Raw genomic sequence first — 57,671 nt, forward strand, 5'->3', positions numbered from 1 at the left:
TGTCCGGCTGAGTCAAAGACAGCAGGTCATTGTTACCTTTTAGATCGACAGCCCAGTCCGAAAAACGCTTGCCCCGATAATCTTTTTCTTCCAATTTGTAGCTTTGAATCATCGTGCCCATCGCGCCATCTAAAAATAGGATACTTTGGGACAGTCTTTTTTTAAAATTTTCTAATTTACTCATGTACTTACATGCTAGAAGTTAAATAAGGGCGTAGCACCCGGATAAAGCTTGGCTTGACAAGCTGTCGCGCCGCATTATGCTTAACGGATTTTTAGGGAGATGATTATGTCGAAACCGACGATACTCAATGTAATAAAAAGCGTTTTCGCCGCCGCAGTCGGCATACAAAGCGACAAAAATAGACAACGGGATTTCGAACACGGCAACTTATCCACTTACATCATTGTCGGCATTATTTTTACTGTTCTTTTTGTCGCTCTTTTGGTATTGCTTGTTGCAAAAATTACCGGCTGATTAACAAAAAAGCCCAAGCAGGACTTGGGCTTTTTGCCTGGTAAAACGAGATACTATTCCGGTTTAAAGCTATTTTTGATCGAGACGAATAACTCTTTCATTCCGCTGAATAAATTAGAAGCTGTCAATGCTTCTTTGAGCATAAACTTAGTTCTAATAAAGGCAACGGCTAAGACGCCTAGAAGTGGAGGCATCAATTCAAACACAATGGACAATAGCGTTCCGGTAAACCCTTGAAATATCCCGTCCTTGGTTTTTCGGTCGCCGATGGAAGCCAAATCCCGCTCATATCCGCCTTCGAAGCCGCCGCCTTTAAAAGTCTCGAGTAAAAACACATTGAAATAAACCGCCGTGAATTGAACCGCTAAAAAAACGACAGAGCACAAAACTACCCAAAAAAGGGTTTTTTCCACTTTAGCTCGCGAAGCTGACTGGTAGACCCAAACGGCCACCAGAATCATAACAATACCACCAATCATTGCACACCCTCCTGTTTTAGTTATTATTTTTTAGTTAAAAAGAAAAAGAGATAGGTACACTTCAAAATCATATCCGAATTCGATTTTTCGATAACTTTGCAGGATTCGTATTTTTCACGCCCGGGAGTCGATTGCTTTCTAATCATGCCATCTTCGACAGAATATTTTAATGCTACTTCAAACGTCTTGGTTCGCCCATAGTTATCAATCGACTTGGTATTCAATACCCCGTCACTTTTAAAATCCCACTCGATACTCAAGTCTTTTTTCTCTCCCTCTAATTTGGCGGCTTCCGCATAGAGATTCCATTTCCCCAGAATTTCAGACTGATCTTTTAATAAGACTTCCGCATTCGCTGCAAAAGCCAACAAAACAGCGGGCCATATTGCATGTATTCTCTTTGTTATATTCATTTTCCCACCTTTTTACTTTGATTTTATAAGTCTTTTAGATTATAACACACACCCAGTGCTACTCTAGTTTTTACATTCTCCTAACGTATTGTGCATCGCTTTAAAATATCAACATTAAACTTGACATTAGCTGTGTCTAAAGTATCATTGATGGCTCATTTGCTATGTCTATAGCATTTTCTAAAATATAAAAACACAGGTAGGACACTCATGGGTGCGATCTTAGATTTGACTGAAATGTTAAAAGAACCAGCTGGCATGGTCGGCGCGATTGTCGTTATCGCAGCCGGTTACTTCTTAGTAAAATGGGTTTTTGCTGAGCCTAACGACGAAGACAAATAAACTAACAGCCCCGTTAGTTTAAAAAAGATCACAAGGCCGCCCCTGCTAATTCTGACAAGCATTAGAGGCGGCCTTTGTTTTTTCTACCCATCCCCAAGCTAAATACCTTATAATTTATACATTTATTCAGCATAATGCTTTAGTAAATGTATCATTTTATTTTCACCAAGCTTTACCAACTGCACAATAAACCTGCGCCAGCTACTGGCATCGGCTTATTCCGACTGCTCTACGGCATCGTATTATTTCAAGAAATCTGCTTCTTATTATATTTCCATCATCTAATATTCGACCCGATTCCTTACATTGACGTTGAATTCCCGCTCATTCCTTTTTTTCTTTGTCTCTGGGCGGCGGCGGCTTTATTCATAATCGTTGGCTACCAATGCCAAAACGCATTAATTGCAAGCTACCTTTTTTGGATCGTCTTTGTACAATTCACCCCCATGCAACGCGACTTTGACGGCGGATTTGATGCATTCATGACCGGATCAGGATTTTTTTTACTCTTCATGCCGACCGACAAAGCCTTTGCGCTCGATCAATTAAGGTTAAAACTCAGCACACCCTTTCGCCATTACTCTCAACACCCGAAACCTACTGTTTCAAGCCTGAGCTACCACCTTCCCGTTTTTATCTGCCTAGGCTTTCTTTATTTCGACTCGGCAATTCATAAATTATTTGCCGAACACTGGCGAAACGGCCTAGGGGCCTGGCTTCCCTCCACACAACCATATTATGTATCCGCGATCAATATGTCCTGGCTTCTAAACCAGGAAATCTTACAAAAGACGATTGGCTATATCATTATTGTGTTCCAATTTAGCTTTATATTCTTTTTTTCAAACCGCTACTTACGTCCCATCTACTTATTCATTGGCATTGGCTTACACCTTGGTATAACGATTTCTTTAAATATTTATCCGTTTGGCCTTGGCATGCTCATTTTTTACAGTTTACTGATCCCTTTTTCATGGTGGCGTTGCTTAGCCAAAGCCCTTCGACCCACTCAGCCTTTATTACTGATCTACTACGACAAAGACTGCCCTTTATGCAATCGCACTGCATTAACGGTCAATCATTTCGATATTTTTAAATGCATTGAATTTAAAGACGCTCAAACTTTTTCAAATAAACAACCCGCACTATCTGCCCTACCATTGGATACCTTGCTGACCGATCTTTATTCAGTCGATGAAAACGGCAAAGTTTATAACGGCATCAACACCTACATCCAGATTCTAATGAAAATGCGCTATCCATTTTTAATTGGCTGGCTACTACGAACCCCTGGCATTCATCATCTAGCCAGAGCTATTTATCGCAACATAGCCGACAACAGACAGCGCATACCATGCAATCAAGACTGCACGATTCCAAACACAACCCAATTCAAATTACACAGCTTTTATGGCCGTTTTTTTGAGACCGACAACCTTCAATCACGAAGAAATTTAAAAACACTAACCAAAGCCGTTTTTATCATTTGTCTACTACAAATTAATAGCTCCATTCACTACGGACTACTATACCGGCTTAATGTCGACACACGCAGCAACCCTTTAATGATTGCACTGACTCAAGCCAGCAATTCCATTTTATTACTATCCCACTCATTCATCGGCATAACACCCCACGCCCTTTATTTACACGACCATTTTGAAGGGTATGACTCGTTACTCGCAATCACCTACACCAACGATAACGGTGATGAAGCCTGGTTACCGTTCATCAACCAAGAAGGACGGATATTAGCCCCTCACTGGGGACGCGTTCACTCAATGTGGGCCAATATCGCCGTCACACCGAATATTGACGCCACCAGACTTAACAAGCTGATCATGAAAATTACTGCATACTGGGCACATAGACTCCATCTAGACCTTGATAACGCGCTGTTCACGATCAAGATTAAGAAAAATTCAGCGCCGTCCTATTGGGTTTATGACTTGCTCAATAAAAACCTCAGCGGAGAATGGTCAAGCCTTGGCACAGTCCAGTGGAAACAGCAGCAATTTCATAGCAATTTAAACCAAATGTTGCTGGATAATCTCTCTACTCAATCAAGTTACTGGCCCACCTTAACACCCGAATAACGACAAGCCTTTGCCATTGCGATTGAACCATACCTTTCGCACTTCAGATTTCGGCAGCGCTCAAGGAGGAGACGGGCTGCTCGATCCCTCACCTAACGCTAGGTGAGGGACTGGCATAGACCCTACATGGGACGGTTTCACGGCGTCCTTTGTCGCCCCCCCTCCGGCGCCTAATTTTGATCTACGATAGGTATAAATACCGACACTACCGTTCATTAATTTTCAACTAATGCGACAACTACGTTGACATTTACCGCAAGAGTTTTCACCAAACTGTTGCGTGATTTATAAACTGGACATACCCATTGCTTAATCAAGAACCGACACAATTAGCAATAATTTTTATTTTTTTATAACAACAACTTATTTACATACTTATCTATTTTTTTATCAATTTACCGCTCCATTTCATTTATAACTTCTCCACTCATTTTAATTTAAATGTTGCATAGAATTTTTTGCCATGATATAAAAATACCGTGCTAAACATTTAGTACTGTAATTTTATTAATATAAAAATAAATTCTTTTGGAGGATAGTATGAAAAAAGTTTTATCACTTTTAGCTATGGCATTAATGATTGTTGGCTTAACAGGCTGCCTGGACGATCCCGATAGCTCCAAACAAAAAGTTGAAAATACAACTATTAGATTGTAAGATCTGAATTTATGAACCCGGCTTATTTTCTAATAAGCTGGGTTCATACTAGCAACTCAATCTACTTTTCATACCCGCGCTTTACCCCCCGTCATTTCCCCTCCTTTTTTACAGAAACTTTCTGTCTTTTTTCCAGTCTCCTTTATTACTCATACAACTCTTTTTTCTAATTTATATTTGCAGCACTTGCTTAGCTTTTAGCACTCACCACAAACAAACTGCTATTTCTTAACCTCAGTTAGGGATAATAGATCCTATAGCCCTACATAAGACAGACAACTATACCTTTCGCACTTCAAATTTCGGCAGTGCCGGAGGAGGCCTCGGGGTGCCCGTCAAAGGACGCCGTGAATACGTCCATGTAGGCCCTATGCCAGCTCCATGCTGGCAAAGCCTTTACCGAGCACCCCGAGGCCGAATTTTCATCTACGATGAGTATAACGCTACGGCTTTTATTCGAATTCAAGCCGCATAACCGTTTCATGCACACTCCCAGGTTAACCCTAAAAAGAGCCGCCGGCATGCGTTGTAGACCGTTCGTGCCGGGCTAAGAAATCGAAGCATGAAGGAATTAAAACACTTTCATAAGCTTGGTTAAATTTCAAACTACCCCTTGCTCTTTCGTTGATCCCAGGGCGAACGACAGCTTGAGACACTTAAATTCTCTTTTTAGGTTTATGCTCGAAAATGTTAACTTTATAAAGACATGGGCCGTGGCTAGCGAAGATCTAGGCAACAGGACATATTTTTGCCCCCATCCAAAATCAGCATTCATCCAGCAACTAAACTCCATCGGTCATTAATTTAAGCCGGGTTATTTAGGCTATGTATCCCCCTGTGTCAGGATAGTTGAAACTACCGGAAGCACTTATATAATCCAAGTGAATTGCAGGGTTCGCGGACCGACAGCCGAGTGCGGATTGGAACGCCAAAGGCACACGAAGTGTGAGCCCCATAAGCGCCAACTTAAGCAACTAAGTGATTAATTAAGCAGTAGGATGGAGGAGCGAAGCGGAAACCCATCATGGGCACCCGCAAACGGTAAAAACGTTACGGAAGGGTTTATAAACCCCGTCCTGCGATAGCAACTGCGTCTGGTTGAAAAACGATGGGTTTCGGCTTCCGCCTCTACCCATCCTACGCAAAATTGGCCATGCAGGAAGGTCTGTGCAGAGCAGTAGCCTGGGTAGTAGCGAAACGGAAATCCATCATTTTGTGGCTACACTCTTATTTTTCAACTATGAATCAATGTATTGCGCCTTAAGTTGGCGCCTATGAGTGTGCCCCCTCCTATTACGACGTTGTATTGGAAAGTAATTATTTTGCCTATTTCCTAAATGCCTTTTTTAATAGGCAAGAGAGCAACCTCAACTTCCAACGCGAACATAGCCTTTCGGAAGGGCTCTCCTTAGCCCTCCTAAAACAAGCGGCAACCCTGCCGCTCCCTTAGCGGCTATTTTGTCAAAATGCCAGCAGCCTAACGGGCCGTAGGGCATACGCATCAAGCTAAAAAGGACCAACCCACATCACGCTCTTTCCCAAGCTCCAGCTCTCATCGTTATACATAAGTCAAAAATTACTGTTTTGCAATCTTAGCTAATGAGTCTTCGATACCATTTTTTGTCGCCCAACGTTCCCGACTTCGAAATCGCGACCTGGGGATCGCTCCCACAGAGCATCCGCCTCCCCTTGTGGGAGCGACGCCTTCGTCGCGATTTCGAAGCCACTGATGTTCAATATCCGCAGATTTATCAAACAGCACCGTTTCCAGGTATACGACGAACTCTGTTTAGCAAGTTTACCGATACTTGTGTATAACGATGAGAGCTGGAGCTTGGGAAAGACATCCCGGAAGCTCCCCCTTCGACAAGACCCTCTTAAGCGCAGCCGAAGGGCTCAGGGCAAGAGCTTCCTGAGACCGACACAAACTCCGCACACTGTCAACCAACCCTAACTCACTCGTTCAAGCTTTCTTGATTGTCGGGAAGCTAGAGCTTCTGGAACAGGTTACCTAAGCTGGAAACTTGGGTAACAGCATAAAACACACGAGACCACGTCAAACTAACGGCGGTACTGCTTTGGTACGCTCAAACGCCCCCTACAGCCATCAAGTTTCTAGATTCTCGAACATAGCCTCTCACATCAGCAATTCCCAATTTAAGAATAAAAAAGGGTGCGAAGTGTGCTTGCCGAGGATGTAGGCGGCAGGGGCAGATTTTTGCCCCTTACAAAATCTGCATCCACCCAGCACCTAAATTCCATTGATCATTGGCAATGACCTATAAAATTAAAGTGCTGGATTAAAGCGGGACTGAGGTTTTTTTATTTAATAACCTCCAAGCCACTCGGCAACCGCTGAGCGCCAAGAACGCCTTGACTGCAGAAAATACAGGAACACTGTCTACCACCCTGCGCCAGACCTTGTCGCTTAAAGTATCACCTGCCGACACCCTACCTCCTGCATCCTTGTAATCGTCTTTTACAATGAGGGGAGACCTAATACACACAATTTAAGCGATAGGCTTATTCTCCTCTTCGACAGGCACGTTCAACCGCTTACACTCCGAATTACTGCAACCTTCCCTTGGACTTGCCAATTAATTACTAATTTCTTGCGCAATCAAACCAAAAAACAACTACCCAATACGATAACAACACGCATAAAAAAGCCCCCGTATTTTTCAACACGGGGGCTTTAACCCTACTTAGTCTATATAATAACTAGACCAAGCTATTCATTAGATGAATGTTGGGATCAATGGAGCATCTACCATTGTCATTTGACGGTTGCCGTCTTCGTCGATGAAGAACAACAGACCCGCGAAACGGCTGTCTGGATCGTAGATCAAGTCAGCTAAACGGTAAACTTCCCATGCTGCGTCAGAAGCAGTAACGTCAACAGTTCTTGTTTCGCCTGGAGCAAGTGGGCTGTTATCGCTAACAGACAAACCTTCTTCGGCTAACAAGTCATCTGGATAGTTAGTGTCGTCTTCATATACATCAGCATCCAAGAAACGAACAGAAGCTGTGTTGAACTCAGCCAAACGAACTGCAGAATCACCGTTGTTAGTGATTTCCAAAGTCATTTGCATTGCACGACCTGGTACACGGTAAGAAGCATCAACAACTTTTACAGAAACTGTAGGTTGTGGAAGTTCCAAAGATTTAATACCGCGCATCAAACCTGCTTGCAATGGAGTCGTAACAGGATATTTCTCGTTGGCTTGACCCATTGAGATAGCAACGATTGCCATAGTACCGGCAGCGAAAGCCATACCAACTTTTTTATCAGTTGGAGTGATCAAAGAATCGGCTTTACCAGCATCAACAGCTATTCTGCGTGGAATGAATACAGGCTTGCGACACCAGTATACCATCCAAGCTACACCCAAAACGTACCAGAACAAGTGCCATCCATAGACACCGTCTAATGCGTAAGTTTCCAGATCAATGGTTTCACCAGTCAATGTAGTGATTGGGTTTTTGAAATCGCCCATACTACCAGTAATAGTTACCCATTTACCTGGACCAATGATTGGACCACCGCCTTCAACGTTCATCATAGTGTGAACGTGCCAGTCACCTGGACGACGTGCTTTCAACAAAACTTTAAATTCATAAGTTTCGCCCAATTCCAGAGATACTGAACGTGGAACCAGTTGACCACCGATCCAAGAACCTGCACGAATAAATACAGGACCAGGAATACCGATGTTCAAGAAAGCAACTTCTGGTTTATCGACAGTTTCAGGCCATCCCGCGAATACGTGGAATTTACCTGAAATTGACATGGTTTCATTGACAGAAACCATATCTTTTGACCAGTTCAAGTCAAACCAGTGAATGGTCCGCATACGCATGAATGCCGCCTGTGATTTCTCACCATGAGCAGATGCTGTCGGAGTGTAAAACATCGCTGCTGTTACAGATACCAGCAGTGCGACAAAGGACAATTTAGCAACTTTGTCTTTTATTATTTTCATATATCCTCCTCTATTACAGAGAATTAATAGTTTTATAAGCATCCGGTAGATTCGAAATGAATATACCGCGGTTTTTTGATTATTAAGTTTGTATCAAGAACCTTGTACAAATTTTTCACTTCCGAACCAGCTTCCGAAGAAGTGCCACAAGAAGTAAATCAAGATACTTACGAAACCAGAGAAGAACGCTGATACTGGAGCAACGTCTTTACCGAATGTTCTCAGTGTACCTTTTTCAACCATACGAATGTACTCAGGAGTACCGGTTCTAACATAGTGGTAACCTTGAAGGTCAGCCAGAGTCATCATCATGCCGTTGTATTCAACAGGAACATGCAATGGAGCAATGATTGGCCAGTTACCTGGATAGAACAGTAAGCCCCAAGCTAAACCACCGACAACCGCAGTCAGAGTCATGCTGTTAGAAAGCATCAAGATGACGTCTAATACGATCGCACCTGGCATCAGGTTAGATGGGAAAACGAAGTTTACTGGGAAGTATGTCCAGCCCCAGAAGTTGAAGTATCTGTTGATCCACTCACCGAGTAACAGACCTAAGATACACAAAGTTGCACCCCAAGCGATGCGATAGCGCCACCAAAGTACAGCTTGAACCGCAGCAGGGAATGTAATTGAAACGATTGGTGCTACAGTTACCCATAGACGTCTATCTTTCCAATCGGTCCAGAAATCCCAGTCACCGCCAGTCAACATATAGTGGATATGATAACCACCGAGAACAACAAAAAACGCCGTAAAGAGAATCATGTAGTCGAACGTACGAGAAACTTTGACAGCTTCTGCGCGTGAACGAACAGCTGATTGAGATGCGCTCATTAGCTTACCTCCTAAAGGATTTAAAAATTATTATTTATTTTTACTATTTTCTGTATCGCTTCTTCGGTAAAGAAGAAGCGACCAGGAGATAGTTTTTTCAGACTAAGCGATTAAGCCAGGTCTTTTTTCAGCAGCTTGGACAATGCGCCCAGCTCGATGTTGATTACACCCAATACACCCAAGGCAGACCATCCGAAGAAGACGAAGCCATAGTGCAGAGGAGCAACAAACAATTCTTCCATAAACCAGAAAGTATGACCCCACTCATTCAAACCAACGTTTGGCAGGATCATGAACGGACCTACAACAACAACCAGGTATTGCAGAGACAAACCTTGTTGGTAAGTTGGAAGTCTTGTTTTAGCATATAAGAAAGAAGCACCACCAGTGATGATGTAGATTGGGTAGCTCAAGTAGAACTCGATGATATGACTTGGAGTGAAGTCAGTATCACGAACGATCGTTTGATGCCAAGTACCATCTTGCTCTGTGAAGTAGCTAGCACCGAAGTAGATCGCGATGCCGTACATCATCAACCATGTCCAGTGAGTAAAATGTCTTCTTAACTCTTCACGTGGAGTAATTGACATTACTTTACGATCGCGAGATTTCCAGATGTAGCCCCATAATACAGAAGCTGTTAATACTTCTAATACCATTTCGATATACAGGAAGTTCATCCAGTATGTTTCGAACTCAGGTGCGAATGAATCCAGACCTGCGGACCAACCATAAACACCTTCATACCAACGAACCCACGCATAGAAAACCAGATACAAAGATGCGCCGGCAATGATATTTTTTTTGTTCAAAAGTGGTGCTTCTGCAGCATCAGCTTTAACTGACTCAGTTGTAGCAGCCATTTCTACCTCCTAAAAAATTTATAAAACCCCTAAGGGCGGTTGCTTTAGAACATCCCTATAACGCTTTATTCAAGCTCCACCAGTCCAATTTGGTGCTGCTCAGTTTATCATTTCGAAAAGGCTTGTCAACAAAATTTATGACCAATCTAGTACACTATCAATTATCCCATCCATATCCACGCCCCATCCAGCCTATCCTCAAGCCCTTAATCGCATACCCATCACACGCAAAAAAAATCTTTCTTTTAGATTTAATTTTGATTCAATTCAGATCATAAAACCGCAAATAATTGTTCGCTAACCACCCCGCAATTTATTGAAGTAATACATTGAATTAAGTAACGAACATGAAATAATAATTTTGCAGTAATCGAGACTATGGCTCTTGCAGCCATTCAAGTCGGCTAAAAACGCAATAATGTAAACTATGTAACAGTGAAGCCGTGCAATAAGTTAATTGTTTATCCCTAACACTAAAAAACAGATAACTTAGCCTCTCTTTTTTGAAATAATTGGAACTGAGAAAGGTGATAGACACATAATTCCATTAGGGTTTCCGGCCAGCCCCCCCCCCTGTGAGAGCCTGCTACCAGCACAGGGCAACCTATCCAAGAGCCAACCAAAAGCGCTTTAATTTAAAGTAACTGCTCCATCTCTTATTTGGTGGCGAGCCTTCGGATTCATTGTGAAGCCTTAAAATTTCGGATCACACTAATATCGGCTATTAAGGCGATAATTTTTTAATGACAGCATGAAAGCAGGGAGGACTCCAACTTGGAATGAACAATAGGCAGTACCAAAGCCTCATACGGATGAAAGACGGATACAAACAGAGCGCCGAAGATGTTGTGAAATAACCGCCCCAAAAACCCCCATAACCAGAACGAAGCATGAATCCCGCTCTATCTTTCTTCCTGAAGCCGTCGAGACGAGCGGTAAGCAAAATCGCTTTAGCTCAAAAAGTGGGTCGGAGCAGAAAGATAGCTGCAAACTCTATTTTGATATGCATTTGTGTAAAACTTTTGTTCAACCAAGAGGTTAGCGAGAATTTTAAATATTTTCTTGAAACACCTTATTTTCCATGGTTAAGTTGTTGAATTTAAATTTAATAACTTCCGCGTTGACTGCGGCAAAATATTCTGCAGATCGGCTCTACTATGCTAAAAGTAATTGAGGTAACAATATTTATATTCTGCTGGCCCTGGATTCGAACCGACATTTGCCAATACTAATGCAGGATGCACATAATAGCTTTCGATTACCTCGATCTACTGTTTGGCGTCTATGAACGCCAAACTTTTCGCCCTCAATAATGAAAAGATTTTTCGGAATATGAAAGCGAGGAACCCTTAAATAGAGTGCGGCGACATAAATACCAACTTAATGTCTATACCTTATGCTTGTTCAAGGATTATCCTAGAAAAAGCATTTCACCATGAATAATAAATTTTAATTCAAAAACTTGTATTGAATGTTACTTAATTAACATTCAAAGCATTAAGCTCCGCCAAGGGGTCCTTGATGCTGAATTTCATGCGATGTCTATGAGGTCTTCAGGCACAGGTATACATTCATCTATTTCTGAACGAAACAACGACCACTCACTACTTCCGGACCCGGAAGCACTTAACTATTCAAAATAGATTGTAGGGTACGCTACGCGTACCTAATGGATGCATCCTTTTGCAAAACCTTAGGGCAAAAAAAAGCCCGTGTTGAGTGATCAACACGGGCTTTTGGGATAAGCGCCTGGCAATTCCCTACTTTCACATGGCAAAGTGCCACACTATCATCGGCGCTAAGCGGTTTCACTTCCGAGTTCGGGATGGGATCGGGTGGGACACGCTCGCTATGGTCACCAGGCAAACTGGTTACAGCAGGTTCAAGGTTTCAGCGTCCAGGTTAGAGGATTTTTTCTTTAACCCTAATTCGGCTTTGCTGTTGAGCCTACTCAAAACTCTTTAATTCAGGTGTTTTCAGTTTTATCGGGTTGTTGGTTTCTGTCGCTTAGCCTTTGGCCTTGCGCCTTTCACCTTGAACCTTTCTTTTTTCACCTGTTTTTTTGGAAATCTGTACACGTTTTTCGCTCTCTCGCTTTAGCGATTGTCGGCCTTAACACCGTCGGTGCAAACCGATTGGGTGTTATATGGTCAAGCCTCACGGGCAATTAGTATCAGTTAGCTTCATACATTACTGCACTTCCACACCTGACCTATCAACCTGATCGTCTCTCAGGGCCCTTCAGGGGACTCACGGTCCCAGTGAGATCTCATCTTGGGAGAGGCTTCCCGCTTAGATGCTTTCAGCGGTTATCCCGTCCGAACATAGCTACCCGGCAATGCCATTGGCATGACAACCGGAACACCAGAGGTTCGTCCACTCCGGTCCTCTCGTACTAGGAGCAGCTTCCCTCAAATCTCAAACGCCCACGGCAGATAGGGACCGAACTGTCTCACGACGTTCTGAACCCAGCTCGCGTACCACTTTAAATGGCGAACAGCCATACCCTTAGGACCTGCTTCAGCCCTAGGATGTGATGAGCCGACATCGAGGTGCCAAACACCGCCGTCGATATGAACTCTTGGGCGGTATCAGCCTGTTATCCCCGGAGTACCTTTTATCCGTTGAGCGATGGCCCTTCCATTCAGAACCACCGGATCACTAAGACCTACTTTCGTACCTGCTCGACTTGTCCGTCTCGCAGTCAAGCGTGCTTTTGCCTTTACACTCATCGCATGATTTCCGACCATGCTGAGCACACCTTCGTGCTCCTCCGTTACTCTTTGGGAGGAGACCGCCCCAGTCAAACTACCCACCAGACACTGTCCCCAATCCCGATAAGGGACCTAGGTTAGAACTTCAAACATACCAGGGTGGTATTTCAAGGTCGGCTCCACACCAACTGGCGTTGGTGCTTCACAGCCTCCCACCTATCCTACACAAATAGGTTCAAAGTCCAGTGTCAAGCTATAGTAAAGGTTCACGGGGTCTTTCCGTCTAGCCGCGGGTACACTGCATCTTCACAGCGATTTCAATTTCACTGAGTCTCGGGTGGAGACAGTGTGGCCATCGTTACGCCATTCGTGCAGGTCGGAACTTACCCGACAAGGAATTTCGCTACCTTAGGACCGTTATAGTTACGGCCGCCGTTTACCGGGGCTTCGATCAAGAGCTTCTCGTGAGATAACCCCATCAATTAACCTTCCGGCACCGGGCAGGCGTCACACCCTATACGTCCTCTTTCGAGTTTGCAGAGTGCTATGTTTTTGCTAAACAGTCGCAGCCACCAGTTTAATGCTACCCTCTTCAGCTCCATCCGCAAGGGACTTCACCTAACAAGGGCGTACCTTCTCCCGAAGTTACGGTACCATTTTGCCTAGTTCCTTCACCCGAGTTCTCTCAAGCGCCTTAGAATTCTCATCCCACCCACCTGTGTCGGTTTAGGGTACGGCCGCAGGTAACCTGAAGCTTAGAGGTTTTTCTTGGAAGCAGGGCATCAATCACTTCGTCTCCCCTAAGGGATACTCGTCGTCACGTCTCAGAATTATGGAACCGGATTTGCCTAATTCCACTCCCTACTCGCTTAAACTGCCTATTCCAACAGACAGCTGACCTAGCCTTCTCCGTCACCCCATCGCAGTTACCTCCGGTACAGGAATATTAACCTGTTTTCCATCGACTACGCCTTTCGGCCTCGCCTTAGGTGCCGACTAACCCTGCGTCGATTAGCGTTGCGCAGGAAACCTTGGGTTTTCGGCGTGGGGGTTTTTCACCCCCATTATCGTTACTCATGTCAGCATTCGCACTTCTGATACCTCCAGCCGACTTCTCAATCGACCTTCGCAGGCGTACAGAACGCTCCTCTACCACCTTACTTACGTAAGATCCGTAGCTTCGGTACTATGCTTAGCCCCGGTGAATCTTCCGCGCAAGCCGACTCGACCAGTGAGCTATTACGCTTTCTTTAAAGGATGGCTGCTTCTAAGCCAACCTCCTGGCTGTCTGGGCCTTCTCACATCGTTTCCCACTGAGCATAGATTTGGGGACCTTAGCTGACGGTCTGGGCTGTTTCCCTTTTCACGACGGACCTTATCACCCGCCGTGTGTCTCCCGTGCTCGCACTTGTTGGTATTCGGAGTTTGCATCGGGTTGGTAAGTCGAGATGACCCCCTAGCCGAAACAGTGCTCTACCCCCAACAGTGATACACGAGGCGCTACCTAAATAGCTTTCGAGGAGAACCAGCTATCTCCGGGCTTGATTAGCCTTTCACTCCGATCCACAACTCATCCGAATCCTTTTCAACGGATCCCGGTTCGGTCCTCCAGTTGGTATTACCCAACCTTCAACCTGGTCATGGATAGATCGCCCGGTTTCGGGTCTAATCCCAGCGACTATGACGCCCTATTCAGACTCGCTTTCGCTACGCCTCCCCTAGTCGGTTAAGCTTGCCACTGAGATTAAGTCGCTGACCCATTATACAAAAGGTACGCAGTCATCCCGCCCCTAAATTACTCTAAGGTGGGTTTGATTCGGTCCATTAATTTACGCTTTGCACTGCCGTGATGCTTGATACGATATTCTCGCTGCCTCGCTCCACTTAATGTTAAAAACGCTTCGTAATAAACCACTCGCCACTGATTGCTTTTAGTTGCTATATTTTTACCTGCATTATGCGAGTTAATTCGCTCTTTCAGGTTACTCGTGCAGCCAAAGTAAAACTTTTCTTTATCTTCAATTGCTTGTAAGACATAAAAGTAATGCATTTGTTTTTCCTAAAGTAATTTAGGGGCGGGACTCCTACTGCTTGTACGCATACGGTTTCAGGTTCTATTTCACTCCGATCTCCTCGGTTCTTTTCGCCTTTCCCTCACGGTACTGGTTCACTATCGGTCGATAAGGAGTATTTAGCCTTGGAGGATGGTCCCCCCATGTTCAGACAAGGTTTCACGTGCCCCGTCCTACTCGTTTTCATCCAGCTCCAGTTTTCGTGTACTGGGCTATCACCGTCTATGGCTGCTCTTTCCAGGGCATTCCACTAACTGGGGCTGGACTTAAGGGCTGGTCCCCGTTCGCTCGCCGCTACTAAGGGAATCTCGGTTGATTTCTTTTCCTCCGGGTACTTAGATGTTTCAGTTCCCCGGGTTCGCCTCCTTAAGCTATGTATTCACTTAAGGATAATCAGGTTGTCCTGATTGGGTTGCCCCATTCGGAAATCCGCGGATCAAAGTTAGTTTGCAAACTCCCCGCGGCTTATCGCATGCTACTACGTCCTTCTTCGCCTCTTATCGCCTAGGCATCCACCGTATGCGCTTATTCACTTGACCATATAACCCCAATCAGTCTGACCGCTCTCGCACTACCTTTCGGCATGCTAAATTCGGCTCAGAACGCTGGCGTTATCTGTCAGCTGACATTTTCGCTTTCTGCTTGAGAACTCATTCACTTCACGTCCGGTTCGTTTTCGCTTTCCTTCCGCCTTCGCCTTGCGGCGCTAACGTTGTTAAGCTTGACTTTACCGGCTGTGTCGGTGAATTTGTTTTTCGTGTACCTTCTCGGTTTAAATTGCTTTAAACGCTGAAGTTACAGTGTACAGATTTCCAAGTTGTTAAAGAGCTATTACTGACGTTGTTTCCGTCACCAATGCTATACAGTCTTGCTAGGCCTTCGCCGTTAAAACTGTATAGCATTGGTGGAGCCAGGGAGGATCGAACTCCCGACCTCCTGCGTGCAAGGCAGGCGCTCTCCCAGCTGAGCTATGGCCCCTTTGGGGTTCGTGCAAACTAAACACTGCTAGCTTGACGGGTGGTCCTTCCGCTTCTAGGCTTGCGCCGCGTTGGTGGGCCTGGGAGGATTTGAACCTCCGACCTCACCCTTATCAGGGGTGCGCTCTAACCAACTGAGCTACAGGCCCAGGCTCGTGACGTCTTCGATCAAAATAATTTGTTGTGGGTACTTATGACGAACGCTTGCTGTCTTTGTAAGGAGGTGATCCAGCCCCAGGTTCCCCTAGGGCTACCTTGTTACGACTTCACCCCAGTCATGAATCACAAAGTGGTAAGCGCCCTCCCGAAGGTTAAACTACCTACTTCTTTTGCAACCCACTCCCATGGTGTGACGGGCGGTGTGTACAAGGCCCGGGAACGTATTCACCGCGACATTCTGATTCGCGATTACTAGCGATTCCGACTTCATGCAGTCGAGTTGCAGACTGCAATCCGGACTAGGACCGGCTTTCTGGGATTTGCTGACTTTCGCAAGTTCGCTGCCCTCTGTACCGGCCATTGTAGCACGTGTGTAGCCCTACCCATAAGGGCCATGATGACTTGACGTCGTCCCCACCTTCCTCCGGTTTATCACCGGCAGTCTCCCTAGAGTTCCCACCATGATGTGCTGGCAACTAAGGATAAGGGTTGCGCTCGTTACGGGACTTAACCCAACATCTCACGACACGAGCTGACGACAGCCATGCAGCACCTGTCTCAGAGTTCCCGAAGGCACTCTACGATCTCTCACAGATTCTCTGGATGTCAAGGGTAGGTAAGGTTCTTCGCGTTGCATCGAATTAAACCACATGCTCCACCGCTTGTGCGGGCCCCCGTCAATTCATTTGAGTTTTAACCTTGCGGCCGTACTCCCCAGGCGGTCAACTTAATGCGTTAGCTGCACCACTAAGTCTTAATAAAGACCCAACGGCTAGTTGACATCGTTTACGGCGTGGACTACCAGGGTATCTAATCCTGTTTGCTACCCACGCTTTCGTACCTCAGCGTCAGTTTTAGGCCAGAGAGCCGCCTTCGCCACTGGTGTTCCTTCCGATCTCTACGCATTTCACCGCTACACCGGAAATTCCACTCTCCTCTCCTAAACTCTAGCTGCCCAGTATCAAATGCCGTTCCCAGGTTAAGCCCGGGGCTTTCACATCTGACTTAAACAGCCGCCTACGCACGCTTTACGCCCAGTAATTCCGATTAACGCTCGCACCCTCCGTATTACCGCGGCTGCTGGCACGGAGTTAGCCGGTGCTTCTTCTATAGGTAATGTCAAGGCATCAGCTATTAACCAACGCTTTTTCCTCCCTATTGAAAGTGCTTTACAACCCTCAGGCCTTCTTCACACACGCGGTATTGCTGGATCAGGCTTGCGCCCATTGTCCAATATTCCCCACTGCTGCCTCCCGTAGGAGTCTGGGCCGTGTCTCAGTCCCAGTGTGGCTGATCGTCCTCTCAGACCAGCTATGGATCGTCGCCTTGGTAGGCCTTTACCCTACCAACTAGCTAATCCAACGCAGGCTCATCTGATAGCGCGAGGTCCGAAGATCCCCCGCTTTCCCCCGTAGGGCGTATGCGGTATTAGCTCGGATTTCTCCGAGTTGTCCCCCACTACCAGGCAGATTCCTACGCGTTACTCACCCGTCCGCCACTCGTCGGCTCCCGAAGGACCGTTACCGTTCGACTTGCATGTGTTAAGCATACCGCCAGCGTTCAATCTGAGCCATGATCAAACTCTTCAGTTTAATATGGTTTGTGACTAAATAAGATCAGTCACCAATCTTGGCTCGACTAAGAATTAAACGTAAACTGCTTGAATTAACGTGTTGTTCTTGCGTCGAATAGCTTTAACCGCTAAGCTATTCGCCACAAGCACCCACACAAATTATTTTGATCTGCTTGTTAAAGAGCTGGAAGAACTTTCTCTCCCGTTGAGCCCGCCTATTATACAGAGGCTAAACTCAATGTCAAACTTTATTTTCAAGACTTATTTAATCGATATACTAAATAAACCCTAAACTCTTTCCTTGGTGCCCAGGGGCAGAATCGAACTGCCGACACGAGGATTTTCAGTCCTCTGCTCTACCGACTGAGCTACCTAGGCGCACCGTGAAAGAGCGCGTATTAAACAGGATTCTTAATTTTGAGTCAAGCTTGTTTTGATCTTTTTTCTGCAGCGACTGATTTATCCATTTAAATCAAACTGATGGCTTTTGAAAAAATTCCGAAGCAAACCCCATCGTATACACTCGTCTGTGCACACGGGAATTCATTAGCGAATATTGACAATAGAGACAAACCACAACTACTTCACCTAACCCGTTTTTTGCTCTTATAAAACATCTTGCTATACCTTTCTTACTTAAAATTTCGGTGATGCTTAAGGAGGCTCCGGAGTGCCTGGCAAAGGCCTTGCCCGCATGGGTGCTGGCATAGAGCTTACATGGATGCATTCACCCAGAACCTAAATTCCATAGCCCATTGGACATGATTAATAGCCTTAGATCATTTAGGGCTGGGTTCACGACGTCCTTTGACGGGCCCGGTGCCGAATTTTGAACTACGATGGGCATCCTTCTTAGATGGAGCCAAGCAACATCGCCTCAAATGCCGAGCAATACTTAACAGGGACAATCCATTTATACTTTATTATATGAATATCCAATTTTTAGCGCTTAAATCAAACCCACAGGAACTCAATTAATTTATACTTTTGGGTTGCGTCTATTGAAATTTCAATCGTGCAACCCATATTCTGTATTATATTCATGCCAACAATTCAGATTCTTTTCCTTATACGGGATAAGACAGGTAGAATTGCCATACTAACTCATTATTGAACCGGGAATTAGAAGTGAACTTCAGAGGAACAACCATTCTTTCCGTCCGACGCGGAGATAAAGTGGTCATTGGCGGTGACGGCCAGGTCACGCTTGGCAACACTGTTATGAAAGGCAACGCACGTAAAGTTCGGCGTTTATATCACGATAAAGTGATCGCTGGCTTCGCCGGCGCTACGGCCGATGCATTTACCTTGTTTGAGCATTTTGAAGGCAAGCTGGAAAAACATCGCGGCAATTTAACTCGCGCAGCCGTTGAAATGGCTAAAGATTGGCGCACCGATCGTGCTTTACGCAAGCTTGAGGCTTTGCTTACAATTGCGGACGCAAAATCCTCTTTGATCATATCAGGAACCGGAGACGTTATTGAGCCGGAACACGAACTCATAGCCATCGGCTCCGGAGGACCTTATGCACAATCAGCAGCCCGGGCTCTGTTAGAAAATACTCAACTTAGCGCGCGTGAAATCGTTGAACGCTCGCTAAATATCGCTGCAGACATATGCATTTATACAAACCATAACCTGCGCATTGAAGAACTCGACGCTGAACCCAAAGAGCCGACCGAATGAGCCAAATGACACCAAGAGAAATCGTCCACGAACTGGATAAACACATCATAGGACAAGCTAACGCCAAACGAGCTGTCGCAATCGCGTTACGTAATCGCTGGCGACGCAGTCTCGTTAGCGGGATTCTACGCGATGAAATCACCCCAAAAAACATCTTGATGATTGGCCCCACCGGCGTCGGCAAAACCGAAATTGCCAGACGCTTAGCCAAACTAGCGAACGCGCCATTCATTAAAATTGAAGCTACTAAATTTACCGAAGTGGGCTATGTCGGCCGCGACGTTGAATCGATCATTCGCGATCTCGTCGATACTGCGGTAAAAATGACCCGCCAAGAAGAGATGGACAAGGTTCAAAACAGGGCGGCCGATGCCGCTGAAGAATCAGTACTCGACATCTTGCTACCTAGCGCCAGCGGTGGCATGCTTTCCGAAACCGAGTCGTCCACGCGTCAAAAGATGCGCAAAAAACTACGCGAAGGCGAATTAGACGATAAGGAAGTTGAAATCGATGTCCGAGTTGCCCCGCTCGGCGTTGAAATCATGGCTCCCCCCGGCATGGAAGAAATGACGAGTCAATTACAAGGGATGTTTCAAAATCTCAGTAGCAGCCGAAAAAGTACTCGTAAAATGAAAATCAAGGATGCTTTGAAAGTACTGCAAGAAGAAGAAGCCGCCAAACTAGTCAACGAAGAAGATATCAAGCTACGCGCCGTTGAATCCGTGGAACAAAACGGCATCGTGTTCTTAGACGAAATCGATAAAATTTGCAAGCGATCCGAAATGGGTAGCGGTGGCGGTGAGGTTTCCCGAGAAGGCGTTCAACGCGACTTGTTACCACTGGTTGAAGGCAGTACGGTCAGCACCAAATATGGCACAATCAAAACCGATCATATTTTGTTCATTGCCTCAGGCGCCTTTCATTTGACCAAACCATCGGATCTCATTCCAGAATTGCAGGGCCGTTTTCCTATTCGAGTTGAACTCGATGCCCTAACCGCCGATGACTTTGTGCGTATTCTGACAGAACCGGACGCCTCATTGACTGAGCAATACCAAGCTTTATTAGCTACCGAAGGAGTATTGCTGAACTTTTCTCAAGAGGGCATTCAACGCATTGCCGAATTAGGCTGGCAAGTCAATGAAACAACGGAAAACATTGGCGCAAGAAGGCTGCATACCCTATTAGAGCGGTTACTGGAGGAAATATCCTTTAACGCACCTGACCTAAATGAACAATCGATTACAATTGACGCAGGCTACGTCGATGCCCATCTTGCCGAGTTAGCTCAGGATGAAGACTTAAGCCGATACATACTATAGGCGGGGCCGTAAACTTATGCGCCTGACCGTACAAGAAATCGACACAACACCGACCGAAATCAAGTTACATCAGAATTCACGAATTTTGGAAATTAGTTTCGATGACGGACACACATTTTCTTTGCCTTATGAATATCTTCGCGTATACACGCCTTCGGCAGAAGCGATAGGTCATGGACCCGGCCAGGAGATATTACAAATAGGCAAAGAAAACGTCACCATCAACGAACTTAAACAGGTCGGCAATTACGCAATAACCCCGGTTTTTAGCGACGGTCATAAAACGGGCATTTACACTTGGCCATTACTTTATAAATTAGGCTTGGAATACAAGGAGCTATGGGCTGCGTACTTGGATAAACTGGAAGCGACTGGACAACCACGTCATCAGTAACCCAAAGTCTCCCTCCGATATTATGCGAGCATTCTCGATGCCGAGACGGTTATGTGGCTTAAGATTTTGCCGCCTTAAGCCCTTGTCTTCGGACCAACAACCTTGCTTTCGACTAAATTCGATCACTGATTAGCGCCTAACCGGAAAAAAACATGACTAACGAAAACACAACACATTTCGGCTTCAAACAAGTCGCTAAGGAAGAAAAAGTTCAAATGGTCCGGAGTGTCTTCGACTCCGTAGCCGGCAAATACGATATCATGAATGATTTAATGTCGTTCGGCATTCATCGCATTTGGAAACGCATCGCAGTACAACTCAGCAATGTCCGTAGCGGCGAAAGTGTACTTGACCTAGCCGGCGGCACCGGCGACCTAACAATGCTCTTCGAAAAACGCGTCGGCAAAAAAGGGCAAGTCGTCCTTGCAGACATCAACGCAGAAATGCTGCGTAATGGTCGCGATCGCCTGATTGACCACGGCATCATCGGCAATATTCGCTTCGCCCAGGTCAATGCGGAATGCCTACCTTTCGAGGACAACTCTTTCGACTGCGTTTGTATCGGCTTCGGGTTGCGCAATGTTACCGACAAAGACGCTGCATTAAGATCGATGTTTCGCGTGTTAAAGCCGGGCGGAAGGGTCATCGTGCTGGAGTTTTCCCACCCGACCGACAAATTGACCGAAAAGGTTTACGACTTTTATTCATTCAACTTGATGCCTAAAATCGGAAAGTTCGTCGCAAAGGACGAAGAGAGCTACCGGTATTTAGCCGAATCGATCCGCATGCATCCGAAACAAGACGACCTCAAAAAAATGATGGAAAACGCAGGACTTGAACGCTGTGAATATTTTAATTTAACGCAAGGCATCGTGGCAGTACATAGAGGCTATAAAATCTAATAATGCCGCCCCATTTACCGACGATTCACTCATGACCTTAAAACCCCTACTGCTTAGCGTTTTCGAAACCGCCTTGAATCGCTTCGTCGCACTTGACCGCGATGCCGGTTATTTATTGGCCCCGTTAACCGGCAAAGTGATCCGCATTACCATCCGGCCGTTCAATGAAACCCTCTATCTTTGTCCTTCGGAAACCGTTATTCAAGTCTTAGATGACTACCCTGCCCCGGCCGATACTTTATTGACCGGCACGGCACTAGCATTCGGCGCAAAAGGCTTGGGAAACACATTATTCAACGACTCAATCGAAATCAGCGGCGATAGTGAAGTCGGGCATGCATTCATTAGCCTTTTCGAAAAAATAGATATCGACCTCGAAGAACCACTATCGCGTTATACCGGTGATATCATCGCACATCGCATAGGTAACTTTTTTCGTACCGGCCAACGCAGGACCGGCGAATTGCTCGAAAGCTTCCGGCTCAACCTAACGGAATTTCTTCAGGAGGAAGTTCGAGACTTGCCCGCAAAACCAGAGGCCGATATTTTCTACCGTAAAACCGGCGACCTGAAAACCGATCTCAACCGATTACAAAACCGTCTCGAAAATCTTGAGATTACCTACACCACGCAGCCTTAACCCTATATTCAAACCAACCCTTTGACTCATCCACGACAATATTACGACAAGGTAACTCAGTGATCCGCCCAAAAATATTGCTGCGCCTGATTCACATCAACTGGGTCCTGGTCTTCCACGGCCTTGATGAAATTGTCCTCAAAACGCACTTATTCCGCCCAATTCGGTATTTAGCCTTCTTATCTCCTACCTTTTGGCTACGGCGCGGAACAGAAGCGCGCGGCGTCAGAATTCGTCGCGCACTCGAAGATTTAGGCCCAATCTATGTAAAATTCGGCCAAGCCTTATCCACCCGTAAGGATCTACTACCTGAAGATATCGCGGATGAACTGGTCAAGTTACAAGATAAAGTTCCTCCGTTTTCCAGTAGTATCGCCCGTGCGATTATCGAAAAAGAATTGGGAATACCGATCAGCGAGGCTTTCGCCGAATTCGAAGACGAGCCGCTAGCGTCGGCCTCGGTCGCACAAGTGCATACTGCGGTGTTAAATAACGGTGAACAGGTCATTGTTAAGGTATTACGACCCGACATCGAACAACGCATACAATCCGATGTAGGCTTGCTATACGAATTAGCTCGCTTTGCCGAACGTTTTTGGAGCGACGCCCGACGATTAAGGCCTCGGGAAGTTGTCATGGAATTCGAGAAATCGACACTAGATGAACTCGACTTAGTCAGAGAAGCCGCCAACGCCGCTAAATTGCGCCGTAATTTCGAAAACTCGGAAATGATTTATGTGCCGGAAGTCCATTGGCCGTTGACTCGACAAAAGGTCATGGTCATGGAACGCATCAAAGGCATACCGGTCGGCAACATAGAACAATTGCGAGCCGGCAACGCCGACTTCAAACTACTTGCCGAACGCGGCGTCGAAATTTTTTTCACGCAAGTCTTTCGCGATAATTTTTTTCATGCCGACATGCATCCCGGCAATATTTTCGTCGAACTCCCTGCCAAATACCTCGCTGTCGATTTCGGCATCGTCGGCACTTTGTCAGAATCCGATCAGCGTTACTTGGCCGAAAACTTTCTAGCCTTTTTCAATCGGGATTACCGCAGGGTTGCGCAAATGCATGTTGAATCCGGCTGGGTTCCCGGAACGACGCGTGTCGAAGACTTTGAATCGGCCATCCGAAGTGTTTGCGAACCGATTTTCGAAAAACCGCTCAAGGATATCTCTTTCGGACACTTATTACTGCGTTTGTTTCAAACCGCCCGGCGCTTCGACATGCATGTTCAACCGCAACTGGTGCTACTGCAAAAAACCCTGCTTAATATTGAAGGACTTGGTCGCCAACTTTATCCTGAACTAGACTTATGGCAAACCGCGAAACCATTTCTGGAAAAATGGTTTCACGAACGTCTAGGCCCGAAAGCCAAAATACAAAAAGCCTTGCAACAGTTTCCCGAACTAGCGGAGCAATTCCCGGAAATCCCGGCATTGGTTATGAAGGCATTGAACGACGCTGGTCACGCCCGCGCGCAAATGGATCAACAAAACCGCGAATTGCATTTATTACGCAAACAAATCGAACGTAACCAAAATACCACTTTGACTTCGATTTTGATTGGCGCGGCAATGATAGGCGCCGCTATTTTGCTACAATAATACAACGTTAGATCACGCGACTAACTCGCCATATTCATTAGCCTTATATTCCCTTTATACTCAAAAATTGACTAACTTCATGAGAGCGTAGCGTTTTTTAGCAAGGGTCTCGGCAGCAGTGTGGATTTTTGCTCCGTGCAATATTCGCGTTCACTTTGCACCTAAATTCCATAGGTCATTCTCTATGAATCGAAATCATCAATAATTTTGGCGCGGGGTCCTCGGAGCCCTTTTGACGAGCTTACTGCGCCTAAGTTTGACTAGCTACACTTTGAACCCTATCTCAACTCACCATCAGGAGCCAAACATATGTCGATAAAAAAAATGGTCGATCTGGACTTATCAAATAAACGCGTATTGATTCGTGAAGACTTAAATGTCCCGATCAAAAACGGAAAAGTGGCTAGCGACATCCGCATACAAGCCAGCTTGCCCACTATTAAACACGCCTTATCAGCCGGCGCCGCAGTCATTCTGATGTCGCACTTAGGTCGTCCCGAAGAAGGCGTTTACAGCGAAGAAGCCTCGATGAAACCGGTTGCCGAACATTTGCAAGGATTACTAGGCAAACCCGTACGCCTAGAAAAAGACTGGATCGACGGTATCGAAATTCAGCCAGGTGAAGTCGTTTTATGCGAAAACGTGCGCTTCAATAAAGGAGAAGGGAAAAACAGCGAAGAGCTCGGCAAAAAAATGGCCGCCCTATGCGATATTTTTGTAATGGACGCATTCGGCACTGCACATCGCGCTCAAGCGTCCACGCACAGCGTAGCGCAATTTGCACCGATCGCTTGCGCCGGACCCTTATTAGCTAAAGAATTGGACGCCTTAGGCAAAGCATTGGAGAGCCCTGACCGGCCTCTGGTCGCAATCGTGGGCGGCTCGAAGGTTTCGACCAAGCTCACCGTACTCGAATCCCTATCGCAAAAAGTCGACAGGCTCATCGTCGGTGGCGGTATTGCCAATACCTTTATCGCTGCAGCCGGATTTCCGGTAGGCAAATCCCTCTATGAAGCCGATTTAATCGATGAAGCCAACCGATTGATGGATCAAGCCAAACGTAACGGAGCTGAAATCCCGGTTCCGGTCGATGTGGTTTGCGCAAAAGAGTTTTCGGAAAGCGCCGCCGCAACAGTCAAAAAAGTCGCCGATGTTCAAGACGACGATTTGATTATGGATATCGGTCCTGAAACTGCGGCGCTTTATGCCGACATTCTAAAATCTGCGGGCACGATCGTGTGGAACGGGCCGGTCGGAGTTTTCGAATTCGATCAATTCGGTGGCGGTACCGAATCCCTATCCCAAGCCATTGCCGACAGCAGTGGCTTTTCAATTGCCGGCGGTGGTGATACGCTAGCAGCCATCGACAAATATGGAATCGAAGAAAAAGTATCCTATGCTTCGACCGGCGGCGGCGCGTTTCTTGAATTTTTGGAGGGCAAAGAATTACCGGCCGTAGCCGTTTTAAAACAACGCGCTTGAGAAACTCCGGATCAACCGATAACACGTCGAGGCAACGACTCCGGTGAAAAATTTATCGCATCTTCGAAATTATACCCATCGCAGATCAAAATTCGGCACCGGGGCCCGTCAAAGTACGCCGTGAATCGTCCATGTAGGCTCTTTGCCAGGCACCCCGGTGCCTCCTTAGGCACTGCCGAAATTTGAAGAGCGAAAGGTATAACGCCTGTTTAAGCTTAACACCACTGTCTCAGCCTCTCGCGACTGTTACAAACCGTTCGTAATTTGAACTGCAAAAGAGTTATCAGAGTCTTTTATTGAAACGCTGATTTAATCAGCGTTTCCTTTTATAATAGATGCCCTTTTCATCCGGCCTAAAGGCCGGTATTTATTGTTTCACAGGATTACCATGGCCAGAGTTACTATTGAAGACTGCCTTGAGCACGTCGAAAACCGTTTTAAACTGGTGTTGTTAGCCAGCAAACGCGCCCGCCAATTGAGCAAGGGCGCGGAAGAGTTTATCCCGCGCGGCAAAGACAAAGACACCGTACTCGCCTTGCGCGAAATTGCTGCGGGACATGTCAATGCCGACAATATCAATCTGCTGCATCGAACCGGCGACGATACCGAAGCCGATTTAACACTCTAATAAAGCCATGTTACAACTAGCTGACAGTCTCGAACTCGAACGCCCTCAGGATAAACTGATCCGGCGTTTATGCTCGACTCTGGAAAGCTATATGGACCAAGCCCAAATCAACGATATCTGCAGGGCCTATCAGTATGGTGCGGAGGCGCATGCAGGCCAGTTCAGAAAGAGCGGAGAAGCTTACATTTGCCATCCTATCGCCGTAGCCATCAGCCTGGCGGAAATGCGCATGGATGCGAAAGGGATCATGGCTGCGCTACTGCATGATGTCATCGAAGACACGCACGCCAGCAAGGATGACCTCGGCCGCTTGTTTAGCATGGAAGTGGCCGAACTCGTCGACGGCGTTACAAAGCTGAGCAAAATCGACAGCAAATCGCGTGCCGAAGCCCAGGCTGAAAATGTCCGAAAAATGTTTTTGGCCATGACCAAGGATTTGCGTGTCATCATGGTCAAGCTAGCCGATCGTCTGCATAACATGCAAACCTTAGGCTCGATGCCGCCTGAAAAAAAACGCCGAATCGCTCGAGAAACACTGGATATTTATGCTCCCATCGCCAATCGACTGGGCATGAATCATATCCGCCATCAATTGGAATCCCTCGGTTTTAAAGCCTTATACCCCGGCCGCCATGCAGTCCTAAAAAACGCCGTCAAAAAAGCTCGAGGGAATCGAAGAGAAATCGTCGAAATCATCCAAAATTCGATTAAAAACCGCCTACGCGAAGCCGGCTTGGACTGCGAAGTCGAAGGACGCGAAAAAAATCTTTATAGCATTTATCAAAAAATGCTGAACAAAAAGATATCATTTGCCGACGTATTCGACGTTTATGCCTTTAGAATTCTTTGCGATCAACCCGACACCTGCTATCGCGCACTGGGCGTCGTTCATAATCTCTATAACCCGGTCCCAGGTCGATTCAAAGATTATATCGCATTGTCCAAGGCCAACGGTTATCAGTCCCTGCATACGATATTAATCGGCCCTTACGGCGTCCCGATTGAAATTCAAATCAGAACCCATGAAATGCACCGAATGTCGGAATCGGGCATTGCCGCACATTGGCTTTATAAATCCGATAGCGATAAAGCTGAAAGTGACAAAACCGAGCACGCCCAAGCCCGAGCTAATGAATGGCTGCGTGAATTACTGGAGATTCACAAATCGGCCGGCAACTCCATGGAGTTTATCGATAATCTTAAAATCGATCTCTACCCCCAAGAAGTCTTCGTATTCACGCCTCAAGGCGGCATTATCAAATTGCCACGCGGCGCAACGATCGTCGACTTCGCTTATGCGGTTCATACCGATATCGGCAATTCCTGCGTCTCGGCTCGAGTCGATAAACAACTGGTGCCGTTACAAACGCAACTCGAAAACGGCTTAACCGTCGAAGTCATCACCACATCTTGGGCCCGCCCCAATCCGCTCTGGCTAAACTATGTCGTCACCGCGAAGGCCCGCAGCAGCATCCGCGCCTATCTGAAGAACTTTAAACAACAGGAAGCGATCAACCTCGGACGCCGCCTCCTGGAAAAAGAATTGCAAGGCATGAACTTACAATTGGACACCATTCCATCGGAGCGCGTGAACAAACTTTTGGAGGTATTGTCGGTCAACTCCATGGATGCCTTACTCGAGGACATAGGACTCGGTAATAAAATGCCGTTTTTGGTCGCCAAACGCTTGAGCCAAGACGACATCTCGTCGACGGTTAGACTCGACGATAACGAACAAGGCGTCAACAGCCCGCTAATTATCAAAGGCACGGAAGGCATGGTCGTCACACTGGCAAAATGTTGCCGCCCGATACCGGGCGATTCGATCGTCGGTTTTTTCAACCCCGGACGCGGTATCGTCGTTCATCATCATGAATGCAGAAACAGCAGCGATTCGAGAAAAAAACAAACCGGCTGGCTGGATGTCGAATGGAGCAAGGATACCAGTGGAGAATTTCCGGCTGAAATTCGCATTGAGCTACTCAATCAACGAGGCACACTCGCGAATATCGCCGCAACCATCTCAGAAATGGACTCGAATATCGAAAACGTCACGGTAGTCGATCAGGACGACCGAGTCTCGGTAGATTTGATCACACTCACCGTTAAAGACCGAGTCCATTTAGCCAATATTATGCGCCGCCTGAAAAAATTGACGATTGTTTTAAAGATTACGCGAGTCAAGGCCTAGATAAATACTCTTAAATCAAAATTATCACTCTGCTCATGAATAAAGAAATCATCCATACCCCGGACGCGCCACAAGCCATCGGCACTTATTCGCAAGCCGTTAAAGTCGACAATACCGTTTACTTATCCGGTCAAATCCCCTTGAACCCTAAAACCATGTACGTTGTCTCGGAAGACATTCGTAGCCAGATCACCCAAGTGTTCCATAACTTGAACGCGGTCACGATAGCAGCCGGCGGCGACTTAACGGACATCGTCAAATTGAATGTCTATTTAACCGACCTCACCAACTTCCCTATCGTCAACGAAATCATGGGTGAATTCATCAGCGAACCCTACCCGGCCCGTGCTGCGATCGGAGTCGCTGCATTACCGAAAGGTGTTGGTGTAGAAATTGACGCAGTGATGCATTTACGCAACGAACTCTATCCGGCATAACGCCAACACTCTACGATGGACCGTAACGATCCACTTGATCAATCGGTCGCTTCATTGGGCGGCATCGGCAAACAAACGGCAAGCAAGCTAGAAAAGCTGGGCATCCGAAGCTGTCAAGACCTGATTTTCCACCTCCCACACCGCTATGAGGATAGAACTCGCATCCAAGCGATAGGCACTCTAAAACCGGGGATGACTGCCTTGATCAAAGGAAAAGTTGAATTAACCGACACGCTGTTGCGAGGCCGTAAAAGCCTGATCTGCCGAATCGGCGACGGCACCGGGTTTATTAGTCTACGTTTTTTTCATTTTAGCGCCGCGCAATTGACGCAGCTGAGCCCTGGAACCTACCTCAGTTGTTTCGCGGAGGTCCGTCACGGCTATGCGGGCTTGGAAATGATCCATCCCGACTATAAAATCCTCAACAATCCCGAACAAACGGTCACCGAAGACACCTTAAGGCCGGTTTATCCGCTGACCGAAGGTTTAAGCCAATCCTTACTTAGAAAAGCAATCAAACAAACGTTAAACCTGCATCTTAAACACTTGATCGATTGGTTACCGAAATCGCTTTTACAGCGTTTCAATTATCCTACATTAATAGAAGCCATCAACTTCCTGCATGCCCCAAACGAACGGATAACTGCCGAGACATTACTCCAAAACGATAATCCGGCGCGAAAACGTTTAGCCTTTGAAGAACTGTTAAGTCACCACCTCAGCTTGAGAGTCGTCCGTGAGCAAGCCCGCGAACAGCCCGCCTCTCCTTTTACTATTGACGAAACTACCCGTCGGCATTTTCTAAAATCGCTGCCGTTCCAACTAACCGGTGCGCAACAACGCGTCATCACTGAAATCGAAGCCGATTGCAGTCAACAACAACCTATGTTACGCCTGGTACAGGGCGATGTCGGCTCCGGCAAAACCGTCGTTTCGGCATACGCCGCCTTATTAGCCTTGGCAACGGGATATCAAGTCGCGGTCATGGCGCCGACCGAATTGCTGGCCGAACAGCATTTTCGAAATTTTAACGCCTGGTTCGACAGTTTTCAGACTCAAATCATCTTCTTGACCGGGCAAATCAAAGGCAATACCCGAAAAGCCGCGCTCGAAACGCTTGAAGACGGCTCTGCCGGCATCGTGATAGGCACGCACGCCCTGTTTCAAGAATCCGTCACCTTTAAAAAACTGGGGTTGATCGTCATCGACGAACAGCACCGCTTCGGCGTGCATCAACGCATGGCGCTCAGAGACAAAGGCCGTAACGCCGGCATTCGCCCGCATCAACTGGTCATGACCGCCACACCGATCCCGCGAACCCTGGCTATGCTACAATACTCGGACCTGGATATATCGGTCATCGACGAATTACCGCCCGGCAGAAAGCCTATTGTCACTAGCGTCATTCCCTCCGAACGCCGCGAAGAGGTCATTGCCCGTATCGGTAACTGGATCGCTCAAAAACGGCAAGCCTACTGGGTCTGCACCTTGATCGAGGAATCCGAGGCCTTACAATGCGAAGCCGCCGAAAAAACCGCTGAACTACTCACCCAAGTATTACCGGACATTCGTATTGGACTGGTACACGGACGCATGAAAGCCGCCGACAAGGATGCCGTGATGCAAGACTTTAAGAACCAACGAATCGATCTTTTAGTCGCGACCACCGTCATCGAAGTTGGCGTGGATGTTCCCAACGCCGGACTCATGATCATCGAAAATCCGGAACGCTTGGGTCTATCCCAACTTCACCAGCTGCGAGGACGGGTAGGCCGGGGCAAAGACGATAGTTATTGTTTGCTACTCTATCAATCCCCTCTCTCCGACACGGCGAAACACCGGCTCGGTATTCTAAGAGACACAAACGACGGCTTTGTGATTGCCGAAAAAGACCTGGAACTACGCGGACCGGGCGAAGTCATGGGTACCCGGCAAACCGGACAAATGCAATTTAAAATCGCCGATTTGGATCGAGACACGGACCTACTGGATAATATCCCAACGATTGCCGAATCGCTGCTACACCATTCCCCCGATGCCGTTCAACCGTTAATCAAACGCTGGCTCGGAGAAACCGTCAATTACGCCGAGGTATGATACGCTTGCCGATTAAAAGCCTTTTATTAGCACAAGAACCGAACTGGATCGTCAGTCGCCCCGGAGAACACCGTACGATTTCGCAGTCAGCGCAATCCTGGATCTACGAGCCCGGATCGATCACGCAACGATTGCGCAGCTACTACGGCGATGCCGTCAAAGTAAAAATACTGCTCAATTGTCGGCGCCTGCCTTTTTTAGGCGAACGCAAACGGCTCAAACTCAATCAGGGACGCTACACCTTAACCCGCGAGGTGTTATTGCATGCCGACGGCAAGCCGCTAGTCTTGGCTCGCACGCTGATTCCGGAAAAAACAATCAAAGCCGCTCGGCGCAACCTAGCCCACCTTGGCACTAAACCGCTGGGGGAAGTGATTTTTTCTTATCCTAAGTTAGCCAGACTGGAAATGGATTTCGCGCTTATCGACTTGCCGCTTTGGACGCCCTTTGCCGTCAACGAAGCCCGTATCGAACAACCGCTCTGGGCAAGAAGAACCGTCTACGCCATCCGCCATAAACCGCTACTGGTTAACGAGTTCTTTTTACCGGAAGTTTTAAACTTGCTTTAAATCGAATTCGGCGCCGACGGATGTTGCAAGAACCTTCACCGCCAAGCGCCGAATTTGAAACGTGAGCGCTAGAATTACCGCTTACCGAATAGATTAGGGCTTTTCGGTTGAGCTTTTTTTTGCAGACAATGGTATGCGGCGCTTTCAAATTTAATCCTAAGCGACTGCGTATTTTTATTTTCTTTGACGAACAGCTCGGCTTCCTTGGCCGTCAAATCCTTGAGCAGATAGGTCGCGATACACATGCAAGGTTCGGCAAAACGTTTTCTGTCGAGTTCTTTATTGACTGAATTCTTAACTTCCCTTTCCACACATTGATCGGCAAATTCGTGTTCGAATTGATGCTTGACTAAATCGCTGACTTCGCTCCCGTGAGCGTGATCATACTTAACATGAGCTTTGCTTTTAACAGGCTCCGTAGGTCTCGAAGAAGACTTATCGTCCGAGCATCCGGCGATCAAAAAAAAGCCCGTCAACAAGACGCCCCACACTAGACTAATATTTTTTATATAATGCATTGTTTTGATAATAGTTTTAAAGTTTAGATACTTAAGGCCAAACGAAACAATGATATGATGATTTCATGTCTTTGTATACCCTAGTACAATACGAGTAGCAATTCCCAATTTGGGGATCAAACAGGGTGTGGGGTATGCTTGGCGAGGATGTCGGCAGCAGGGAGCTGCCGTCAAGCCCCCATGGATGGGTTCACGGCGTTCCTCGACAGGGATACCCCACACCCTAAATCCAGCGAGAACGCTCAAACTGGGAATTGCTGCAATACGAGTCGAAACCAACAGTCCTTTACATGTATATATTTCGCACTTCAAATTTCGGCATTGTCGGAGGTGGCCTTGGGTGCTCGATAAAGGCTTTGCCAGCATGGAGCTGGCATAGAACCTACATGGACGTATTTACCCAGCACCTAAATTCCATAACCCATTGGCCATGGTTATTTGTCTTGGTTAATTTAGGTGCTGGGTTTACGGCGTCCTTTGACGGGTACCCCAAGGCCGAATTTTCATCTACGATGGTTATACTTTGACCCGCTCTAATTTAAAAAAAAATCATGACCCATTCAAACGATCTATTCTCCGCAGCAAAACAAGTCATTCCCGGCGGCGTCAATTCGCCGGTTAGATCATTCGGCGGCGTCGGAGGCACTCCGGTTTTCATCGACCATGCTTCCGGCCCTTATATTTTCGATAGCGAAAACAAGCGATACATCGATTATGTCGGCTCCTGGGGCCCCATGATTCTGGGACACGCCCATCCTGAAGTAATCGCTGCCGTCACTGAAACCGCCCAAAAAGGCCTTAGCTTCGGTGCGCCGACCGAAATTGAAACCCGCATTGCTCAAACCGTCTGCGAACTGATGCCATCGATCGAGTTGGTCAGAATGGTCAGCTCCGGCACCGAAGCGACAATGAGCGCGATTCGCTTAGCCCGCGGCTTCACCGGACGCGATAAAATCGTCAAATTCGAAGGTTGTTATCATGGCCATTCCGACTCGCTTCTAGTCAAGGCCGGCTCGGGCGCACTAACATTCGGCGTGCCGAGTTCGCCGGGCGTTCCTGCGGCTTTGGCGGAAAACACGATCACATTAACCTACAACGATAACGAATCGGTCGTCGAGTTATTCAAACAAATCGGCGACAGCATCGCTTGTATCATAGTCGAACCGGTGGCCGGTAACATGAATTGCATCCCGCCGGTTTCCGGGTTTCTCGAAACGCTACGCCGAGTCTGCGACGAATCCGGAGCGCTGTTGATTTTCGACGAAGTGATGACCGGCTTTCGTGTAGGATTACATGGCGCACAAGGGGTTTACAACATCACGCCCGACCTGACCACGCTCGGTAAAGTCATCGGTGGCGGCATGCCGGTCGGCGCTTTCGGCGGCAAACGACAAGTCATGGAATATCTCGCACCGGTCGGACCGGTTTACCAAGCCGGTACACTCTCAGGCAACCCTGTCGCCATGGCCGCGGGATTGAAAACACTCGAACTGATTGCGAAACCGGACTTCTACGAAGCTTTAACCGAGAAAACGGCCCGCTTCGTCAATGGCATGAAAGACCGCGCCAGCCAAGCAGGAATACCGCTTTCAAGCAATGTCGTCGGTGGCATGTTCGGCTTGTTTTTTAGCGAAGACAAGCAAATCACTTCGTTCGCACAAGTCGCTCAATGCGATCAAGACCGTTTCAAACGCTTTTTCCACTCAATGCTCGACAATGGTGTTTATCTGGCTCCGTCGGCCTTCGAAGCCGGTTTCGTTTCAGCCGCGCATAGTGACGAGATCATCGATGAAACGCTGGATATCGCGGCGACAGTGTTCAAGACATTATAAACACACGCGCAGAATGGCATACGGATTCCGCCGATGAGGCGCGTTTTCGGTTTTTTTCTCATTCCGATGATCCTTGTTAATTTATCGGCGCTCGTCTCTCGAATCCGCGACAACCGTGCGAAGTCTATAAAAACCAATTTAAGTTCTTTAATGCGCTATGACACGGAGATGATATGAAACCGGACAGCCTCTCGATCAAAAAACGCTATGACCGACTAGCGCCTTATTTCGATAGCCTTGAAGCCGTCATGGAAGGCTTATTTTTCAAAAAATGGCGTAACCGTTTATGGGCCAAAGCCGAAGGCGAGCATATTCTTGAAATTGGCGTAGGCACAGGTAAAAACTTCGATTATTACCCGCATGGCGCCCGGATAACTGCAATCGACTTCAGCGGCAAAATGCTGGATATAGCAAGACACAAAAAAAACCGAAAACAGATCGATGTCGACCTTCATGTAATGGATGTTGAATCGCTTGAATTTGCCGATAATTGTTTCGATACCGTGATTGCCTCTTTCGTATTTTGCTCGGTACCCTCGCCCAGAAAAGGGCTCAAAGAATTGCATCGAGTCTTAAAACCGGGCGGACAAATCGTGCTGCTCGAACACGTTTTAAGCTCAAGACCTTTGGTTGCTCGCTTGATGAATCTATTGAACCCGCTGACAGTTTCATTGGTCGGCGCAAACATCAATCGGCAAACGATCAAAAACGTGCAAGCCTCCGGCTTCAGTTCGATTCATGTCGACTCAAGCAGCGGCGATATTATTAAACTGATACAAGCGCGAAAATAAAGTCGATTGACGAACATCTCCCTCGTTCGCGTGATCAGTTCTTCATGACATGCAGCGAATAAACCCCGTTGTCAAAATCGTCGAAATAATAATCTACCATCGGATTATGAATCCGCTGTTTGTTCTGGCTGACCGTCAAATTGCATTCCGCGACATAGGTTTGGTGGCTGGCATTATCGACTAAGACATGATACCAAGGTTGATCCTTTGCGGGTCGACTGCGCGCGACCTTTTCGTACCACTCCTCGCCGCCGCGAAACTCAAAATCGACATCGTAGATAACCCCGCGGTAATTAAACAATTTATGATGAACGATCTGCCCTAAAAAATATTTTGCTTCTTTCATAACCCGTCTCTTCAAGCCAAGCCGCTCTTATATCTAAACTTGCCGCCACATCGTCCGCGCAAAATCCGACTTCAACAAAAGAATATCATAATCATCACAAACACCCTAAACCGTTGAAAATGCATAAACCGGGAATTGCCGAAAAATCATAAAGTTTTTCGCTACGAACCTAACGAATTGGTTAAAATACAGCCTATTACATTATTTTGATTAGAAGACGTGAAGCCACAGATAAAAAATCTCGTTCAAACCCGCATTCCAACCCGTTACGGCGAATTCGTTCTGCATTATTACAGCAACAACATCGACACTAAGGAGCATGTAGCCTTCGTAAAGGGCTCAATCGCAAACCAAAGCCGAGTTCCGGTTCGCATCCATTCCGAATGTTTCACCGGCGATGTCCTCGGTTCGCGGCGCTGCGACTGCGGCGAACAGCTCGACAAGGCACTGCAGATCATCAGCAACGCGGGACAAGGCGTGTTGATTTATTTACGCCAAGAAGGACGCGGCATCGGGTTATTGAAAAAACTGCAGGCTTATAACTTACAAGACCAAGGCATGGATACGGTCGATGCCAACATTCATTTAGGCCATTTGGACGACGAACGCGACTACACCTTCGCCGCTTTAATGCTACAAGACTTAGGCGTCAATTCGATCCAATTGATTACCAATAACCCGAGAAAAATCGATGCATTGACTCAACTCGGCATCAATGTCGAGGACCGCATCCCGATCGAATCGGTTTTCCATAACGACAACCGCGCTTACTTGACCACCAAAGTCGAAAAAATGAGTCACTTGTTAACCCTGCCGAATGAAGACAAAGACTAAGGATTTGGTCGTAAATAACTTCCCTATTTTAAGGAGGGTTCGGTTGCTCGATTGGCAGGTGTCGGCGGCAGGGAAAGCCGCCGTCAAGCCTACACGGACGTATTCACGGCGACCTGCCGAGCGAGTGACCGAACCCTCAACAAGGCTCATAGTTCCAGGACATTATTTATCACGAAATCCTAATCGCCCCGTCAAACTTCCGCCGGCAAAACCGTTTCCACCAAGCTAACCCAAAAGGCGGCTCCCATCGGTAAAATAGCATCGTTAAAATCGTAATGCGGATTGTGCAATAAACAACCGCCTTCCGAGGGGCCGTTACCGATCCATACATAACAACCCGGCACCTGCTCCAGCATAAAGGCAAAGTCCTCCGAGCCCATGCTCGGTAACGGACACAAATCAACACCTTCGCTTCCCGCCACCTTTGTTGCCGCCAGCAATGCCAACTCGGTCGCATTCGGTTCATTGACCAACACCGGATACCCCGGATTCTCGGGATTGAATACAACCGACCCGCTAACGCCCAATCCCGCACAAATTCCTTCGACCGTCTTTCTAATCTGATCGACAATCAATTCCTGCACCGCTGGCTTAAAGCATCTAAACGTACCTCGCAGCACAACCGACTCGGGTAAGGCATTCCAAGTATCGCCGCCATGAATCTGCGTAATGCTAACCACCGCCGAATCGAGCGGGTCGACCGTACGGCTGACAATGCTTTGCAAAGCACTGATTACTTGCGCGGCGGCAACAATAGCATCGTTACCTAAATGCGGCATTGCGGCATGAGCGGCATGCCCGGTGACAACAATCTCGAAACAATCGAACGAAGCCATCATCGGACCGGATTTAACGGCAAAATATCCTTCCGGAATATCGTGATAATTATGCATACCGAACACGAAATCGACTGGAAACAACTCAAACAAGCCGTCATCGATCATCCGTTTCGCTCCGGCCCGGCCTTCCTCGGCCGGTTGAAAAATGAAATATACGGTTCCATCGAATTGAGGACACCGACTTAAATATCCTGCCGCGCCGAGTAGCATCGCACTATGACCATCGTGCCCGCAAGCATGCATTTTTCCATCATGCTGAGAACGATGCTCAAAGCGATTCTGCTCGTGAATGAACAATGCGTCCATGTCGGCCCTTAGTGCAATTTTTCGAGAACTCGTGCCCGCTGTCAAGCTCGCTACAATACCGGTATTCCCCAAACCTTGATGCACATCAAGCCCGAATTCCCTTAATCTTGCGGCAATAAAACGCGCCGTTTCGTTTTCCTCGAATGCGGTTTCTGGAAATTGATGCAAATGCCGCCGCCACTGCTTCATTGAAGCATGCCACTCCGATAATTTATTTACTGTCGCCATAGCCAATCCGTTTATTTTTTCGCACATTAAATTTCGGCACCGAACACCCGTTAAAGGCCCGGCACCTAAATAATTAACGAAGATTATCACTTATCGTCAGTAGCTTATGGGTTTAGGCGCTGAGTGAATGACAGATTTTGCAGAAGCAAAATCCGCATAACACACTGCGTCTCCATACACTACTGTCGAAATGTGGTGCTCGATCGGGATAACAAAAATAAATCTTGTTTTCTTTTTGTTCTTTATGTACTATTTTTACAAAACAAACAGAGAACAGATTATGCAGCTTTTAAATTTAACCCGCAAACAACAAGAAGTCTTTGATTTTTTACTCGATCAACAAGACTTTGCACATCCACCTACGCTCGACGAATTATGCGCCGCTATCGGACTAAAATCGAGAGGCTCGCTACACAAACATATTCAAGGACTCATTAAAGCCGGCCTAATTGAAGCACCTAATCGAAAACAACGCGGCATCCGCTTAACAGCCCACGCCTTGGCGCTGAAAGAACCTTCGGCTAACGATCAACGCAATACGTTACCGTTGGTCGGTGCAATCGCCGCCGGCAAACCGATCGAAGCCATTGAAAATATCAATTACATGCACGTCCCCGATCAACTCAAATCCGAAAAGCCTTGCTACATCCTACAGGTCAAAGGCGAATCGATGATCAACGAGGGTATTTTCGACGGCGACTGGGTCGTCATCGAACAACGCAGCCACGCCCTTAACGGCGAAATCGTCGTAGCATTGATCGACAAGTTGGAAGCCACGCTCAAAATCATCGAACAGTACCCGCATGAAACAGTACTAGTTCCGGCGAATTCAGATTTAAAACCAATGCGTTATAAACCTCATCAAGTTGAAATTCAAGGTGTATTGATCGGGCAAATGCGCAGTTATCGGCACAAAAACCCATCCCACCACCTAACCGGAGAAAAATCATGACCCCACGTTATCATATGCAGGATCAAGTCCATGACCGTATCAAAGATCTGATGGGCGAAAACGAAACTTTCCCCTGGAGCGGAGGCCGACTACAGAATTTCGCCGCACCGGCCATTATCGTATTATTTTTGCTGCTTGGCTTGAATTGGTAAACATGACTCTATACTTCGTGCGAGCTCAGCATGAAAGTAGCGCGTTAATGCATAGCATGCTATAAATTAACGCGCGGTTATAAACGGCTAAACCGGTGCCAAAAAACAATTGCTAACCCTAGAGTAAGCATTGGACCCACTAAAAGAGCTAAAAAACACAATTATTGGACGAAGTAACACATTGGTTGTTGATCAATGAATGAGGGCGAGTCACACCGCACATCTATAGACTCATTAGTTTCGTGCCTACCATGCTTTCCGTGAACAATGCTCTGATTTCAAGTAATATGCAGAATATTCATCCTATTTGGCCTTCACCTTTTCTAAACGATTAAATTCACTATGATCAAACATATCCACATGCTTTTTGTCGCGCTGTCCATCATCAGCTTTACCGGGCGCATATTCTTATCGGAAACCCATTCTGCATTACTATCGCAAAAATGGTTAAAAATAGCCCCGCATGTCATCGACACGGTGCTGCTAATCAGCGGCATTTCATTGGTTTTTATCGGCGGCTGGCTTTCGACCGATTTCGGCTGGATCATTGCCAAAATCGTGGCATTACTGGGTTATATCGGCCTAGGTATCGTGGCGATGCGCAGTCAAGGAAATCAACGCTGGCTGGCATTTGCGGGCGCCTTACTGTGCTTTATTTACATTGCGCTCGTGGCCGTCAACAAACAAGCCTTTTTCTTTCTGTAACTCTAACCCGGAGCAATATCCCAGCAATTCCCAATTTGATAATAAACAAGTGTGTGGAGCGTGCTTGGCGAGGATGTCGGCAGCAGGAATCTGCCGTCAAGCCCCCCTCGGTCTGTTGCCGTCATAGTCGTGTTCACAATAAAGAATCGAGTTGGGGGCGCAAGGCATCGGCGACGCAGTCGAACTCATTTTCAATAGTTGTTATTAAATCCGATAGATCTTGCCACTGTGCATCGATCGCCTGAGTCTCTAAACGTTTACAGACTAGGGATAAGGTTTCAGCGCCGAGATTGGCGCTAGACGACTTTAGGCTATGCGCGGTTTTTCTCACGACATCCCTATTCTCTTGTGAATAAGCCAGCTTGATTGTTCGAATTTGTTCCGGCGATGTCTCTAAATAAATCGTTATGATTTTCGTTAAAGTAGCGGTCGAACCGCTGGGATCTAAGCCTCGAATTCTGGCGAGCGCATCCATATCCAACACCGAATGATCGGAACTTTCATTTGATTTTATTGAAACGCTTTGAATTTTATGCGGCAACCAATGCTTCAGCTTATCGATTAAATCTTCGACGATAAAAGGCTTGCTCAAAAAATCGTCCATGCCAACTGCCGCGCAACGTTCCCGATCACCGGAAATCGTTGCCGCCGTCAACGCAATGATGGGCGTTTTAATCCGCTGCCGCTCGCATTCGAGCGTACGAATTTTTTCGGTGGCCGTATAACCATCCATGATAGGCATCTGGCAATCCATCAAGATCAAATCGAAATCATGCTCGGCAAACTGCTCGACGGCTTCGGCACCATCGGCGCAAAGAGTCGTGCGGCATTCGAGGCCGACAAGAATGGCCTTAGCGAGCTCTTGATTAACTAGGTTATCTTCAACCACTAAAATAGCCGCTTCCGGAAGTTTAACTAAATCACATCGAGAAGAACTCTCTCCTAGCCCGGAAGAATTATCCGTGGCAAGATCGGTAGGCTTGATAAATTTTTGCAAGTCGACTAGATGATAGGGTTGATTCAAATAAGCCTCGGCCTGTTCGGATAATTCCGCATTGCCCCACAATACTGTCCGTAACCCGGTTAATTCTGGCGCCTTGACGATCTCCATCAAGAAGCCGCTAAGCCCCGACAAGCGATCGTCAATCACAATCGTATCGAACGCCTCGGCGTTATCGAAAGCCTCGCGCAGCGTCGCTAATGCTTCATGAGTTGCTGCCGAAGTTAACACGACTCCCGACCAGGCTTGTATCTGCCTCGCCATAATATTAACCTTCGCGCCCGGCTGAGCCGCAATTAAGACCTTACAACCTTGTAAAGACATTCCAGGCTCACTGTGCGTCGGTGCCGGCCTTTCCAGCGCCAGCTCCACGGCAAATCGAGATCCTACACCCGGTTCGCTGCTGCAGTCGATAGCACCGCCCATTAACTCAACCAATTGGCGGGTAATACTCAAACCAAGCCCGGAGCCTCCGTATAAGCGGCTCGAAGATTCATCGGCCTGAGTAAAGGGCTCGAAAATGAATGTGAGATTGTCCGGCTCGATGCCGATGCCGGTATCTTGAATTTCGATGCGATAGCGAACCGACAAAGCATTTTCATCCAACAGCCGCACCCTAACAATCACTTCGCCTTGATGCGTGAATTTAAGCGCGTTTCCGACTAAATTCACCAAAATTTGATGCAAATATGCCTGGTCCCCGCATACCCAAGTCGGTAATCCCGGCATCACGTCGAAACACAAATCGACATTTTTAGCCGCCGCTTGCGCCGAAAATAAATCGGCAATTTGATTCAACGTGACATAAAGATCGAAATTGTCCGAATGTAAATCAAACTTACCGGCTTCGATCTTCGAAAAATCCAAAATATCGTTGATTAATGATAATAACGACTGCGATGAATTAGCGATCAATTGCACATAATGCCGTTCTTGTTTATTCAAACCCTCTTTCAGCAATAATTCGCTAAAGCCGATGATCGCATTCATCGGTGTCCTGATTTCATGGCTCATGTTAGCCAAAAATTGCGATTTAGCCTGATTCGCGGCTTGCGCTTCTTCAGCCAGCATGACGGCTTTATCGGTAGCGACCTCCAGCGCTTTCGTGCGCTGCCGAACTTTTTCACGCAAATCTTCACGCTGAGCCACGATGCGAGAACGATAAATACTCAGTCTTCGGAGCATTTTATTGAACGCTTCGGTCAACTCATTAATTTCCTTGCCTCCCTCTATTTTCAGCTGATGATCGAAGTGTCCGTTGGAAATATCGATCGCCGCATCGGCCAAACGTCGTGCGGGGAGAGTGATTTTTCGCGTCATCCTGACCGTCAACAAAATCGCGACGACCGAAATCGCCAAACTCACCAATAGCGCATTAACAATCGCATTTCCTGCCGTCCGAAAAAACGGCCCTAATAATAATCCGTATTCGATACGCCCGATATATTCGGGCGTTTGAGAACTATCGTTCAATTCAAGCAGCATGGAATCATCGGGCGCCTGGCTGTAGCCATAGATCTCTTTGCCGAATGCCAAGCTTGCATAACGACTTCTATGCATCAATAGCGTCAACAATCGCGGCCGCGTCTGTTCCACTGTGGGTGTAGGCAGATCATCACCGGAACTAGCGCCGTGCCGATACATTAGCTGATTATCGGCATCGTAAAAGCGGATATAAGCGATTTCGCCAATTTGATCCAGTTTACGTGAAATCTCATGCAATTCGCGGACATTACGGGTATAGAGCGCATATTCGCTGTTGAGTGCGATCATTTCCACCAAAACCCGGGCATGAGTCTGCAGACGGCTGTAATTATCGGCAATAGACTGAAAGGCATTGACGCTCGTGATAATCAGCGATGTACTGAGAATCAGTAATATCACGAACGCATTGAACTCCTGAGTCAGGCTCCTTTGCGACTTTACGTTAAAAAATTTCATGGGCGTCTTGAATCAAGCTTTCCGGCAATTCCAACTTCATATGCCGTAGCGTTTTCACATTGACCGAGTAAAATACTTTCCGCGGCGACTCTACTGGAATTTTTTCGAGGGGAATACCGTTTAAAATTTTCACGAGTTTTTCGCCGCACTGAACACCGATATCAAAATAGTCTCGATCGAGCGAATAAAGCGCCCCGGCCTTAGTCCATTGGTTCGACAAACCGACTAAAGGAATTCGGTTACGAAACGAGTAGAGCAATACATGCTTGGCGGTTTGCGCATTTAAAATACCGGATTCGGCGAAACTCCATAGCGCACCGGTATCCTGCGGCAAACGTTTCAATGCGGACGGTAAATCCGCGTGACTGTTAACGACTTGCGCATGAAGCTTGAGTCCGATTTGCTCGGCAAGTTGCTGAGCCCTGCGCAATTCGTCGCCGCTTTTTTCTTCATGGTACAGCACGGCAATCGACTTATCGGAACCGATAAACATCTTGAGCCATTGCATTTCGATTTCCAACGGAAACTTCAGCACTAGCCCAGTAGCGTTCTCGCTGTCGCCCAAGGCTTTTTTGTCAACGATCAGCCCCGCGCATAAGGGCAGTTCACTAAACTCCGATACGGCAAATGCGGTCGCCTGACTACCCAGCGATAAAACGGCTCGGGGCCGGCGGGCCGAAACGGCTGCTTTAATCGCGGCATTGTCATTCGCGTTTTTATAAACATGCACATCGAGCTCAATACGGAACCCGCTGACCAAAAAAGCTTGTCGAACACCCTCTAGAACCTCCTGATAAGGTTCTGCATCCCGGCTCAAAATCGCGGTAATCGTAATACTCTGCGTATCGGCGAGACATTGCGGCATGCAAATCAGCAGGCTTGATAACCAACAACCGATTCCGATCAGTCGTCTCATCGATTAAAACTCATAATTGAATTTCACCAAAAACAATCGTCCGTTTTGTTCGATGGTTTCGGCGCGCAAATCGGTCGTGGATGGGTCGTGATAACGGCTATCGAAGAGATTATAAATACTGCCGCTCAGCTCCAGCCCCGGAATCAAATTGCTGGAAAAAACGGTCATATTAGCTAGAAAATAACCGGGCACATCGGACGAGAACGTGTTGCGCCGACTGGTATAACTCAAGTTGAAACCGGCAAATACAAGGTCTTGCCATAAAGGCCCGGTAATATTGAGTTTAGTTAGGTGTTCGGGGGAGTTTTCGGGTTTTCCGGGGTCGCCCTGTACTCGCGATTGCTGGTAGGCATAACTGAAAGCCGCGCGCCAACCGCTTTCCCACTGCCCTTGCAGCTCGGTTTCGATGCCGTAGGTTTCGATTGAATTAACATTTTTATAAATATAAGGATCGCCAACCGTTCCGCCTCCGGTCAAGCGAATCATATCGAATTCCTGGTTGAAATAAGGCGCGAGTGTAAGCAGATAATTGCGTTGAAAACGTTGAATCAGATTAACTTCATATGAGCGCATTGTCTCGGGTTCTAAATCCGAGCTACCGACCCAAATATTGCCGAAACGGTAATTTTCCTCGAAAGCGCTCGGCACGCGAAACGATTGGCCGTATAACAGCTTTAAGGTCGTATCGGCAAACGGTTGGTAAATAAGCGCGGCCCGAGGATTCAGCGCATCGGCGATACCTTCATAGCGGTCATAACGCACACCGGCATTCAAGGTGAGATTATCCAAAATACGGTAATCGTCCTGAATATAAACGCCCCAAATCGTGCGCTTGATAGCCACATCGGCAAATTGTTCGCCGGAGCCCCGCTCGAAACTGCGCATCGCCTGCTGAAAATTGTAACGGTATTCGCCGCCGACAATGACATGATGATCGCCAAAAGTTTTCGACAATTTCAGCTCGTTACCCCATAATTGACCGCGAAACACGTCGCGGCTCAAATCGTCCGGCACGAAGGCATAATAACCGTCGAAAGCATTGAAGTCGTAATACGAACGCGCCATGACGTCGAGACCGTTATCGAAATAATGTTCGTAGAGCAGATCGGCATAAGCGCGATCGTCATCCAGCCTATTCCGGGAATCATTGAAAATCGTGTCGGCAATCGGTACCGGCGGGCGTTTGCTGCGGCTGACGTAGGCGCCGCTCAAAGTAAAATCGCCCAACGTGTATTTGGCAAAACCGCGCTCGGAACGGTCCTTATCCATATCGCGTGCGGTGCCGAGACCGGCCACGGACAAATTATCCTCGCCCTCGCTCTGAAAATGCGAACCGGACAAGTAAAGCTCCGATCCATTGTCGAAACGTTGCCCGTAAGTGAATTTCCCCTTATAGGTCTCCTGGCTGCCGAATACGCCGGACACGGACGGGCCTTCAAGATCGCGGCCCCGCTTGGTAATGATATTGAGTATGCCGAGAAAAGCATTGCTGCCATAGAGAGAAGATGCCGGCCCGCGAACCAGCTCGACGCGACTGATATCGTCGACATCGACCATGAACTCGGATCCAATCGCGCTGAAATCGACTAGATTGTCGTTGCTGCGATGACCGTCGATCAATACCAAAACACGGGTATTGTAATCGCCGCTCCGGTTGAAGCCGCGAATACCGATACGCTGATAAATACGGTCATTGCTGGTATACATGCCGCGCATGCTGCCGACAATATCGCCTAGATTGCGATAACCGAATTTCTTGATATCCTCTGAAGTCACGATACTGACCGACGAAGGCGCCTGCGTGACCGGCTGCTCGTAACGCGATGCGCTATAGACCGAAGGAATGTCTTCAAACAATATTTTTTCGTCGAGCGCTGCCGTAAAATCTTCGGCAACAACACGAAATGTCAGCGCCAGATTCAGCCAAAAAGGCCTGGCAAATATTCTCGGTATCATCAACAGGATTGCTCCATCATTCGACTCGATTGATCGTGCAACCAAGCGAAATACCGGAACGCAAAAATGCAGGCCGGTTATTATACTTTACGAACTGTTAAACAGGCATTGTCTTAGGTATGTGCACAAAATAATTGCTACAAGTAGTAGGCTTTGCGGCGGCTCGGTGACTCACTTGACAGGACGCCGTGAATACATCCATGTAGGCTTGACGGCGGCTTTCCCTGCCGCCGACACCTGTCAATCGAGCCACCGAACCCCCTTCTAACAGTTGTCGAAGTATTTCATGCTCGATCCTTAGGTGAGCGACATCAAAGCTTGATTATCGTCCTCGGCAGCCCTACCCTGGGAATTAATTGCCGATGCCTTACATCAACGGCAGAATCTGATCGAATATCTTGCCGTTCGTGACCAATATCTGTTTCGGAAAAATACCGGGATTCCCCTTGAAGTCGGTTACGGTTGCTCCGGCTTCCTTCGCGATTAATACACCGGCCGCGACGTCATAAAGGTTCAATTCCTGTTCCCAAAAAGCATCGACCTGACCATCTGCAACCAAACACAAATCCAGAGCAGCCGATCCCAGTCGACGCTGCCCGGCTGTGACTTGCGCAATGCGGCAAAAGCGAGCCAAGTTATTGTCTGTCAAATAACTTCGCAAACACGCAAAGCCGGTGCTGACCATCGCGTCGGCCAAGTTGGCTTCCGAAGACACATGAATACGCTCGCCGTTCTTGTATGCCCCTTGCTCTTTTTGCGCCCAATAAAAATCATTGAACACCGGCGCATAGACCGCGCCGAATTCCATTTCCCCCTCGATTTCGAGCGCCACGCTAAGCGACCAAAAATACTGACCTTTCGAAAACGAATGCGTACCGTCAATCGGATCGACAATCCAACGGCTGTTTTGGTTTTCGGTCTTACCGCTTTCCTCGCCCCAAAAACCGAATTGCGGATAGCGCCCGGTCAATTCCTTCTTCAAAAACGCTTCGACCGCGACATCGGCTTCGGTAACAAAATCGCGGGGCGCTTTTTTAGTAATTTCTATATGCTTCAATGCTTTGAAATAATTCAATGCAATGGTGCCGGCTTCGCGGATAACCTGCTCAAGATCGCTTGTAGAAATAGACATTATCGGCCTTAGAAATGAATTAAAGCCGCTTATTGTAACGCATCGGCGGCCAGGCGGCCTATCTCAGTATGATGCAGAATTTTTTCGAATGGTTGCAAAACCCGCCGAGGCCCTTGCATGAATACATACACCGGCGTTGAAGTGTGCGTGCCGGTGGCCCAGACCGCGTGTTGTTGTTCGGCGACTTCGCGCGCCAATAAATTTTGACGATTGCCTGCCGGATAAGCAAAAAACGCGCTGTTGAAACCCATTATAGGCACGCGCTTTAAACTCAATGATTGGTGGTTTGGCCGGTAATAGCGGTTGTTTTCAGTCGCTAAAATACGCTCCGCTTGTCTTTCGTCGATTTTGAATTCGGTATAAAGATTAACCATTTCGGCCAACTTAGCCGGCGACTTTTGCGCCTTCGGCAAGGACTCGAAGCGCTTGAACAGCTCATAGTAACTCAACTGCTGTGCATACAACCGGTCCAACACTTCAGGATTGCCATAATTAAAGGATGGTTGAAACTGCCTGTCTTCTTGAAAATACGCGCCAGGAAGCGTCCGGGGTTCGGGAATATCGGCCGCCGAATAACTAAAACCGAAGCCGCCGGTTTCATGATCGGCCGTGACAATCAATAAGGTATCGTCTCGTCCCTGCATCCAATCGAGCACGGTTTCGAGCGTTTCATTAAGCCTGAGCATTTCGTGCAATAATGTGCCGGTATCGTTGCCGTGCGAAGCCCAATCGATCTGTCCGGCCTCGATCATTAGAAAAAACCCTTGTTCGTTTTTCGACAAGATATCCAGCGCCTGCCGCGACATTTCCTGCAATGTCGGAACGATACGATCCGGGTCTGGTTTGGCTAGGGTCTCGGCAATGCCATTCGGTAATTCGGACGCGGCAAACAAACCCAAGGTTTTGTCCCGGGCTTGCTGCAATTGCGATTTATTGAAAACCAACTCATAGCCCTGTTCCCGTGCTTGTTCCAATAGATTTTTTCGATCTTTACGTTTCGAAACGATCGAGTCGGTCCGACCCAGTAATTGCGCTGCCGACCGGTAATCTTGCGATTGTTGGTCGTTGACGGTTTCGGGCAACCAATAACCCCAACCCGCCGACAACATGACATCCGGACCGATATTCAACAAATCTTCGGCAATTTTATTTTCGAGACTTCGATGTGTCTGATGCGCGGCAAATGCCGCCGGCGTCGCGTGCGTGATGCGCGAATCGGACACCAATCCTGTAGCCTTGCCGATACGCTTGGCTTTTTCGACAATCGTTTCGCGGCGGTTGCCGTCTTTATCCAGCCCCAGCATTTCCGAACCGGCAAAATATCCGGTAGCCAATTGAGACGCCGAAGCCGCAGAATCGGTGACTAACGTGCCGGCCGCGTGCGTCGTCGAAATAGTTAATTTGGCATCGCCTTGTTCAATCATGCGGTCGAAAGCGGTTTTGCGCGATTCGATCACACTGCCCGGCGCTTGCCTGGCATAAGACAATAACAACCCGATTTGCTGCGGCCCCATGCCGTCGCCGATCACTATAATGACGTTGTTAATACGAGCATCTTCCGAATGCGCCAGGTCAACACCGGCACATCCCGTCAATGCCAGACTCAATAACCCCAGCAAACAGATCGCAATGTAAATTTTTTTCATATCAAATGCCAGTATACGAATAAACTTTAGTCAATATATTACTGTGGAAATTCGTAGATTGTGACTCTTTATCTAATATATTGATATTCGACACAATGTCGGTTCCGGAGAGGGTGCGGTTGCTCGACCGACAGGCGTCGGCGGCAAGGACAGCCGCCGTCGAGCCTACATGGACGTATTCACCCAGCACCTAAATCCCATAATCTGTTGGTTATGGTTAGCTCTCTTTGATAATTTAGGTGCTGGGTTCACGGCGACCTGTCGGGCGAGTGACCGCACCCTCCGCCACCAGAGAACTTTCATTTACCGGGGCGATGGCTAGACCTTCATGAACGTTATTGTGCAAAATTGTTAGATTCAGCACGAGTTCCCGAACTCAAACCGCTCCGATGAATCAACGCTTATGAGTCTAACAAGAAACAAGCGCCAAACATTTACTTATCGATTATGATAACGTTATCGATACTACTCCCTTTTGATCGAAAAACCGTCTAAGAAAATAGGTATGGGATATGTCTAACGAGGACCGCCGTAAACCCATCCATGGGGGCTTGACGGCAGCAATCGAGCGCCAAGAATGGCGTGAATGCAGATTTTGCATACGCCATGGACGGCGTGTATTAGGGCAATGCAGGAGCAATTGCCGAGAAGCAAAAATCTGCCCTGCTGCCGACTCCTCGCTAGCCACACCCCATACCTTCATAAAGTTAGCCATTTTTTGAGTATAAATTCGCCGATCGGTAAAGCTCATGGAAACCGCCCTGTCAAAAATTCTCTCTGAAATAGACCCGCAGCAATTGCCGGCTATTCCTAAAGTCTTATTGAATCTGATCGAAGCCTTTCAAAATCAAGATACCGGCTTCGAGGACTTGACTCGAATCATCTCGCAAGACGCAGGGCTTAGCTCCAAAATATTGTCCGCGGCCAATTCGCCTTTCTATCAGCAATTCGGAGACGTGAAAGACTTAAATCGTGTGTTGATTATCCTTGGTCTTGAACCGTTGAAGACCATCACAATGACCAGCGTGGCACAACAATTTTTTAACCAAGCCTCGCCGTCCCACCAAAATTATCTCGAAGTCATTTGGTTCAGATCATTGGCATGCGCTCATTTTGCAAGACGCTTGGCAAAACTCATTGGTTTTGAATCGCCCGATCAGGCTTATTTGACCGGTCTACTGCATCGCATCGGACAATTAGGCCTCTTGCAATGCTTCCCCAAAGAATACGGCGCATTGCTAAACGATCATTCCGAAGACCTCCCCGAATCGTTCGAAAAAAAAACATTAGGAATATCACATTGCGAAATCGGCGCTTATATCATTGACACCTGGAATATTCCCGGCTTTCTCGCAGACGCCGTTTTGTATCAAAATAAAACCTCTTCCGCAATACTCGATAGCTCTACCTTAGTTAAATTGATCAACTTGGCAGCGCAATTAAGCCGATTCGATAAACAAAACAGCGCCGTTGTTTACGCCGAAGCCCATGCGCTATTCGGACTCGGACAAGCGATTCTTGACGAAATAGCGGTCGATGTAAAAAAACAGGTCGAACAGACTGCGGGAAGCCTTGGAATTGCCATCGCGAAGCCTGAAGACGGCACGACGATCATCAGAGCGAAACTCGAGGAACGTAACGCGATTCAAAAACGTCTGGGAAAACATACCAAGGATTTGGCCTTCCTCGGCGCCATTGCACGCAACAACGATTTATCCGAGCAATTCGATAAAATCCTAACGACACTACTTAGGGACTTAAATATATTATTCGGGTTCAGGTCGACAGCCGTGTTTCTAGTCAACCCGGAAAAGCCCATGCTTGAAGGTTATCCATTACCCGAGCAACACAACGCCAACCTCGTATCGAATTTGTCGATCGAACTCAAGCCTAACCGCAGCTTGGTCGCGAATGCGTTATTGAACCAACGCTTGCTAGTATCTTATCAAACCACCCTGCTCGACCCCACTCCGGTTATCGACCGCCAAATTTGTCGATTGCTCGAAAGCGAAGGCATGTTAGCAATTCCCCTTAGCGCGAATAATCGACATTGGGGAGTTATTGTTGCAGGATTGGCGCCGACCGACCAACTCCAAGTCAAGGCTAAACGGGGTTTGATCTCGTTATTTGCCGGAGAAGCGACCCGGATGCTCTCCAATCATCGTGTAGCCAGCGAACGCATCAAGGAAAACATCGACTCGATGCAATCTGACTTTCAATTACATGTAAAAAAAATTATTCATGAAGCCAACAATCCGCTGAGCATCATCAATAACTACCTTTATTTACTCAACCTCAAACTCGGTAGCGACAGCCCTCAAGAAATCGGACTCATTCAAGAGGAAATCAACCGGGTCGGCGAGATCATTCTGCGCCTTTCCGACACACCGACACAAGAAAGTGCCGCCGGTGATTCCGGCCCGGTCGATATCAACCAAGCCCTAAGCGATTTGATCGCACTTTTCGAGGGCGGACTCTTCGCCCCTCGTCGAATAGAGGCCTGTTTAAAACTCGACGATCGGCTCCCGAAAATCGCCGTCAGCAAATCCAAGCTGAAACAGATTCTAACTAATTTAATCAAAAACGCCGCCGAAGCATTGCCTGACGGCGGTCAAATCACGATCTCAACCCGCGACCGCGTTTATTTAGGCAATCACTGTTACGTGGAAATTCAAATCCACGATGACGGTCCAGGTTTACCCGATACGATCAGCGAACAGCTTTTCCGACCGGTTACCAGCACGAAAGGCGAAGGCCACTCCGGACTCGGGCTTACTATTGTCAAAAACCTGGTCGACGAACTAGCCGCCACTATCGGCTGCAACTCGACGCCGGACGAAGGAACGACCTTTCAAATTTTTTTACCCAGAACGCTATAACCATGCCTATAATTAGTAAATAGGATCACGGTATTAAATATGGGCGCCATAGCAAGCTTACATTCTAACTCAGACATCGAGATACTAATTATCGATGACGAACCCAAGGCACGCGCAAGTTTACACGATATTCTCAAATTATCCGGCTACCGCGTCGCTATGGCGGAAAACGTCGAATCGGCCATCGAATTGATTAATGAGCATAATTTTCCTTTGATTTTGCTCGACCTAAATATGCCTGTTTTGAACGGTCATCATTTTTTGGACTATCTGGCCCACCACGATATTGAAACACAAGTCCTGATCATAAGCGGCGAAGCGACTTTCGCTCAGGCCGCACGATCACTTCGGTCAAACTTCGTTCAGGAATTCATAAAAAAACCCTACTCGGTCGAAGCCTTGTTGCATTCGGTTAAAATTGCCGCCGAAAAAATCCGCCTGAAAGAAATCAATAATAAAGTTCAGGCGCAATTATCGAAATCCGAACAATTACACCGATTTTTCGTCGACAGTTCGCCCGACATCATTTACATGCTGAACGATCGAGGCGAATTCGTGTTTCTGAACAATGCCATCGCCAACATCCTAGGCTATGACAAGAGCGAAATCATCGGTAAACATTATTCCTCGTTGGTGTACCAAGCCGATCTCGACAAAGCGAAATACGCTTTTAATGAACGCAGGACCGGCGATCGCTCCACCAAGGCCATCGAACTTCGTTTACGGTGCAAAAACAGCGATCAGCCGAAATATGTCGAAACCAATTCAATTACAATCGTACTGAGTTCCAAAGGCGTTTATAAGAAGAAAAAAGAAAATAAGGAATTTGTCGGCACCTATGGTGTCATCCGCGACATCAACGACCGCAAGCTCTCCGAAAATACCTTGCGCAAACTCAATTTAGCGGTCGAAAACAGCCCTAATTTGATCTATATCACCGACAGTAAAGGCACGATCGAATACGCCAATCCGAAAATTTTTGAAATCTCCGGTTACACCGACGAAGAAATTATCGGCAAAACACCGCATATTTTTAGTTCCGGAGAAACGCCGCCGCATGAATATCAAGAGCTTTGGAGCACCATCTCCTCGGGAAAGATTTGGCGAGGCATTCTCAAAAACCGAAAAAAAACCGGGCAACTGTATTGGGCCCAACAATCGATCGCACCGATGCTGGACTCAGACAACCGGGTAACGAATTATGTTGCGATTCAAGAAGATGTGACCGAAACGCTCGCTCAGCGCGACATGATTACCTATCAAGCGACACACGATCCATTGACCGACTTGATCAACCGCACCGAGTTCGACCGTCGTTTGAAACGGATTATCAACACGGCTAAATCCAAAGGCTCGACACATGTTTTGTGCTACCTGGATCTCGACAACTTCAAAATCGTCAACGACACCTGCAGCCATACGGCCGGCGACGAATTGCTTCGCCAAATCAGCCGGCAATTATCGTCATTGATTCGCAATCGCGACTCCCTGGCTCGACTCGGCGGCGATGAATTCGCGATACTGATGGAACACTGTACGCTGGAACAAGCGCAAGCAACAGCCGAACGCATTCGGCAACACATCGAACGCTACCAATTCCGGTGGGACGACAAAAGCTTCCGAATCGGCGTCAGTATCGGCATGGTTACGATCCATGCCGAAAACGGAGGTTTCGATGAATTACTGAAACGCGCCGACATCGCTTGCTATATAGCCAAGCAAGACGGACGGAACCGCACCCATGTCTTCACCGAATCCGACCAGGCTTGCATGGATTACCGCAACGAAGCCGCGTGGCCCGAAAAAATCGAACAAGCCTTGTCGCATAACCGCTTCCGACTCTATCGGCAGCGAATCGTCGCACTGAAAAGCATCGAAGGCGATCATTACGAAGTGCTGTTGCGCTTGCAGGAAGACTCCGGCAAAATCATTGCGCCAAACGCATTTTTACCGGCCGCTGAGCGCTATCAATTGGCCGCTTCTATCGATCGATGGGTTATTCAACAAGTGTTCAACTGGATGCTTGAGCATCCCGATCGGTTAAGTTCACTAACGTTGTGCTCGATTAACCTTTCCACGGCAGGCTTGAATGACAAAGAACTAATCGAATTTATTATCGACCGTTTCAAACAAACTGAACTTCCGGCAGAAAAATTCTGCTTCGAAATCACCGAAACGGCAACTATCGCCAATTTGACCGCAGCAACACAATTCATTACTTCGCTTAAGGAACTCGGCTGCCGATTTTCACTGGATAATTTCGGTAGCGGACTGTCTTCGTTCGCTTATCTAAAAAATCTTCCGGTCGACTTTCTCAAAATCGACGGCGTTTTCGTCCGCGATATCGAAACCGATTCGGTGGCACTAGCAATGGTCAAATCGATTAACGATATCGCCCATGTCATGAATAAAAAAACCATCGCCAAATTCGTTGAAAACGATTCGGTAATGAAAATCCTTTTAGACTTGGGCATCGATTATGTTCAAGGTTACGGCAGCGACGAGCCTTCACTTTTGAAATAAATCAGCAATTCCCAGTTTGAGAAATTTCTTCGTGTTCAGGGTGCGGGGTATGCCTGTCGAGGAACGCCGTAAACCCATCCATGGGGGCTTGGCGGCGGCTCCCTGCCGCCGACATCCTCGCCAAGCACAGTCCGCACCCTTTTTTATTCTCAAATTGGGAATTGCTGGAAATAAATCGGCCATGCCCTTCTTGTTCTTGTAAAATCCTGAGCTTGTAAATGCCCTAATGGATGTCGTCTTGAAAAGACTGTGACCTGCCTTTTCCGGGCCGACACTTGACCAACGAAAGGTATACGATGAATGACACCAAAGTCCAGCTTTCCGGTTACCACCGACTGAAAAAATTACGCACTGCATTAGCAACTGCCAGGGGTACCGTTCTACTTGCCGATTTAAAGCGAGAAGCGGAAGGAACTATCTCACATGACCAAACCAAACGGGTCACTTATCTGACCAATCTGTTCTCAAGAATTCATCGAGAACTGTTTCAAGACTGGAAAGACCAAGCCACGATTCGGCACCGCCCCGGTACGATGACCGATGCCGATAAGCGCCTGAAATTTCGTAAAACCATCGGGCGTTTGGTACTAGACGAAGAAGCCAATAGAGATACGGCTATTTTCGACAATAATGGCTTTGTCATCAACGCCGACAACATCGACGAAAGATTGGCCGATTTTTACTTAAAAATGCGCATCGTTAGACCCTTTGATTACGGTAATCGCATCACGCTCGATTTTTTCATGACCATCATGGGAAGACTACCGGCTTTTAAAGCCGTTTATGAACACGGCATCGATTTTCGCCGTATCGATCAACATGACGCCATCGCGCTTCACGATACGTCAAGCGATATTGAAGCGCTAACGCGCGCCTTCCATCATTCTCTCAACCCGCTACGCAACCAGTCATTAATCAACCAAGCCAACGGCTACGGAATTTGGCCCGAGAACAAAACCTTCGTCTCGGGAATCCCTTTCTTATCCTATGTCACCGAAAACGGCACTCAATGTCTGGTATCGGTCAACGGCGGATTGGTGCCGTTGGACAGCATACAAGAAGAACTCTTTACCGCCGGCAAACACATTGCCGATTATCCCTTATGCTCACCGGATAACATTGTCGGCTACCTGCCCGACACCGAAGCCCTGCGCACACCTGAAAAAACCGAAATAGACGGAATAACCGTCGGCAAACAAGGAGAGGCGCCGCTATTTTGCCTTGACGTCAACATGTTGACCGGCTTGCGCTCGCCTAGTCATGCCGAATTATTGGAATTGGTCAAGCAATGCGCGGGCAATCAGGCAAGCATTTTTAATCTGGCCGATAACGAAGCGCTAAAACAACAATTGCTGATTGCCGCAAACGGCGACGAACGTTTGCAGCGAAGTGTTGAAATTGCCTATGTTAGACTCGCCAAAATCGTGACCATTCTCGACCGCGCCGAAAACGACATTTTCAGCAGTAAAACACCGGTCGCCGAGCCGCGACTGTTTATGTCAATGGGCGGCGCCGGTTCCGGAAAAAGCGCAGTGGAGGAAATCGCGCAAAACCATTGCGGGGACAATTTCGTAATCGCTTCGCTCGATGAATTCAGAAAGCAAAGCGATCTCTATAAAGTGCTGACCGCCGCCAACCACCATAGCGACGATTATGTTTATGTGGAACCATTCGCCAACCGATTGCGCGACGCGGTAGCCCGTCGCGCCAAACTCGAGCGGATCAACATACTCTACGACGGCACAGGCATCCCTTATTCGCCTCGCTATTCAGGCATTATCAATGAATTCAAACAAGCGGGCTTTTATACGCAAATCACCGCTGTCGATGCCTTTATCGTCAAGCCCGGCAATCGCGAGCATGAACTGATCCGTTCCACCGTCATCGACAGCGTCAAACAACGCTTCGAAAAAACCGGCAGAGCCTTACCCTGGGTCATTACAGTTTATAAACACATTCGCTCCCCTGAGTCATTTCTCGATGCTTTAGAAGACCCTGCTCTGGATAAAATTTCTCTATTTGCTAACGACAGCGAACCGGGCATGCATTACTTGATCGCCGAAAGCTTCAATTTACCCGACCGCGAAGTCAAATTACTCAAAACCCATCAACTGTCGGGCTCGCTCGCTAAATCTCTCATCTCGCTGAGTAAAACCAACGACGATTCGCTACTAAAAAATCTAGCACACAACGATAAAACAACGCTCAGGCGAATGATCGATCGAAACCCCGAATACAACGAGCAAAATGTCGCTTACTTAATTTACAATAGCCTTCACGATCACCGAGTATTAGTCATTTACAACTGCCGGCGAATGATCGATTTTATCGATAAACGGCAACTCAATCCGAATGCATCAGGCGAACAAGGCCTATTACACAAACCGGAAGCATTGGCCTTCCATGTCGACCCTCCCTCCCGCACCCCCTGGTTAATCTCGCTTCAGGATTCGACTTGATTGAATCATGCGCCTCTTTACCGAACCGAAAATATACCTTTCGCACTTCAAATTTCGGCAGTGTCTTAGGAGGCGCCGGGGTGCTCGGCAAAGGCTTTGCCAGCATGGAGCTGGCATAGAGCCTACATGGACGTATTCACGGCGTCCTTTGACGGGCACCCCGGTGCCGAATTTTGATCTCCGATAGGTATATCGAGCCCCAAAGCGGAAGGGGAGCGTGGGAGTTCAACTATCCATTACCAATTATGGATACTCGATATAGACAAGTATCGCTGATTTCGGATGTATAAATATAAAAACACTACCAAGTCCCAATTGCTCACCCAGAGCGACTAGGTTATCCTTAGTAACCGGTAATCATAAGTTTCCAGAGCGAAAGAATGTAAATATATCGGTCTTTTGCTATAACAACTAAAATAAAAAACAGAGGTTCTCGAGATGGCAATGAATTTTTTGGATCAAATACTTAACCTAGCAGGGCTTAAATTGCCCGAAGCTAAAGAACGTTATGATCCTTCCGTGTATATACAAGAGGAGATCAAACCTTCGGCCGCTAAGGCGGAACCTGCGCGGGCTAGTAATACAGCGCAACAGAAACAAGCGACTTCAGAATTAACTGGCGTGGCTAAATACATGGCGAAACAGAAACAACAAGAACAACCGCAAGCCGCTCAGAAAACGCCATCTGACTCAGGCGAACCGAAAACGGCACAATTATCCGGTGTCGCAAGATATGTAGCAAAGCTGGAACAAGAAGCGCGAGAAAAAGCCGAGGCGGAAGCTGCGGCTTTAGCCAACATGAGTGGCGTCGAACGCTATCTCGCCAGACTGGAAGGCAAAACCGTAGCCCCGCCAAACCAAACACCCGTAACTAACACACAGAAAGAAGTCGCACCGACCCGAGTCGAGCGCTATTTGTCGAGTCGGATCGAAAAAGAGTCTGCTAAAACGGTAGCGACACCAGCCAAACCTGCTGTAAAAGAAACGAAAGCAGCAGCGAAACCCGTCGAGGCCCAAGCAAAACAACCAGAGCCTTCACCTGTCAGCAAGCAAGAGCCACCTGCCAAACCCGCCGAAAAGAAAGCAAGCAAACCGTCCGCGCCGGTCAAAAAAGAGCCGGAAGTTAAATCGGCGCCAAGCGATAAAATTATCGACCTTACCGTTAACGGCGAACAATGCCATGCCACGACCTCCAGAGGTAAGCGCTGCCGCCGCTCAACGGGCTTAAAAGTTATAGAAAGAACGATCGACGGCAAAAGATACAGATTTTATGCTTGTCCTCAACACAATAACAAAGACTTTCAGCCGTCTCCCGAGTTATTGGAAAAATAAAAACCGGAAAGTTGGAGAGTCCGGAAAAAACTAAATCGAGGCTGCACGAGCTAAGCTTACAGACCAAGAAACCGGGGTTTTTTAAACCCGGACCTAGACTGTCGAAAAAAGCCATTTAGCTATTTTCTGTGTTCCCGATTTTTAATCTCAAAATATCTTGGAAATTGTTGGTGATCATAGGTTATTAAGCGCTAGGTGTAGGGTGCGCATCGCGCACCTGGATTTGGGATCTGCGTCGGGTTCCGCTGTGCGTACCATGGCGACTCCGCCAATATTAACCCAAGCTCTTATGGCTTGACTTGGGTAGGGTTTCGGGCCTTACTCCCTTTTGATCGAAAACCGTCGAAGAATAAACCTAAAAAGAGCAGTTGAGAGCCTCAAACTACCGTTCGCCCTGAGCCCTTCGGCTAGGCTCAGGAGAGCCTTGTCGAAGGGTGAACGATAGTTTGAGGCTTCACCAGGCGGGTGAAAGTGTTGTAGACCCTTCATGCTTCGACTTTACTCAGCACGAACGGTCTACAACACATGGTAACTGCTCTTTGTAGGATAAAAGGTATGGGATGTGTCTATCGAGGACCGCCGTGGACCCATCCATGGGGGCTTGACGGCAGCAATCGAACGCTAGGGATAGCGTGAATGCAGATTTTGCAGGAGCAAAAATCTGCCCTGCTGCCGACATCCTCGCTAGCCACACCCCATACCTTCATAAAGTTAGCAATTTTTTGAGTATACCTTTCGCACTTCAAATTTCGGCAGTGCCTAAGGAGACGCCGGGGTGCTCGG

Annotated in this window: 39 protein-coding genes, 3 tRNA genes and 3 rRNA genes (1 of these 45 cut by a window edge); 25 read left to right on the forward strand and 20 right to left on the reverse strand. The window is 47.4% G+C overall.

What is annotated here, in order from left to right; genetic code table 11:
- Nucleotides 1-184, reverse strand: partial view of a methionine synthase gene (gene metH, locus ACINK7_RS19585; RefSeq protein WP_404357913.1) — the 5' end (the start) only. Its footprint begins 3,488 nt before the window's first position; the window shows 184 of its 3,672 coding nt (coding positions 1-184); its start codon is at nucleotides 182-184; the stop codon falls past the left edge of the window.
- A 105-nt stretch (nucleotides 185-289) separates the two neighbouring features.
- On the opposite strand from metH, the gene ACINK7_RS19590 reads away from it, so the two are divergent.
- Nucleotides 290-478 carry a DUF2970 domain-containing protein gene (locus tag ACINK7_RS19590; protein WP_404357915.1) on the forward strand — a complete coding sequence of 63 codons (189 nt, stop codon included), beginning with the start codon at nucleotides 290-292 and terminating at the stop codon, nucleotides 476-478.
- A 53-nt stretch (nucleotides 479-531) separates the two neighbouring features.
- Here the strand turns inward: ACINK7_RS19590 and ACINK7_RS19595 are convergent, their stop codons facing one another.
- Nucleotides 532-957 (reverse strand): hypothetical protein, encoded by a 426-nt coding sequence (locus tag ACINK7_RS19595; protein WP_404357917.1) that lies wholly within the window; start codon nucleotides 955-957, stop codon nucleotides 532-534.
- Nucleotides 958-980: 23 nt separating this feature from the next.
- Complete coding sequence (locus ACINK7_RS19600) at nucleotides 981-1,370, reverse strand: hypothetical protein (protein WP_404357919.1); 390 nt, start codon at nucleotides 1,368-1,370, stop codon at nucleotides 981-983.
- Nucleotides 1,371-1,580: 210 nt separating this feature from the next.
- Between ACINK7_RS19600 and ACINK7_RS19605 the strand changes: the two genes are divergently transcribed.
- Entirely contained in the window at nucleotides 1,581-1,712 is a 132-nt protein-coding gene (locus ACINK7_RS19605) for a hypothetical protein (protein WP_014147025.1), read from the forward strand.
- A 146-nt stretch (nucleotides 1,713-1,858) separates the two neighbouring features.
- A complete protein-coding gene (locus tag ACINK7_RS19610; RefSeq protein ID WP_404357921.1) occupies nucleotides 1,859-3,808 on the forward strand; it encodes a DCC1-like thiol-disulfide oxidoreductase family protein in 1,950 nt (649 codons plus the stop codon).
- Nucleotides 3,809-7,203: 3,395 nt separating this feature from the next.
- Here the strand turns inward: ACINK7_RS19610 and amoB are convergent.
- From amoB to ACINK7_RS19655, 9 genes are all read right to left on the reverse strand, one after another.
- On the reverse strand, nucleotides 7,204-8,448 hold the full coding sequence (gene amoB / locus ACINK7_RS19615; RefSeq protein ID WP_404357923.1) for a bacterial ammonia monooxygenase, subunit AmoB: 1,245 nt from the start codon (nucleotides 8,446-8,448) through the stop codon (nucleotides 7,204-7,206).
- A 93-nt stretch (nucleotides 8,449-8,541) separates the two neighbouring features.
- A complete protein-coding gene (gene amoA, locus ACINK7_RS19620; RefSeq protein ID WP_404357925.1) occupies nucleotides 8,542-9,285 on the reverse strand; it encodes a bacterial ammonia monooxygenase, subunit AmoA in 744 nt (247 codons plus the stop codon).
- A 110-nt stretch (nucleotides 9,286-9,395) separates the two neighbouring features.
- The gene (amoC, locus tag ACINK7_RS19625; RefSeq protein ID WP_014147020.1) at nucleotides 9,396-10,148 is read right to left on the reverse strand and encodes a bacterial ammonia monooxygenase, subunit AmoC; all 753 of its coding nucleotides are present in this window, start codon (nucleotides 10,146-10,148) and stop codon (nucleotides 9,396-9,398) included.
- A gap of 1,747 nt (nucleotides 10,149-11,895) precedes the next feature.
- Nucleotides 11,896-12,011, reverse strand: a 5S ribosomal RNA gene (rrf, locus tag ACINK7_RS19630).
- A 283-nt stretch (nucleotides 12,012-12,294) separates the two neighbouring features.
- Nucleotides 12,295-15,473: ribosomal RNA gene (locus ACINK7_RS19635) — 23S ribosomal RNA — on the reverse strand.
- A gap of 363 nt (nucleotides 15,474-15,836) precedes the next feature.
- Nucleotides 15,837-15,912, reverse strand: a tRNA-Ala gene (locus ACINK7_RS19640).
- 71 nt (nucleotides 15,913-15,983) lie between these two features.
- Nucleotides 15,984-16,060, reverse strand: a tRNA-Ile gene (locus tag ACINK7_RS19645).
- A 67-nt stretch (nucleotides 16,061-16,127) separates the two neighbouring features.
- Nucleotides 16,128-17,662 (reverse strand): 16S ribosomal RNA (locus tag ACINK7_RS19650).
- The 16S, 23S and 5S rRNA genes sit together here with 3 tRNA genes alongside, the layout of an rRNA operon.
- Nucleotides 17,663-17,945: 283 nt before the next feature.
- A tRNA-Phe gene (locus tag ACINK7_RS19655) sits at nucleotides 17,946-18,021 on the reverse strand.
- Nucleotides 18,022-18,771: 750 nt separating this feature from the next.
- Here ACINK7_RS19655 and hslV point away from each other — a divergent pair.
- The 12 genes from hslV (at nucleotide 18,772) to ACINK7_RS19715 (ending at nucleotide 31,601) form a co-directional block, all read left to right on the forward strand.
- Nucleotides 18,772-19,329, forward strand: a complete 558-nt coding sequence (gene hslV / locus ACINK7_RS19660; RefSeq protein ID WP_404361485.1) for an ATP-dependent protease subunit HslV — start codon at nucleotides 18,772-18,774, stop codon at nucleotides 19,327-19,329.
- On the forward strand, nucleotides 19,326-20,651 hold the full coding sequence (gene hslU, locus ACINK7_RS19665; protein ID WP_341326498.1) for an ATP-dependent protease ATPase subunit HslU: 1,326 nt from the start codon (nucleotides 19,326-19,328) through the stop codon (nucleotides 20,649-20,651). Before hslV ends, hslU begins: the two co-directional genes overlap by 4 nt.
- Before the next feature lie 16 nt (nucleotides 20,652-20,667).
- Nucleotides 20,668-21,045 carry a gamma-butyrobetaine hydroxylase-like domain-containing protein gene (locus tag ACINK7_RS19670; protein ID WP_404357927.1) on the forward strand — a complete coding sequence of 126 codons (378 nt, stop codon included), beginning with the start codon at nucleotides 20,668-20,670 and terminating at the stop codon, nucleotides 21,043-21,045.
- Nucleotides 21,046-21,197: 152 nt separating this feature from the next.
- A complete protein-coding gene (gene ubiE, locus ACINK7_RS19675; RefSeq protein ID WP_404357929.1) occupies nucleotides 21,198-21,947 on the forward strand; it encodes a bifunctional demethylmenaquinone methyltransferase/2-methoxy-6-polyprenyl-1,4-benzoquinol methylase UbiE in 750 nt (249 codons plus the stop codon).
- 31 nt (nucleotides 21,948-21,978) lie between these two features.
- Nucleotides 21,979-22,587, forward strand: coding sequence for an SCP2 domain-containing protein (locus ACINK7_RS19680; protein ID WP_404357931.1), 609 nt, complete (start codon nucleotides 21,979-21,981; stop codon nucleotides 22,585-22,587).
- A gap of 59 nt (nucleotides 22,588-22,646) precedes the next feature.
- The gene (gene ubiB, locus ACINK7_RS19685; protein ID WP_404357933.1) at nucleotides 22,647-24,197 is read left to right on the forward strand and encodes a ubiquinone biosynthesis regulatory protein kinase UbiB; all 1,551 of its coding nucleotides are present in this window, start codon (nucleotides 22,647-22,649) and stop codon (nucleotides 24,195-24,197) included.
- 309 nt (nucleotides 24,198-24,506) lie between these two features.
- Nucleotides 24,507-25,679 carry a phosphoglycerate kinase gene (locus ACINK7_RS19690; RefSeq protein WP_404357935.1) on the forward strand — a complete coding sequence of 391 codons (1,173 nt, stop codon included), beginning with the start codon at nucleotides 24,507-24,509 and terminating at the stop codon, nucleotides 25,677-25,679.
- A 388-nt stretch (nucleotides 25,680-26,067) separates the two neighbouring features.
- Nucleotides 26,068-26,307: a DNA-directed RNA polymerase subunit omega gene (gene rpoZ, locus ACINK7_RS19695; RefSeq protein WP_014149963.1), complete on the forward strand. Its 240-nt coding sequence runs from the start codon at nucleotides 26,068-26,070 to the stop codon at nucleotides 26,305-26,307.
- Nucleotides 26,308-26,314: 7 nt separating this feature from the next.
- Nucleotides 26,315-28,498: a bifunctional GTP diphosphokinase/guanosine-3',5'-bis pyrophosphate 3'-pyrophosphohydrolase gene (gene spoT / locus ACINK7_RS19700; protein ID WP_404357937.1), complete on the forward strand. Its 2,184-nt coding sequence runs from the start codon at nucleotides 26,315-26,317 to the stop codon at nucleotides 28,496-28,498.
- Between the two features lie 35 nt (nucleotides 28,499-28,533).
- Entirely contained in the window at nucleotides 28,534-28,935 is a 402-nt protein-coding gene (locus ACINK7_RS19705) for a RidA family protein (protein ID WP_404357939.1), read from the forward strand.
- Between the two features lie 15 nt (nucleotides 28,936-28,950).
- Nucleotides 28,951-31,032, forward strand: a complete 2,082-nt coding sequence (gene recG, locus ACINK7_RS19710; RefSeq protein ID WP_404357941.1) for an ATP-dependent DNA helicase RecG — start codon at nucleotides 28,951-28,953, stop codon at nucleotides 31,030-31,032.
- The gene (locus tag ACINK7_RS19715; protein ID WP_404357943.1) at nucleotides 31,029-31,601 is read left to right on the forward strand and encodes a chorismate--pyruvate lyase family protein; all 573 of its coding nucleotides are present in this window, start codon (nucleotides 31,029-31,031) and stop codon (nucleotides 31,599-31,601) included. The genes recG and ACINK7_RS19715 overlap by 4 nt, the downstream gene beginning before the upstream one ends.
- 74 nt (nucleotides 31,602-31,675) lie before the next feature.
- Here ACINK7_RS19715 and ACINK7_RS19720 read toward each other — a convergent pair whose 3' ends face one another.
- Complete coding sequence (locus ACINK7_RS19720) at nucleotides 31,676-32,119, reverse strand: hypothetical protein (protein WP_404357945.1); 444 nt, start codon at nucleotides 32,117-32,119, stop codon at nucleotides 31,676-31,678.
- A gap of 551 nt (nucleotides 32,120-32,670) precedes the next feature.
- Between ACINK7_RS19720 and hemL the strand changes: the two genes are divergently transcribed.
- Both hemL and ACINK7_RS19730 read left to right on the forward strand, forming a co-directional pair.
- Complete coding sequence (gene hemL / locus ACINK7_RS19725; protein WP_404357947.1) at nucleotides 32,671-33,951, forward strand: glutamate-1-semialdehyde 2,1-aminomutase; 1,281 nt, start codon at nucleotides 32,671-32,673, stop codon at nucleotides 33,949-33,951.
- Between the two features lie 173 nt (nucleotides 33,952-34,124).
- A complete protein-coding gene (locus tag ACINK7_RS19730; protein WP_404357949.1) occupies nucleotides 34,125-34,742 on the forward strand; it encodes a class I SAM-dependent methyltransferase in 618 nt (205 codons plus the stop codon).
- 34 nt (nucleotides 34,743-34,776) lie between these two features.
- Here ACINK7_RS19730 and hspQ read toward each other — a convergent pair whose 3' ends face one another.
- Nucleotides 34,777-35,088, reverse strand: coding sequence for a heat shock protein HspQ (gene hspQ / locus ACINK7_RS19735; protein ID WP_404357951.1), 312 nt, complete (start codon nucleotides 35,086-35,088; stop codon nucleotides 34,777-34,779).
- A gap of 219 nt (nucleotides 35,089-35,307) precedes the next feature.
- On the opposite strand from hspQ, the gene ribA reads away from it, so the two are divergent.
- Nucleotides 35,308-35,922, forward strand: a complete 615-nt coding sequence (gene ribA, locus ACINK7_RS19740; protein ID WP_404357952.1) for a GTP cyclohydrolase II — start codon at nucleotides 35,308-35,310, stop codon at nucleotides 35,920-35,922.
- A gap of 191 nt (nucleotides 35,923-36,113) precedes the next feature.
- On the opposite strand, the gene ACINK7_RS19745 is transcribed toward ribA, so the two are convergent.
- Nucleotides 36,114-37,295: a M20 aminoacylase family protein gene (locus ACINK7_RS19745; RefSeq protein ID WP_404357953.1), complete on the reverse strand. Its 1,182-nt coding sequence runs from the start codon at nucleotides 37,293-37,295 to the stop codon at nucleotides 36,114-36,116.
- Nucleotides 37,296-37,575: 280 nt separating this feature from the next.
- Between ACINK7_RS19745 and lexA the strand changes: the two genes are divergently transcribed.
- The 3 genes from lexA to ACINK7_RS19760 all read left to right on the forward strand — a co-directional run bounded on the left by lexA (nucleotide 37,576) and on the right by ACINK7_RS19760 (nucleotide 39,104).
- Nucleotides 37,576-38,247 (forward strand): transcriptional repressor LexA, encoded by a 672-nt coding sequence (lexA, locus tag ACINK7_RS19750; RefSeq protein ID WP_404357955.1) that lies wholly within the window; start codon nucleotides 37,576-37,578, stop codon nucleotides 38,245-38,247.
- Nucleotides 38,244-38,399, forward strand: a complete 156-nt coding sequence (locus ACINK7_RS19755) for a hypothetical protein (protein WP_404357957.1) — start codon at nucleotides 38,244-38,246, stop codon at nucleotides 38,397-38,399. Before lexA ends, ACINK7_RS19755 begins: the two co-directional genes overlap by 4 nt.
- 342 nt (nucleotides 38,400-38,741) lie before the next feature.
- A complete protein-coding gene (locus tag ACINK7_RS19760) occupies nucleotides 38,742-39,104 on the forward strand; it encodes a SirB2 family protein (protein WP_404357959.1) in 363 nt (120 codons plus the stop codon).
- A 133-nt stretch (nucleotides 39,105-39,237) separates the two neighbouring features.
- Here ACINK7_RS19760 and ACINK7_RS19765 read toward each other — a convergent pair whose 3' ends face one another.
- The 5 genes from ACINK7_RS19765 to ACINK7_RS19785 all read right to left on the reverse strand — a co-directional run bounded on the left by ACINK7_RS19765 (nucleotide 39,238) and on the right by ACINK7_RS19785 (nucleotide 47,695).
- Nucleotides 39,238-42,045, reverse strand: coding sequence for an ATP-binding protein (locus ACINK7_RS19765; protein ID WP_404357961.1), 2,808 nt, complete (start codon nucleotides 42,043-42,045; stop codon nucleotides 39,238-39,240).
- Complete coding sequence (locus ACINK7_RS19770; protein ID WP_404357963.1) at nucleotides 42,032-42,961, reverse strand: ABC transporter substrate-binding protein; 930 nt, start codon at nucleotides 42,959-42,961, stop codon at nucleotides 42,032-42,034. The genes ACINK7_RS19765 and ACINK7_RS19770 overlap by 14 nt, the downstream gene beginning before the upstream one ends.
- A gap of 3 nt (nucleotides 42,962-42,964) precedes the next feature.
- Nucleotides 42,965-44,917, reverse strand: a complete 1,953-nt coding sequence (locus ACINK7_RS19775; protein ID WP_404357965.1) for a TonB-dependent receptor plug domain-containing protein — start codon at nucleotides 44,915-44,917, stop codon at nucleotides 42,965-42,967.
- A gap of 367 nt (nucleotides 44,918-45,284) precedes the next feature.
- A complete protein-coding gene (locus ACINK7_RS19780) occupies nucleotides 45,285-46,049 on the reverse strand; it encodes an inositol monophosphatase family protein (protein ID WP_404357967.1) in 765 nt (254 codons plus the stop codon).
- A 29-nt stretch (nucleotides 46,050-46,078) separates the two neighbouring features.
- The gene (locus ACINK7_RS19785; RefSeq protein ID WP_404357968.1) at nucleotides 46,079-47,695 is read right to left on the reverse strand and encodes an alkaline phosphatase; all 1,617 of its coding nucleotides are present in this window, start codon (nucleotides 47,693-47,695) and stop codon (nucleotides 46,079-46,081) included.
- A 749-nt stretch (nucleotides 47,696-48,444) separates the two neighbouring features.
- Between ACINK7_RS19785 and ACINK7_RS19790 the strand changes: the two genes are divergently transcribed.
- From ACINK7_RS19790 to ACINK7_RS19805, 4 genes are all read left to right on the forward strand, one after another.
- Nucleotides 48,445-50,574: an HDOD domain-containing protein gene (locus ACINK7_RS19790; RefSeq protein WP_404357970.1), complete on the forward strand. Its 2,130-nt coding sequence runs from the start codon at nucleotides 48,445-48,447 to the stop codon at nucleotides 50,572-50,574.
- 39 nt (nucleotides 50,575-50,613) lie between these two features.
- Nucleotides 50,614-53,097, forward strand: a complete 2,484-nt coding sequence (locus tag ACINK7_RS19795; protein WP_404357972.1) for an EAL domain-containing protein — start codon at nucleotides 50,614-50,616, stop codon at nucleotides 53,095-53,097.
- 296 nt (nucleotides 53,098-53,393) lie between these two features.
- A complete protein-coding gene (locus ACINK7_RS19800; RefSeq protein WP_404357974.1) occupies nucleotides 53,394-55,556 on the forward strand; it encodes a zeta toxin family protein in 2,163 nt (720 codons plus the stop codon).
- Nucleotides 55,557-55,994: 438 nt separating this feature from the next.
- Nucleotides 55,995-56,888, forward strand: a complete 894-nt coding sequence (locus ACINK7_RS19805) for a hypothetical protein (protein WP_404357976.1) — start codon at nucleotides 55,995-55,997, stop codon at nucleotides 56,886-56,888.
- The last annotated feature ends 783 nt before the right edge of the window (nucleotides 56,889-57,671 follow it).

The sequence above is a fragment of the Methylotuvimicrobium sp. KM1 genome (assembly GCF_044788715.1).
Taxonomy (GTDB): Bacteria; Pseudomonadota; Gammaproteobacteria; order Methylococcales; family Methylomonadaceae; genus Methylotuvimicrobium.

Bases quoted from the DNA above. Each gene is read 5' to 3' on its own strand.
- hemL (WP_404357947.1), top strand. From the start codon at position 32,671: ATGACCCATTCAAACGATCTATTCTCCGCAGCAAAACAAGTCATTCCC.
- ACINK7_RS19605 (WP_014147025.1), top strand. From the start codon at position 1,581: ATGGGTGCGATCTTAGATTTGACTGAAATGTTAAAAGAACCAGCTGGC.
- rpoZ (WP_014149963.1), top strand. From the start codon at position 26,068: ATGGCCAGAGTTACTATTGAAGACTGCCTTGAGCACGTCGAAAACCGT.
- ACINK7_RS19680 (WP_404357931.1), top strand. From the start codon at position 21,979: ATGACCTTAAAACCCCTACTGCTTAGCGTTTTCGAAACCGCCTTGAAT.
- ACINK7_RS19595 (WP_404357917.1), bottom strand. From the start codon at position 957: ATGATTGGTGGTATTGTTATGATTCTGGTGGCCGTTTGGGTCTACCAG.
- ACINK7_RS19800 (WP_404357974.1), top strand. From the start codon at position 53,394: ATGAATGACACCAAAGTCCAGCTTTCCGGTTACCACCGACTGAAAAAA.
- ACINK7_RS19770 (WP_404357963.1), bottom strand. From the start codon at position 42,961: ATGAGACGACTGATCGGAATCGGTTGTTGGTTATCAAGCCTGCTGATT.
- ACINK7_RS19690 (WP_404357935.1), top strand. From the start codon at position 24,507: ATGTCGATAAAAAAAATGGTCGATCTGGACTTATCAAATAAACGCGTA.
- ACINK7_RS19670 (WP_404357927.1), top strand. From the start codon at position 20,668: ATGCGCCTGACCGTACAAGAAATCGACACAACACCGACCGAAATCAAG.
- recG (WP_404357941.1), top strand. From the start codon at position 28,951: ATGGACCGTAACGATCCACTTGATCAATCGGTCGCTTCATTGGGCGGC.
- ACINK7_RS19590 (WP_404357915.1), top strand. From the start codon at position 290: ATGTCGAAACCGACGATACTCAATGTAATAAAAAGCGTTTTCGCCGCC.
- amoB (WP_404357923.1), bottom strand. From the start codon at position 8,448: ATGAAAATAATAAAAGACAAAGTTGCTAAATTGTCCTTTGTCGCACTG.
- ACINK7_RS19610 (WP_404357921.1), top strand. From the start codon at position 1,859: ATGTATCATTTTATTTTCACCAAGCTTTACCAACTGCACAATAAACCT.
- ACINK7_RS19715 (WP_404357943.1), top strand. From the start codon at position 31,029: ATGATACGCTTGCCGATTAAAAGCCTTTTATTAGCACAAGAACCGAAC.
- ACINK7_RS19760 (WP_404357959.1), top strand. From the start codon at position 38,742: ATGATCAAACATATCCACATGCTTTTTGTCGCGCTGTCCATCATCAGC.
- ubiE (WP_404357929.1), top strand. From the start codon at position 21,198: ATGACTAACGAAAACACAACACATTTCGGCTTCAAACAAGTCGCTAAG.
- ACINK7_RS19765 (WP_404357961.1), bottom strand. From the start codon at position 42,045: ATGAAATTTTTTAACGTAAAGTCGCAAAGGAGCCTGACTCAGGAGTTC.
- ACINK7_RS19805 (WP_404357976.1), top strand. From the start codon at position 55,995: ATGGCAATGAATTTTTTGGATCAAATACTTAACCTAGCAGGGCTTAAA.
- ACINK7_RS19745 (WP_404357953.1), bottom strand. From the start codon at position 37,295: ATGGCGACAGTAAATAAATTATCGGAGTGGCATGCTTCAATGAAGCAG.
- ACINK7_RS19730 (WP_404357949.1), top strand. From the start codon at position 34,125: ATGAAACCGGACAGCCTCTCGATCAAAAAACGCTATGACCGACTAGCG.
- hspQ (WP_404357951.1), bottom strand. From the start codon at position 35,088: ATGAAAGAAGCAAAATATTTTTTAGGGCAGATCGTTCATCATAAATTG.
- ACINK7_RS19600 (WP_404357919.1), bottom strand. From the start codon at position 1,370: ATGAATATAACAAAGAGAATACATGCAATATGGCCCGCTGTTTTGTTG.
- hslU (WP_341326498.1), top strand. From the start codon at position 19,326: ATGAGCCAAATGACACCAAGAGAAATCGTCCACGAACTGGATAAACAC.
- ACINK7_RS19780 (WP_404357967.1), bottom strand. From the start codon at position 46,049: ATGTCTATTTCTACAAGCGATCTTGAGCAGGTTATCCGCGAAGCCGGC.
- spoT (WP_404357937.1), top strand. From the start codon at position 26,315: ATGTTACAACTAGCTGACAGTCTCGAACTCGAACGCCCTCAGGATAAA.
- ACINK7_RS19705 (WP_404357939.1), top strand. From the start codon at position 28,534: ATGAATAAAGAAATCATCCATACCCCGGACGCGCCACAAGCCATCGGC.
- amoA (WP_404357925.1), bottom strand. From the start codon at position 9,285: ATGAGCGCATCTCAATCAGCTGTTCGTTCACGCGCAGAAGCTGTCAAA.
- ACINK7_RS19790 (WP_404357970.1), top strand. From the start codon at position 48,445: ATGGAAACCGCCCTGTCAAAAATTCTCTCTGAAATAGACCCGCAGCAA.
- ACINK7_RS19775 (WP_404357965.1), bottom strand. From the start codon at position 44,917: ATGATACCGAGAATATTTGCCAGGCCTTTTTGGCTGAATCTGGCGCTG.
- amoC (WP_014147020.1), bottom strand. From the start codon at position 10,148: ATGGCTGCTACAACTGAGTCAGTTAAAGCTGATGCTGCAGAAGCACCA.
- ACINK7_RS19795 (WP_404357972.1), top strand. From the start codon at position 50,614: ATGGGCGCCATAGCAAGCTTACATTCTAACTCAGACATCGAGATACTA.
- ACINK7_RS19755 (WP_404357957.1), top strand. From the start codon at position 38,244: ATGACCCCACGTTATCATATGCAGGATCAAGTCCATGACCGTATCAAA.
- ACINK7_RS19785 (WP_404357968.1), bottom strand. From the start codon at position 47,695: ATGAAAAAAATTTACATTGCGATCTGTTTGCTGGGGTTATTGAGTCTG.
- ACINK7_RS19720 (WP_404357945.1), bottom strand. From the start codon at position 32,119: ATGCATTATATAAAAAATATTAGTCTAGTGTGGGGCGTCTTGTTGACG.
- lexA (WP_404357955.1), top strand. From the start codon at position 37,576: ATGCAGCTTTTAAATTTAACCCGCAAACAACAAGAAGTCTTTGATTTT.